The organism is Mycobacterium sp. IS-1590, from assembly GCF_001500025.1.
GTDB lineage: Bacteria > Actinomycetota > Actinomycetes > Mycobacteriales > Mycobacteriaceae > Mycobacterium.
Genome location: NZ_LQIW01000050.1, coordinates 1 through 56,614, shown reverse-complemented (window position 1 = coordinate 56,614; position 56,614 = coordinate 1). Strand labels below are relative to the sequence as shown.

55 protein-coding genes and 1 pseudogene (1 of these 56 cut by a window edge) are annotated in these 56,614 nt (G+C 67.2%); 22 read left to right on the top strand and 34 right to left on the bottom strand.

Going from position 1 to position 56,614, the window contains the following annotated elements; translation table 11 throughout:
* The 10 genes from AU197_RS23830 to AU197_RS23785 form a co-directional block, all read right to left on the bottom strand.
* Nucleotides 1-147: the start of a hypothetical protein gene (locus tag AU197_RS23830; protein ID WP_064406102.1), read on the bottom strand. It extends 486 nt beyond the left edge of the window; only the first 147 of its 633 coding nucleotides appear in the window; it begins with the start codon at nt 145-147; its stop codon lies off the left edge, out of view.
* Entirely contained in the window at nt 144-674 is a 531-nt protein-coding gene (locus tag AU197_RS23825) for a hypothetical protein (RefSeq protein ID WP_064406100.1), read from the bottom strand. The genes AU197_RS23830 and AU197_RS23825 overlap by 4 nt, the downstream gene beginning before the upstream one ends.
* Nucleotides 675-776: 102 nt before the next feature.
* The gene (locus AU197_RS23820) at nt 777-2,039 is read right to left on the bottom strand and encodes an MFS transporter (protein WP_064406098.1); all 1,263 of its coding nucleotides are present in this window, start codon (nt 2,037-2,039) and stop codon (nt 777-779) included.
* A gap of 148 nt (nt 2,040-2,187) precedes the next feature.
* On the bottom strand, nt 2,188-2,535 hold the full coding sequence (locus tag AU197_RS23815) for a metal-sulfur cluster assembly factor (protein ID WP_064406096.1): 348 nt from the start codon (nt 2,533-2,535) through the stop codon (nt 2,188-2,190).
* Complete coding sequence (gene sufU, locus AU197_RS23810; protein WP_064406092.1) at nt 2,532-2,990, bottom strand: Fe-S cluster assembly sulfur transfer protein SufU; 459 nt, start codon at nt 2,988-2,990, stop codon at nt 2,532-2,534. Before sufU ends, AU197_RS23815 begins: the two co-directional genes overlap by 4 nt.
* A 1-nt stretch (nt 2,991) precedes the next feature.
* Entirely contained in the window at nt 2,992-4,245 is a 1,254-nt protein-coding gene (locus tag AU197_RS23805; protein WP_064406091.1) for a cysteine desulfurase, read from the bottom strand.
* 3 nt (nt 4,246-4,248) lie between these two features.
* A complete protein-coding gene (gene sufC, locus AU197_RS23800; RefSeq protein WP_064406089.1) occupies nt 4,249-5,019 on the bottom strand; it encodes a Fe-S cluster assembly ATPase SufC in 771 nt (256 codons plus the stop codon).
* Nucleotides 5,019-6,212 carry a Fe-S cluster assembly protein SufD gene (gene sufD, locus AU197_RS23795; RefSeq protein ID WP_064406086.1) on the bottom strand — a complete coding sequence of 398 codons (1,194 nt, stop codon included), beginning with the start codon at nt 6,210-6,212 and terminating at the stop codon, nt 5,019-5,021. Before sufD ends, sufC begins: the two co-directional genes overlap by 1 nt.
* Nucleotides 6,213-7,658, bottom strand: coding sequence for a Fe-S cluster assembly protein SufB (sufB, locus tag AU197_RS23790; RefSeq protein WP_064406084.1), 1,446 nt, complete (start codon nt 7,656-7,658; stop codon nt 6,213-6,215). It abuts the gene before it with no gap.
* The gene (locus AU197_RS23785; protein WP_064406083.1) at nt 7,655-8,374 is read right to left on the bottom strand and encodes a helix-turn-helix transcriptional regulator; all 720 of its coding nucleotides are present in this window, start codon (nt 8,372-8,374) and stop codon (nt 7,655-7,657) included. The genes sufB and AU197_RS23785 overlap by 4 nt, the downstream gene beginning before the upstream one ends.
* A gap of 91 nt (nt 8,375-8,465) precedes the next feature.
* On the opposite strand from AU197_RS23785, the gene mptB reads away from it, so the two are divergent.
* The 4 genes from mptB to AU197_RS23765 all read left to right on the top strand — a co-directional run bounded on the left by mptB (nt 8,466) and on the right by AU197_RS23765 (nt 12,912).
* A complete protein-coding gene (gene mptB, locus AU197_RS23780; RefSeq protein ID WP_064406401.1) occupies nt 8,466-10,151 on the top strand; it encodes a polyprenol phosphomannose-dependent alpha 1,6 mannosyltransferase MptB in 1,686 nt (561 codons plus the stop codon).
* Nucleotides 10,148-11,095 (top strand): ABC transporter ATP-binding protein, encoded by a 948-nt coding sequence (locus tag AU197_RS23775; protein ID WP_156434541.1) that lies wholly within the window; start codon nt 10,148-10,150, stop codon nt 11,093-11,095. The genes mptB and AU197_RS23775 overlap by 4 nt, the downstream gene beginning before the upstream one ends.
* 28 nt (nt 11,096-11,123) lie before the next feature.
* Entirely contained in the window at nt 11,124-11,900 is a 777-nt protein-coding gene (locus AU197_RS23770) for an ABC transporter permease (RefSeq protein WP_064406079.1), read from the top strand.
* 82 nt (nt 11,901-11,982) lie between these two features.
* Entirely contained in the window at nt 11,983-12,912 is a 930-nt protein-coding gene (locus AU197_RS23765) for a COX15/CtaA family protein (RefSeq protein ID WP_197415646.1), read from the top strand.
* Here the strand turns inward: AU197_RS23765 and AU197_RS23760 are convergent.
* A complete protein-coding gene (locus AU197_RS23760) occupies nt 12,862-13,803 on the bottom strand; it encodes an ATP-grasp domain-containing protein (protein WP_064406078.1) in 942 nt (313 codons plus the stop codon). The two genes, AU197_RS23765 and AU197_RS23760, sit on opposite strands and share 51 nt — an antisense overlap.
* A gap of 29 nt (nt 13,804-13,832) precedes the next feature.
* Between AU197_RS23760 and AU197_RS23755 the strand changes: the two genes are divergently transcribed.
* Nucleotides 13,833-14,804 carry a quinone oxidoreductase family protein gene (locus tag AU197_RS23755; RefSeq protein ID WP_064406396.1) on the top strand — a complete coding sequence of 324 codons (972 nt, stop codon included), beginning with the start codon at nt 13,833-13,835 and terminating at the stop codon, nt 14,802-14,804.
* A gap of 10 nt (nt 14,805-14,814) precedes the next feature.
* On the opposite strand, the gene AU197_RS23750 is transcribed toward AU197_RS23755, so the two are convergent.
* Nucleotides 14,815-15,726: a heme o synthase gene (locus AU197_RS23750; RefSeq protein ID WP_156434552.1), complete on the bottom strand. Its 912-nt coding sequence runs from the start codon at nt 15,724-15,726 to the stop codon at nt 14,815-14,817.
* 231 nt (nt 15,727-15,957) lie between these two features.
* Between AU197_RS23750 and tkt the strand changes: the two genes are divergently transcribed.
* From tkt to pgl, 5 genes are read left to right on the top strand one after another with little or no spacing between them, the layout of a single operon-like run.
* Nucleotides 15,958-18,051, top strand: coding sequence for a transketolase (gene tkt / locus AU197_RS23745; protein WP_064406074.1), 2,094 nt, complete (start codon nt 15,958-15,960; stop codon nt 18,049-18,051).
* Between the two features lie 27 nt (nt 18,052-18,078).
* Nucleotides 18,079-19,209 carry a transaldolase gene (gene tal / locus AU197_RS23740; RefSeq protein ID WP_064406072.1) on the top strand — a complete coding sequence of 377 codons (1,131 nt, stop codon included), beginning with the start codon at nt 18,079-18,081 and terminating at the stop codon, nt 19,207-19,209.
* Nucleotides 19,206-20,732, top strand: coding sequence for a glucose-6-phosphate dehydrogenase (gene zwf, locus AU197_RS23735; protein WP_064406070.1), 1,527 nt, complete (start codon nt 19,206-19,208; stop codon nt 20,730-20,732). The genes tal and zwf overlap by 4 nt, the downstream gene beginning before the upstream one ends.
* Entirely contained in the window at nt 20,729-21,640 is a 912-nt protein-coding gene (gene opcA / locus AU197_RS23730) for a glucose-6-phosphate dehydrogenase assembly protein OpcA (RefSeq protein ID WP_064406393.1), read from the top strand. Before zwf ends, opcA begins: the two co-directional genes overlap by 4 nt.
* Nucleotides 21,637-22,374, top strand: coding sequence for a 6-phosphogluconolactonase (gene pgl, locus AU197_RS23725; protein WP_064406068.1), 738 nt, complete (start codon nt 21,637-21,639; stop codon nt 22,372-22,374). The genes opcA and pgl overlap by 4 nt, the downstream gene beginning before the upstream one ends.
* Before the next feature lie 7 nt (nt 22,375-22,381).
* Here the strand turns inward: pgl and AU197_RS23720 are convergent, their stop codons facing one another.
* The gene (locus AU197_RS23720; protein WP_064406391.1) at nt 22,382-22,948 is read right to left on the bottom strand and encodes a dihydrofolate reductase family protein; all 567 of its coding nucleotides are present in this window, start codon (nt 22,946-22,948) and stop codon (nt 22,382-22,384) included.
* Between the two features lie 89 nt (nt 22,949-23,037).
* Between AU197_RS23720 and AU197_RS23715 the strand changes: the two genes are divergently transcribed.
* Nucleotides 23,038-24,474, top strand: a complete 1,437-nt coding sequence (locus tag AU197_RS23715) for an HNH endonuclease signature motif containing protein (RefSeq protein ID WP_064406067.1) — start codon at nt 23,038-23,040, stop codon at nt 24,472-24,474.
* Nucleotides 24,475-24,687: 213 nt separating this feature from the next.
* Nucleotides 24,688-25,059: a hypothetical protein gene (locus AU197_RS23710; RefSeq protein ID WP_064406389.1), complete on the top strand. Its 372-nt coding sequence runs from the start codon at nt 24,688-24,690 to the stop codon at nt 25,057-25,059.
* Between the two features lie 12 nt (nt 25,060-25,071).
* On the opposite strand, the gene ppc is transcribed toward AU197_RS23710, so the two are convergent.
* On the bottom strand, nt 25,072-27,873 hold the full coding sequence (gene ppc, locus AU197_RS23705; protein ID WP_064406065.1) for a phosphoenolpyruvate carboxylase: 2,802 nt from the start codon (nt 27,871-27,873) through the stop codon (nt 25,072-25,074).
* A 149-nt stretch (nt 27,874-28,022) separates the two neighbouring features.
* Here ppc and AU197_RS23700 point away from each other — a divergent pair, with 149 nt between their 5' ends.
* A complete protein-coding gene (locus AU197_RS23700) occupies nt 28,023-28,418 on the top strand; it encodes a hypothetical protein (protein WP_156434540.1) in 396 nt (131 codons plus the stop codon).
* Nucleotides 28,419-28,482: 64 nt separating this feature from the next.
* Here the strand turns inward: AU197_RS23700 and secG are convergent, their stop codons facing one another.
* Genes secG through gap form a run of 4 tightly spaced genes read right to left on the bottom strand, consistent with a single transcriptional unit; the run spans nt 28,483 to nt 31,812 of the window.
* Nucleotides 28,483-28,716 carry a preprotein translocase subunit SecG gene (gene secG, locus AU197_RS23695; protein ID WP_019348649.1) on the bottom strand — a complete coding sequence of 78 codons (234 nt, stop codon included), beginning with the start codon at nt 28,714-28,716 and terminating at the stop codon, nt 28,483-28,485.
* A gap of 46 nt (nt 28,717-28,762) precedes the next feature.
* Entirely contained in the window at nt 28,763-29,548 is a 786-nt protein-coding gene (tpiA, locus tag AU197_RS23690) for a triose-phosphate isomerase (protein ID WP_064406387.1), read from the bottom strand.
* Between the two features lie 14 nt (nt 29,549-29,562).
* The gene (locus AU197_RS23685) at nt 29,563-30,786 is read right to left on the bottom strand and encodes a phosphoglycerate kinase (RefSeq protein ID WP_064406062.1); all 1,224 of its coding nucleotides are present in this window, start codon (nt 30,784-30,786) and stop codon (nt 29,563-29,565) included.
* A 3-nt stretch (nt 30,787-30,789) separates the two neighbouring features.
* A complete protein-coding gene (gene gap / locus AU197_RS23680) occupies nt 30,790-31,812 on the bottom strand; it encodes a type I glyceraldehyde-3-phosphate dehydrogenase (RefSeq protein ID WP_064406061.1) in 1,023 nt (340 codons plus the stop codon).
* A gap of 180 nt (nt 31,813-31,992) precedes the next feature.
* On the opposite strand from gap, the gene AU197_RS23675 reads away from it, so the two are divergent.
* On the top strand, nt 31,993-32,367 hold the full coding sequence (locus AU197_RS23675) for a hypothetical protein (protein ID WP_064406059.1): 375 nt from the start codon (nt 31,993-31,995) through the stop codon (nt 32,365-32,367).
* Nucleotides 32,368-32,380: 13 nt separating this feature from the next.
* On the opposite strand, the gene AU197_RS23670 is transcribed toward AU197_RS23675, so the two are convergent.
* From AU197_RS23670 to uvrC, 6 genes are all read right to left on the bottom strand, one after another.
* The gene (locus AU197_RS23670) at nt 32,381-33,091 is read right to left on the bottom strand and encodes an ABC transporter substrate-binding protein (RefSeq protein ID WP_064406384.1); all 711 of its coding nucleotides are present in this window, start codon (nt 33,089-33,091) and stop codon (nt 32,381-32,383) included.
* 4 nt (nt 33,092-33,095) lie between these two features.
* Entirely contained in the window at nt 33,096-35,717 is a 2,622-nt protein-coding gene (locus AU197_RS23665; protein ID WP_064406382.1) for an adenylate/guanylate cyclase domain-containing protein, read from the bottom strand.
* Between the two features lie 102 nt (nt 35,718-35,819).
* Nucleotides 35,820-36,797 (bottom strand): DNA-binding protein WhiA, encoded by a 978-nt coding sequence (whiA, locus tag AU197_RS23660; protein ID WP_110765852.1) that lies wholly within the window; start codon nt 36,795-36,797, stop codon nt 35,820-35,822.
* Nucleotides 36,794-37,831, bottom strand: a complete 1,038-nt coding sequence (yvcK, locus tag AU197_RS23655) for a uridine diphosphate-N-acetylglucosamine-binding protein YvcK (RefSeq protein ID WP_064406055.1) — start codon at nt 37,829-37,831, stop codon at nt 36,794-36,796. Before yvcK ends, whiA begins: the two co-directional genes overlap by 4 nt.
* On the bottom strand, nt 37,828-38,727 hold the full coding sequence (gene rapZ, locus AU197_RS23650; protein WP_197415645.1) for an RNase adapter RapZ: 900 nt from the start codon (nt 38,725-38,727) through the stop codon (nt 37,828-37,830). Before rapZ ends, yvcK begins: the two co-directional genes overlap by 4 nt.
* An 11-nt stretch (nt 38,728-38,738) precedes the next feature.
* Nucleotides 38,739-40,733, bottom strand: a complete 1,995-nt coding sequence (gene uvrC / locus AU197_RS23645) for an excinuclease ABC subunit UvrC (protein ID WP_064406051.1) — start codon at nt 40,731-40,733, stop codon at nt 38,739-38,741.
* A 53-nt stretch (nt 40,734-40,786) separates the two neighbouring features.
* Here uvrC and AU197_RS23640 point away from each other — a divergent pair, with 53 nt between their 5' ends.
* Complete coding sequence (locus tag AU197_RS23640) at nt 40,787-42,748, top strand: gamma-glutamyltransferase family protein (protein ID WP_231745179.1); 1,962 nt, start codon at nt 40,787-40,789, stop codon at nt 42,746-42,748.
* Nucleotides 42,745-43,212, top strand: a complete 468-nt coding sequence (locus AU197_RS23635) for a GNAT family N-acetyltransferase (protein ID WP_064406050.1) — start codon at nt 42,745-42,747, stop codon at nt 43,210-43,212. Before AU197_RS23640 ends, AU197_RS23635 begins: the two co-directional genes overlap by 4 nt.
* Here the strand turns inward: AU197_RS23635 and AU197_RS23630 are convergent.
* The 3 genes from AU197_RS23630 to AU197_RS23620 are packed head-to-tail and all read right to left on the bottom strand — an operon-like array spanning nt 43,199 to nt 45,440.
* Nucleotides 43,199-43,648, bottom strand: coding sequence for a PH domain-containing protein (locus AU197_RS23630; protein ID WP_064406049.1), 450 nt, complete (start codon nt 43,646-43,648; stop codon nt 43,199-43,201). The genes AU197_RS23635 and AU197_RS23630 overlap by 14 nt on opposite strands.
* Nucleotides 43,645-44,124: a 6,7-dimethyl-8-ribityllumazine synthase gene (gene ribH, locus AU197_RS23625; RefSeq protein ID WP_064406047.1), complete on the bottom strand. Its 480-nt coding sequence runs from the start codon at nt 44,122-44,124 to the stop codon at nt 43,645-43,647. Before ribH ends, AU197_RS23630 begins: the two co-directional genes overlap by 4 nt.
* Nucleotides 44,121-45,440, bottom strand: coding sequence for a bifunctional 3,4-dihydroxy-2-butanone-4-phosphate synthase/GTP cyclohydrolase II (locus tag AU197_RS23620; RefSeq protein ID WP_064406378.1), 1,320 nt, complete (start codon nt 45,438-45,440; stop codon nt 44,121-44,123). The genes ribH and AU197_RS23620 overlap by 4 nt, the downstream gene beginning before the upstream one ends.
* Nucleotides 45,441-45,619: 179 nt before the next feature.
* Here AU197_RS23620 and AU197_RS23615 point away from each other — a divergent pair, with 179 nt between their 5' ends.
* Nucleotides 45,620-45,946: a hypothetical protein gene (locus AU197_RS23615; protein ID WP_064406045.1), complete on the top strand. Its 327-nt coding sequence runs from the start codon at nt 45,620-45,622 to the stop codon at nt 45,944-45,946.
* 35 nt (nt 45,947-45,981) lie between these two features.
* Here the strand turns inward: AU197_RS23615 and AU197_RS23610 are convergent, their stop codons facing one another.
* The gene (locus tag AU197_RS23610) at nt 45,982-46,581 is read right to left on the bottom strand and encodes a riboflavin synthase (RefSeq protein ID WP_064406043.1); all 600 of its coding nucleotides are present in this window, start codon (nt 46,579-46,581) and stop codon (nt 45,982-45,984) included.
* 104 nt (nt 46,582-46,685) lie between these two features.
* On the opposite strand from AU197_RS23610, the gene AU197_RS23605 reads away from it, so the two are divergent.
* Both AU197_RS23605 and AU197_RS23600 read left to right on the top strand, forming a co-directional pair.
* Complete coding sequence (locus AU197_RS23605) at nt 46,686-47,390, top strand: LppX_LprAFG lipoprotein (protein ID WP_064406040.1); 705 nt, start codon at nt 46,686-46,688, stop codon at nt 47,388-47,390.
* Nucleotides 47,390-48,973, top strand: coding sequence for an MFS transporter (locus AU197_RS23600; protein ID WP_064406038.1), 1,584 nt, complete (start codon nt 47,390-47,392; stop codon nt 48,971-48,973). Before AU197_RS23605 ends, AU197_RS23600 begins: the two co-directional genes overlap by 1 nt.
* Here the strand turns inward: AU197_RS23600 and AU197_RS26535 are convergent.
* Nucleotides 48,970-49,131 (bottom strand): hypothetical protein, encoded by a 162-nt coding sequence (locus AU197_RS26535; protein ID WP_197415640.1) that lies wholly within the window; start codon nt 49,129-49,131, stop codon nt 48,970-48,972. The two genes, AU197_RS23600 and AU197_RS26535, sit on opposite strands and share 4 nt — an antisense overlap.
* A 171-nt stretch (nt 49,132-49,302) precedes the next feature.
* Between AU197_RS26535 and AU197_RS23590 the strand changes: the two genes are divergently transcribed.
* The 3 genes and pseudogenes from AU197_RS23590 to AU197_RS23580 all read left to right on the top strand — a co-directional run.
* A complete protein-coding gene (locus AU197_RS23590; RefSeq protein WP_174523814.1) occupies nt 49,303-49,857 on the top strand; it encodes a type 1 glutamine amidotransferase domain-containing protein in 555 nt (184 codons plus the stop codon).
* 47 nt (nt 49,858-49,904) lie between these two features.
* A complete protein-coding gene (locus AU197_RS23585; protein WP_064406034.1) occupies nt 49,905-50,954 on the top strand; it encodes an ABC transporter permease in 1,050 nt (349 codons plus the stop codon).
* A gap of 4 nt (nt 50,955-50,958) precedes the next feature.
* A pseudogene (locus AU197_RS23580) lies at nt 50,959-51,948 on the top strand (ABC transporter ATP-binding protein); the annotation flags it as partial.
* Nucleotides 51,949-52,036: 88 nt separating this feature from the next.
* Here the strand turns inward: AU197_RS23580 and ribD are convergent.
* Genes ribD through AU197_RS23555 form a run of 5 tightly spaced genes read right to left on the bottom strand, consistent with a single transcriptional unit; the run spans nt 52,037 to nt 56,595 of the window.
* Nucleotides 52,037-53,038 (bottom strand): bifunctional diaminohydroxyphosphoribosylaminopyrimidine deaminase/5-amino-6-(5-phosphoribosylamino)uracil reductase RibD, encoded by a 1,002-nt coding sequence (gene ribD / locus AU197_RS23575; protein ID WP_064406032.1) that lies wholly within the window; start codon nt 53,036-53,038, stop codon nt 52,037-52,039.
* On the bottom strand, nt 53,035-53,712 hold the full coding sequence (rpe, locus tag AU197_RS23570) for a ribulose-phosphate 3-epimerase (RefSeq protein ID WP_064406030.1): 678 nt from the start codon (nt 53,710-53,712) through the stop codon (nt 53,035-53,037). The genes ribD and rpe overlap by 4 nt, the downstream gene beginning before the upstream one ends.
* A gap of 4 nt (nt 53,713-53,716) precedes the next feature.
* Nucleotides 53,717-55,090: an RsmB/NOP family class I SAM-dependent RNA methyltransferase gene (locus AU197_RS23565; RefSeq protein WP_064406028.1), complete on the bottom strand. Its 1,374-nt coding sequence runs from the start codon at nt 55,088-55,090 to the stop codon at nt 53,717-53,719.
* Nucleotides 55,087-56,016 carry a methionyl-tRNA formyltransferase gene (gene fmt, locus AU197_RS23560; protein ID WP_064406026.1) on the bottom strand — a complete coding sequence of 310 codons (930 nt, stop codon included), beginning with the start codon at nt 56,014-56,016 and terminating at the stop codon, nt 55,087-55,089. Before fmt ends, AU197_RS23565 begins: the two co-directional genes overlap by 4 nt.
* Nucleotides 56,017-56,058: 42 nt before the next feature.
* Nucleotides 56,059-56,595: a LemA family protein gene (locus AU197_RS23555; RefSeq protein WP_064348342.1), complete on the bottom strand. Its 537-nt coding sequence runs from the start codon at nt 56,593-56,595 to the stop codon at nt 56,059-56,061.
* Nucleotides 56,596-56,614 lie beyond the last annotated feature (19 nt).

Here is a 56,614-nt window from a genome sequence, read left to right as displayed (position 1 = left end):
CACCGACAGGGGTAGCGCGACAGCGGCGAAACCGTCGGGGCGCACCGCGAGCCTGATCGTGCCCGCGGACCGATATTGGGGGCCCGCGATCAGGCTTTCGGCCACACCACGCAGTTGACGGCGGGTGGCGACGTAAGGATGGCTCATACCGCATCGAGAGTACGGGCGCGGGCCAGCAGCTGGGATTGCCGTCGCGGCCACCAGAACAGCTCAACGAGCAGTGCGACCAGGTAGATGACGGATGCCACCGCGTTACCCCAGGAGCCGAATATTGCGTCCCAGACCGCCGCGGCCAGCGCGACGATCAGGGCGATGACCAACACCCACCGCAGTGGACGGGCCTCTTCCGCCGCGGCGCACAGCCCCCGCGCGTAGTCGACTTCTGGCCCCGCCAGCCGGGAATCGGCCAGGTCGACCCCGCTTCGCACCGCGCGCACGACCGCGACCCGCTCCTGACCTGTGAGGTCTCTCGATCCCGGCCAGTACCGGTTCATCCGGCGCGCCATCCAGATGCCGTAGAACGTGCCGACGACCACCGTGACGATGACAGCGCTGAGGAGGAAGCCGGAATCGAGCCACGCCAAAACACCGAGGCTGAGCCCGACACAGCCGCCGATCAACAGCGCGCGCCGTCCGAACCCGCCCCGCCAGACGAACGCCGGGACCGTGACCACGAGATCATTCTGAGCTCTTCGTACATGACTTCGTACGACAATGTCGGCAATGCCGAATACCAACACCACCTTCCCTGCTCCGGCAGGCCCGGTGCCGGCGTGTCAGATTTCCGTCAACGCCTTCGGCCGCAGCAGCAATGTGGCCACCACGCTGATCAACGCTGTCACCACGAGATAGGTGCACGCCAACCACGGCGACTGGTTCGTGGCGGCGATCAACGCGGTCAGGATCAGCGGGGTCAGACCCGACGCGTAGACCCCCGACAGCTGATACACCGTGGACAGCCCGGTGTAGCGGATTCGTGCCGGATACAGCGACGCGTAGAGCGTGCCCTGGGCGCCGTAGAACCACGCGTGAATCACGCCGAACACCACCAACATTGCGAGCGCGTAGGCGGTCATGCTGCCGGTGTTGAACAACGCAAACACCGGGAACACCGCGACCGCGTAGGCAACGATTCCACTCGCGTACACCGCTCGCGCCCCGAACCGGTCGGTCAGCAGTCCCGAGACGGGTAGCAGCGCGGCCATCAGCAGCGCCGCGACGGTGACGGCGATCAGCACCGGAACCCGCTCCAGCTTCAGTGTCCCGGTCGCATACGAGATCACGAACACGCCCCACGTGTTGAAGGCCGCGCCCTCGCCCCATCGCGACAACAGTCCCAGCACCGTGTTGCGCAGCGCGGGACTGCGGAACACGTCACGCAGCGGCGCCGCGGAGCGGTCGTCCTCGTCGCGGACCTTCTCGAAGGCCGGTGTCTCGGTCGCCTTCCATCGCACGATGAATCCGAAAATCACCAGCACGATGCTGAACAAGAATGCGATCCGCCAACCGTACGACTCGAAAGCATCGTCAGGCAGGGCGATTTGGAGCAGCGCGAACACGCCGGTGCCCAGTGCGAGCCCGAGCGCCAGACCGACTTGGGGCACGCTGCCCGCCAGGCCCCGCCGATGCGCCGGACTGTGTTCGACGGCGAGCAGGATCGCCCCGGCCCACTCGCCGCCGAGCGCGAAACCCTGTACGACGCGCAGGAGTACCAACAGGATCGGCGCGAGCACCCCGATCTGGGCGGCGGTGGGTAGCACCCCCATCAAGGCGGTCGCACCGCCCATCAGGACCATGGTGAGCGCCAGCGTCTTCTTCCTGCCGATCCGGTCGCCGACGTGGCCGAACACGAAGCCGCCGATCGGGCGCACGATGAACCCGACCGCGAACGTCGCGAAGGACAACAACGTCCCGACCACAGAGCTCTGATCGGGAAAGAACGCTTGGTTGAACACCAGGCTCGCCGCGGTCGCATAGAGAAAGAAGTCGTACCACTCGATGGTGGTTCCGACGAGGCTGGCGACCAGCGCGGTGCGCATCCTCGACGCGTCCGCCGTCGAATCGACCAGCGCGCGTGCGGGTTCGGGTGAGACATCTGTCGCCGTAGACACGAGGTTCGACGATCCCCGATGCGGCGACGGCAGGCACAGGTTTGTGCACGCCGTGATTCAAAGGCCGCTGCCTGAGCTAGACGGTGAAGCCCAGCGCCCGCAGCTGCTCGCGGCCGTCCTCGGTGATCTTGTCCGGACCCCACGGCGGGTTCCACACCCAGTTGATCTTCAGCTCGTTGACCAAACCCGCGCCGACCAGTGCCGTGCGCGACTGGTCCTCGATCACATCGGTGAGCGGACAGGCGGCCGAGGTCAGCGTCATGTCGATCAACGCGACGTTGCCCTGCTCCCCCTGCTCGACGTTGATCCCGTAGACCAGGCCCAGATCGACGACGTTGATGCCGAGTTCGGGGTCGACGACGTCGCGCATCGCCTCCTCGAGATCGAACAACAGCTCTTCGTTGGGCACTGCGGTGTCACTCATCCTGCCTCCTGAAATCTCTCCGATGCCTGCGACAGCGCATCTTTGAAAGCCATCCATCCCAGCAGCGCGCACTTGACCCGCGCCGGGTACTTCGCAACGCCGGCGAACGCGATGCCGTCGCCGAGGGCGTCTTCGTCACCCTCGACGGTCCCGCGCGACGAGATCATCTCGCTGAAGGCGGCGACCGTTTTGAGTGCGTCGCCGACGCTCTGGCCGATCACCTGATCGGTGAGCACCGATGTCGAGGCCTGGCTGATCGAACAGCCCTGGCCGTCGTACGAGATGTCGATCACCTGCTCACCGTCGTCGGACAGCGTGACCCGCAGCGTCACCTCGTCGCCACACGTCGGGTTGACGTGATGGACCTGGGCGCCGTACGGCTCGCGCAATCCGCGGTTGTGCGGGTGCTTGTAGTGATCGAGGATCACTTCCTGGTAGATCTGCTCCAGCCGCACGTCAGTCCCTGCCGAAGAATTCCACGGCCCGCCGCACACCGGCCACCAACCGGTCGACCTCGTCGACGGTGTTGTACACCGCGAAGGATGCCCGTGCGGTCGCGGCGATCCCGAACCGCCGATGCAGCGGCCACGCGCAGTGATGGCCGACGCGCACTGCCACGCCCTCGTCGTCGAGCACCTGGCCCACGTCGTGCGCGTGCACTCCGTCGACCACGAAGCTCACCGGCGACGCCCGGTTCTCCAGCGACGTCGGACCGATGATGCGCACACCGTCGATCGCGCTCAGCCCCTCCAGCGCGGCGGCCACGAGCTCGGATTCGTGCGCTTCGACGGCACCCATCCCGATCTCGCGCAGGTAGCGCGCGGCCGCGGCCAACCCGACCACTTGCGAGGTCACCGGCGTTCCCGCCTCGAAGCGCTGCGGCGCGGGCGCGTACGTCGTCTCCTCCATCGTGACGGTCTCGATCATCGAGCCGCCGGTCAAAAACGGCGGCATCGCGTTCATCAGCGCGGAGCGTCCGTACAGCACTCCGATCCCCGTCGGCCCCAACATCTTGTGCCCGGAGAACGCCGCGAAGTCGACGTCGAGCGCGTGCAGGTCGACAGGCTGGTGCGGCACCGACTGGCAGGCGTCGAGCAGGGTCAGCGCGCCGACGGCCTTGGCCCGCGCGACCAGTTCGTCGACCGGCGCCAGCGCACCGGTGACGTTCGAATGATGGCTGAACGCAACGATTTTCACGCGCTCATCGAGCTGCAGGGAATTCAGGTCGATGCGCCCGTCGTCGGTGACGCCGTACCACTTGAGCGTTGCTCCCGTCCGGCGAGCCAACTCCTGCCACGGAACCAGGTTGGCGTGGTGTTCGAGTTCGGTCGTCACGATCACGTCGCCGGGCCCGACGGCGTGGTCGAACCGGGTGTCCCCCATCGCGTAGGAGACCAGGTTGATCGCCTCGGTCGCGTTCTTGGTGAACACCAATTCATCGGGATCGGCGCCGACGAACGCCGCGATGTCGGCGCGGCCGTCCTCGTAGGCGTCGGTCGCCTCCTCCATCAGCTGGTGCGCACCGCGGTGCACCGCGCCGTTGGAGGTCACGAGGAACTCGCGCTCGGCGTCGAGGACCTGCACCGGCCGTTGCGAGGTGGCCCCGGAATCCAGGTACGCCAACGTGTTTCCGCCGCGCATCTGTTTCGTCAGGATCGGGAAGTCCGCGCGGATGGCGGTCAGATCCAGCGGGCGTACGGTGGCGGTCATGGGCTACGCCTCCGCGGCCGCCGTCTGCGTGAAGCGGACGTAGCCCTTCTCCTCGAGCTCGTCGGCGAGCTCGGGACCACCGGAGGTGACGATGCGTCCGTCGACGAACACGTGCACGAACTGCGGCTGGATGTAGCGCAGGATGCGCGTGTAGTGGGTGATCAACAGCACGCCGCCGTTCTCGGCCTCGGCGTAGCGGTTGACGCCCTCGCTGACCACCCGCAGCGCGTCGACGTCCAGGCCGGAGTCGGTCTCGTCGAGGATCGCGATCTTCGGCTTGAGCAGGGCCAGTTGCAGGATCTCGTGGCGCTTCTTCTCACCGCCCGAGAACCCCTCGTTGACGCTGCGTTCGGAGAACGACGGGTCGATCTCGAGGTCGCCCATCGCCGACTTGACCTCTTTGACCCAGTGCCGCAACTTCGGCGCCTCACCGCGCACGGCTGTGGCGGCCGTACGCAGGAAGTTCGACATCGATACTCCGGGCACCTCGACGGGGTACTGCATCGCGAGAAACAGGCCCGCGCGGGCGCGTTCGTCGATGCTCATCGCCAGCACATCCTGGCCGTCCAGCGTGATCGAACCGGACGTCACCGTGTACTTGGGGTGACCGGCGATCGCGTAGGACAGCGTGGACTTGCCCGAACCGTTCGGCCCCATCACCGCGTGGGTCTCCCCCGACTTCACGGTCAGGTCGACACCCTTGAGGATCGGGATCTCGGTCTGCTCAGGGGTTTGCACCGAGACGTGCAGGTCTTTGATTTCAAGTGTGGTCATTATTGGACTGTTCTCGATTCCGTGATCGCTAGTTCTCGTTCGATTGCTTCGGTGAGGCGCTCGCGCACCGCGGGCACGGCGATCTTCGCGATGATCTCGTTGAAGAAGCCGCGCACCACCAGGCGTCGCGCCTGATCTTCGGGGATGCCGCGGGCCCGCAGATAGAACAACTGCTCGTCGTCGAAACGCCCGGTGGCACTGGCGTGGCCGGCGCCGATGATCTCGCCCGTCTCGATTTCGAGGTTGGGCACCGAGTCGGCCCGAGCGCCGTCGGTGAGCAGCAGGTTGCGGTTCACCTCGAAGGTGTCGGTGCCGGTGGCCTCCGCGCGGATCAACACGTCGCCGACCCACACGGTGTGCGCATCGGGCCGGTTGGATGCCGGATCACCTTGCAGCGCACCCTTGTACAGCACGTCGGATTTGCAGTTCGGGTGGGCGTGGTCGACCAGTAGCCGCGACTCGAAGTGCTGGCCGTCGTCGGCGAAGTAGGTGCCGAGCAGCTTGGCGTCGCCGCCGGGTCCGGTGAAACGCACGGTCGCCGTCGTCCGCACCACGTCCCCGCCGAGTGTCACGTTGACGTGGCCGAGCACGGCATCCTTGCCGAGGCGCGCGTGATGCGCGCTAACGTGCACGGTGTCGTCGGCCCAGTCGGCGATCCAGATCACCCCGAGGCCGGCCGAATCGCCGACGATGATCTCGACGTTGTCGGCGTAGGTCCCGCTGCCGCGCAGGTCCACCACGACGATCGCGCGCGAGAGCTCCTCGACGCGGATCTGCAGATGCCCGTAGGCCACCGCACCCTCACCGGGGCCGGTGATGTCGATCTCGATCGGTTCGGTGACCTCGGTGTCACGGGCGACCGTGACGATGGTCGCGCTGTCGAACGACGAATACGCCTGCGCGGCAACCCGGTCGGCGGGCACACCGCCCTGGCCGAGCCGTTCGTCGTCGCGCCCGACCGTCTCCACGGTGACGCCGGGCCGTTCACCCACGGTGATGGTCGCGCTGCCCGAACCGACCGCGGAGCCGTCGTGCAGACCGCGCAGGCGCTTCAACGGCGTGAACCGCCAGATCTCGTCGCGTCCGCCGGGCACCTCGAAGGCGTTCACATCGAAGGAGGTGAAGATCTCGCCCTTGTTGAGTGCCGACCCTGCCGGTGTCCCTTCGACGGCTGTCTGCAGATGGGAACTCACTTAGCCCACGGCCCCTTCCATCTGCAGCTCGATCAGCCGGTTGAGCTCCAGCGCGTACTCCATCGGAAGCTCCTTGGCGATCGGCTCGACGAAGCCGCGCACCACCATCGCCATCGCCTCGTCCTCGGTCAGGCCGCGGCTCATCAGGTAGAACAGCTGATCCTCACTGACCTTCGACACCGTGGCCTCGTGGCCCATCGTGACGTCGTCCTCGCGGATGTCGACGTACGGGTAGGTGTCGGAGCGGCTGATCGTATCGACAAGCAGCGCATCGCATTTCACGCTCGACCGCGATCCGTGGGCACCCTTGTTGACCTGGACCAGGCCGCGGTAGGAGGCCCGGCCGCCGCCGCGGGCAACGGATTTCGACACGATGTTGCTCGACGTGTTCGGTGCCAGGTGCAGCATCTTGGCGCCGGTGTCCTGGTGCTGCCCCTCGCCGGCGAACGCCACCGACAGCACCTCACCGCGAGCGTGCTCACCGGTCATCCACACCGCGGGGTACTTCATGGTGACCTTGGAGCCGATGTTGCCGTCGACCCACTCCATGGTCGCGCCGGCCTCGGCCCGGGCCCGCTTGGTGACCAGGTTGTAGACGTTGCTCGACCAGTTCTGGATGGTCGTGTAGCGGCAGCGGCCCCCGGACTTGACGATGATCTCCACGACCGCGGAGTGCAGCGAGTCGCTCTTGTAGATCGGCGCGGTGCAGCCCTCGACGTAATGCACGTAGGCACCCTCGTCGACGATGATCAGCGTGCGCTCGAACTGACCCATGTTCTCGGTGTTGATCCGGAAGTAGGCCTGCAGCGGGATGTCGACGTGCACACCGGGCGGCACATAGATGAACGAACCACCCGACCAGACCGCGGTGTTCAGCGCGGAGAACTTGTTGTCGCCGGCGGGGATCACGGTGCCGAAATACTGCTTGAAGATCTCCGGGTGCTCACGCAGCGCGGTGTCGGTGTCGAGGAAGATGACGCCCTGGGCCTCCAGGTCCTCCCGGATCTGGTGGTAGACCACCTCGGACTCGTACTGGGCCGCGACACCGGAGACCAGCCGCTGCTTCTCGGCCTCCGGGATGCCCAGCTTGTCGTAGGTGTTGCGGATGTCCTCGGGCAGGTCGTCCCACGTGGCTGCCTGCTTCTCGGTGGACCGCACGAAGTACTTGATGTTGTCGAAGTCGATGCTCTCGAGGTTGGACCCCCAGGTCGGCATCGGCTTCTTCTCGAAGGTGCGCAGCGCCTTGAGCCGGATGTCGAGCATCCACTGCGGCTCGTTCTTCTTGCCGGAGATGTCACGAACCACCGCCTCGGACAGCCCGCGCTGTGCGCTGGCACCCGCGACGTCGGAGTCCACCCAGCCGTAGCCGTACCGGCTCAGCGAAGCGATCGCCTCGTCCTGGCTGAGCGGTTCGCCTACCTTGTGGACCTCAGGTGTCGTCGTCATCTCGACGCTCCTTGCTTGCTAGTGGGGGCTGTAGGGGCTGAAGCACTGATCTTTTCGACCAGGGGTACGTGCGTTGTGCAGGCGCAGTCGCCGTTGACGATGGTGGCGAGCCTCTGCACGTGGGTTCCCAGAATCTCCGCGAAGGCCTCACGCTCGGTCTCGCACAACTCGGGGAACTCCTCGGCGACGTGAGAGACCGGACAGTGATGCTGACACAGCTGGATTCCGTGGATTGCTCCAGGCGCCGGTGTCACCGAAGTGACGCTGGTCGCGTAACCGGCCTTGCTCAGCGCGTCGGCCACCCGGTCGGCTCTGGATTCAACGTCATCGGGACCCTCGGTCACTCCCGCCAGGATTCCGTCGATACGGCGCCGCGCGAACGTCCGCACCGCGTCGTCGCCGCCGATCTCCCGTAGCTGACGAATGGCCGCCACGGCCAGGTCGTCATAGGCGTGGCCGAGTTTGGCACGTCCCGCCGCAGTGAGCCGATACCGCTTGGCGGGCCTGCCGCGGCCGGTGTGCTGCCACGCCGCCGCGGCGCTGGCCTGCGCATCGCCCGCCTCGATCAACGCATCGAGGTGGCGACGCACGCCTGCAGCGGAGATTCCGAGCTGTTCGCCGATCTCACCGGCGGTGATCGGTCCGGATTCGAGCAGCAGTTGCACGATCGCACCACGCGTGTGGCGATCGGCTCCTGCCTCCGGACTGAATTTCACAACACTATTGTGACGGAATTCGGAAACCGCTGTAAAGCAAGGGCACCCTTAGCGTGACAAGTGCCATAACGTGGACGGTTACGCTGCTGAGGTGGCAGCCCGCCTCCCGTCGTTCAGCTCGTCGATCGCCCGTTGGCACGCCGACGAACGCCCGGTGGGCTCGCCGCTGAACGACGCCGAGGTCATCGCGCTGCGCCGGACGCGGCTTTTCGGTGCCGCGGGCACCGTCCTGATGGCGATCGGCGCGCTCGGCGTCGGGGCCAGGCCGGTGGTGCAGGACCCGACGTTCGGCGTGCGGCTGCTCAACCTGCCCTCGCGCATCCAGACCGTGAGCCTGACCATGACCACCACCGGCGCGGTGATGATGGCGCTGGCCTGGCTGATGCTCGGGCGATTCACCCTCGGTGACCGGCGCATGTCCCGAAGCCAGCTCGACCGGTTGTTGTGGCTGTGGGTGCTGCCGCTGCTCATCGCCCCGCCGATGTACAGCCGAGACGTCTATTCCTATCTGGCGCAGAGCGAGATCGGCGTCAAAGGCCTCGACCCGTACCGGGTCGGTCCGGCCACCGGCCTGGGTCTGGACCACGTGTTCACGCTCTCGGTGCCCAACATGTGGCGCGAGACGCCCGCACCGTACGGGCCGCTGTTCCTGTGGATCGGTCAGGGCATCTCGGCGTTGACCGGCGAGAACATCGTGGCCGCGGTGCTGTGCCACCGGTTGGTCGTGCTGCTCGGCGTGGGCCTGATCGTCTGGGCGACCCCGCGCCTCGCCCGGCGCTGCGGCGTCGCCGAAGTGAGCGCGCTGTGGCTGGGTGCGGCCAACCCGCTGCTGATCATGCATCTGGTCGGGGGCATCCACAACGAGGCGCTCATGCTCGGCCTGATGCTCGCCGGCACCGAATTCGCGCTGCGCGGAGTCGACGCCGCCGCGCCTCTGCTTCCCAGGCCGCTGGCCTGGCCGCAGGACCGTGAGCAGTGGGCGCGGTGGTGGCCGCTGACGATGCTGCTGGTCGGCGTCGTGCTGATCACGCTGTCATCGCAGGTCAAGTTGCCCTCGCTGCTGGCCCTGGGCTTCGTCGCGATGGCGCTGGCCTGTCGGTGGGGCGGCACCGTCAAGGCGTTCTTCCTGGCCGGCGGGTCGCTGACCGCGGTGTCGGTGGTGGTGATGGCGCTGATCGGGTGGGCCAGCGGCCTGGGGTTCGGGTGGCTCAACACGCTGGGCACCGCCAACGTGGTACGCAGCTGGATGTCGCTGCCCACCCTGTTGGCCCTGGGCACCGGTCAGGTCGGCATCCTGCTTGGCCTCGGGGACCACACGACGGCGGTGCTGGGGCTCACGCGTGCGATCGGTGTGTCCATCATCGCGATCCTGGTGACCTGGCTGTTGCTGCTCGTTCTGCGGGGGCGCCTGCATCCGGTGGGCGGGCTCGGCGTCGCGCTGGGTGTGACGGTGCTGCTGTTCCCGGTCGTCCAGCCGTGGTACGTGCTGTGGGCCGTCCTCCCCCTCGCCGCGTGGGCCACCCGGCCGGCGTTCCGCAGCACCACGATCGTGGTGACGCTGGCCGTCGGCATCTTCGGCCCGACCGCCAACGGCGACCGCTTCACGGTTTTCCAGATCCTGCTGGCGACCGCGGCGAGCACCGTGATCGTCGCGGCGCTGTTTCTGCTCACCTACAACCGGTTGCCCTGGCGCAGCGTGGCGAGCCCGCCGCATGAGCAACCGCCGCCACCGCCGCCGCAGCCCGCGCGGCCCGACGCTTACGCTGAGTCCCCGTGACCCACTCTGGATCCGGGGCGTCGTCCCCCGTCCCCGTGCGCCTCAGCGGGGTCACGAAGCGCTACGGGTCGACCGTCGCGGTGTCCGAACTCGATCTGCAGGTGCAGGCCGCCGAGGTGTTCGCACTGCTCGGGCCGAACGGCGCGGGCAAGACCACGACCGTCGAGATGTGCGAGGGCTTCGTCCGCCCCAACTCCGGCACCATCGAAATCCTCGGACTGGACCCGTTCGGCGACAACGCCCGGCTGCGTGAGCGCATCGGCGTGATGCTGCAGGGCGGCGGCGGATACCCGGCCGCCCGCGCTGGCGAGATGCTCAACCTGGTGGCGTCCTACGCGGCAAACCCGCTCGATCCGGCGTGGCTGTTGGACACCCTCGGGCTGACCGAGGCGGCACGGACCACTTACCGGAGGCTGTCCGGTGGTCAGCAGCAGCGGCTGGCGCTCGCCTGTGCGGTGGTCGGCCGCCCAGAGCTGGTCTTCCTCGACGAGCCGACCGCGGGCATGGACGCACATGCGCGAATTGTGGTGTGGGAGTTGATCGATGCCCTGCGTCGCGACGGGGTGACCGTGGTGCTCACGACCCATCAGCTCACCGAGGCCGAGGAGCTCGCCGACCGCATCATGATCATCGACCACGGCGTTCCGGTGGCCACCGGTTCGCCCGAGGAGCTGATGCGCAGCGGCGCCGAGAACCAGTTGCGGTTCCGCGCCCCGCGCATGCTCGACCTGTCGCTGCTGGTTTCCGCGCTGCCCGAGAGTTACCAGGCGACCGAGACCGCGCCGGGTGAATACCTGGTGGAGGGCGCGATCAACCCCCAGGTGCTGGCGACGGTGACGGCGTGGTGCGCACGTCTCGACGTGCTGGCCACCGATATGCGCGTCGAACAGCGAAGCCTCGAGGACGTGTTCCTCGACCTGACCGGGCGGGAGCTGCGGCCGTGACGAGCACTCGCGCGAGGAACCGAGAACTATGACGACGAATCGCTTTGCGCCGGGCACCTTCACACCCGATCCGGGGCCGGCCACGGTGCAGAAAATGCTCGCCGCGCAGTTCGGCCTGGAGTTGCGGCTGCTGTTGCGCAACGGCGAACAGCTTCTGCTGACGATGTTCATCCCGATCACTTTGTTGGTGGGCTTGACGCTGATGCCTCTGGGGTCGTTCGGGCCGAACCGGGCTGCGACGTTCGTGCCCGCCATCATGGCGCTGGCCGTGATCTCCACCGCGTTCACCGGGCAGGCGATCGCCGTGGCGTTCGACCGCCGATACGGAGCCCTCAAACGTCTTGGCGCAACGGCCCTTCCGGTGTGGGGCATCATCGCGGGCAAATCACTGGCTGTGGTCGCGGTGGTGTTCCTGCAGGCGATCGTGTTGGGCACCATCGGGGTCGCGCTCGGCTGGCGCCCGCACCTGGCGGGGCTCGCGCTCGGCGCGGCGGTGATCGCCTTGGGCACGGCGGGTTTCGCGGCGTTGGGGTTGCTACTCGGCGGCACTCTGCGCGCCGAGATCGTCTTGGCCTTGGCGAACCTGCTCTGGTTCGTCTTCGCGGGGCTCGGCGCGCTGACGCTCGAGGGCGGCATGGTGCCCTCCGCCGCGCAGTGGGTGGCCCGGCTGACGCCGTCGGGCGCCCTCACCGAAGCGCTGACTCAGGCGATGACGTTGTCAGTGGACTGGTTCGGCCTTCTGGTGCTCGCGGCCTGGGGCGCCGTCGCCGCGTTGTGCGCGCTGCGCTGGTTCCGGTTCACCTGAGTCCGGTAGCCGGCTCACCCACTACTACGGCCTGTAGTTGCGCTGCTCTACCATCGGAACCGTGCGACGCGCCTTTCTGCGGCTGGTCGATCTGCTGCCGCTGCCCAGCCTGCGCACCCAGCGCGTCATCGCCTTCCTCGTCATCCTGACCCAGGGCGGGATCTCGGTGACGGGTGCGATCGTCCGCGTCACCGCGTCCGGGCTGGGCTGCCCGACCTGGCCGCAGTGCTTCCCGGGCAGTTTCACACCGGTGCCGGTCGCCGAAGTGCCGGTGGTGCACCAGGCGGTCGAGTTCGGCAACCGCATGGTCACCTTCCTCGTCGTGCTCACCGCCGCGGCGGCAGTGCTGGCCGTGACGCGCGCCCGTCGCCGCCGCGAGGTGCTCGTCTACGCGTGGCTGATGCCGGTGTCGACCGTGGTTCAGGCGGTGATCGGTGGCATCACGGTGCTGACCGGGCTGCTGTGGTGGACGGTGGCCATCCACCTGCTGGTCTCGATGACGATGGTGTGGCTCGCTGTGCTGTTGTTCGTCAAGATCGGTGAGCCCGACGACGGAGTGCCGATCCGACGCGTGCCCGAGCCATTGCGGCAACTGACGTTTCTCACCGGGCTCGCGCTGGCTGCGGTGCTGGTGACCGGCACGCTCGTGACGGGCGCCGGCCCGCATGCCGGGGACAAGAGCATCGAGGCGCCGGTGCCGCGGTTGCAGGTGGAGATCGTGACTCTGGTGCAGGTGCATGCGACGCTGCTGGTGGCGTACCTGTCGCTGTTGGTGGCGCTGGTGTTCGCATTGCGGGCCGTGGCCGCACCGCGATCTGTCGTGCGGCGACTGGCCGTGCTGCTCGCCCTTGTCGCCGCCCAGGCTCTGGTTGGGCGCGTGCAGTATGCATTGGATGTGCCGGCCGCGTTGGTGGCCGTGCACGTGGCGGGCGCCGCGCTCTGTACCGCCGCGACGGCCGCGCTATGGGCGTCGATGCGAGAGCGGGCCGAGCCCGAACCGGTCGAGCGCTGATTCCACGGCGACGACGAACTCGCGCTGCTGCCGGTCCCTGGTGGTTTCGTCCAGCTGCATCCAGCCCAGCGACGGTTCGACCAGTTCGACTTCCAGCACGCGCGGGTCACGGTGTCCCCCGATGACGTCCACCCGCGCGTAGAGCAGCTCGTCGACGGACAGGTCCAGGTGCGCGGCCGCCGCCGCCAGGGCCTGGTGGCCGAGGTCCCAGACCTCGAAGTCGGGATCGGCGGGGCTGAGGGCCTCCTGCGCGTAGGTGCCCGACTCGTCGAACGCGGGCGCCTCGCCGGGCTGCTGCAGGATCGGGCCCTTCGTGAAGGCATGTGACTGCGCGCCGCCGATGAACACCAATGCGGTCTCGCCGTCTTCGATGCGCGGGTCGTACGGCTGGACCAACACGGTCCGACCGGCGGCCAGCAACCGGTCGGCATGCTGTCGCGCATCGTCGTGATCGGAAAAGCGAAGCGTGTCAACCGATCCCCCGCCGACGGCGGGTTTGACCACGACTTCGGCGCTGTTCGGCAGTCGTACCGCCTCGCCGGGTGCGAAGAACCGGCTCGGGACCGTCGGCACTCCAGCCGCCGCCAGGTCGGCCAGGTAGCGCTTGTCGGTGTTCCAGGACACGACCCGGGCCGGGTTGAGCAGGTTGCCGACCCGTCGCGTCCAGGACAGGAACTCGTCGAGCCGATCGACGTAGTCCCACGTCGCGCGCAGGATCACCAGATCCGCCTTCACGGTCGCCGGGTCGTCCCACGACATCCAGCGCGCGTGGAGCCCATGCTTTCCCAGGGCCGCGACCAGGCCGGCGTCGTCGCCGTCCCCCTCCGGCAGTGCCGGGCATCCGGCCAACACGATGCGCGGATGGAACAGGTCGGGCCGCGCGAGCTTCACGATTGCCAGGATATTGGGAAGATGTGGCCATGCATGCCATCGAAGTCGCAGAGACCGGCGGACCCGAAGTCCTCACCTACGTCGAGAAGCCACAGCCCACGCCGGGCCCCGGGGAGGTGCTCATCAAGGCCGAGGCCATCGGCGTGAACTTCCTCGACACGTACTTCCGGTCCGGCCAGTACCCGCGGGAGACGCCGTTCATCGTCGGCAACGAGGTGTGCGGCACCGTGGAGGCGATCGGCGAAGGCGTCGCCGCGCTGAAGGTCGGTGATCGCGTCGTCACCGCCCAGGCCAACGGCGCCTACGCCGAATACAGCATCGCCCCAGCCGATTTCGTGGCCTACGTACCCGAAGGCGTGGCCCCCGACGCGGCCGCCGCATCCCTGCTCAAGGGCATGACGGCGCACTACCTGATCAAGTCGCTGTACCCGGTCCAGCAGGGCGACTCGGTGCTTGTGCATGCGGGCGCGGGCGGTGTCGGGCTCATCCTCACCCAGTGGGCGACCAGCATGGCGGTGCGCGTCATCACCACCGTCTCGACGCCGGAGAAGGCCGAACTGTCGCGTGGGGCGGGTGCGGTGCGAGTGCTCGACTATCCCACCGATCCGGCCGCGTTCGGCGCCGAGATCAAGGAGATGACCGACGGTGGCGTCGCGGCCGTGTACGACGGGGTGGGGGCCGCCACGTTCGAAGCCAGCCTGGCCAGCCTGCGGGTGCGGGGAACGCTGGCGTTGTTCGGCGCCTCGAGTGGGCCGGTGCCGCCGTTCGACCCGCAACTGCTCAACGCGGCGGGCTCACTGTTCCTGACCCGGCCCACGCTCGTGCACTACACCCGCACCGCCGACGAATTCGCGTGGCGCGCGGGTGAACTTCTCGATGCGATCGCGGCGGGCACGCTGACGATCACGGTCAGCGAGCGCTACCGCCTCGCCGATGCCGAGCAGGCGCACCGCGACCTGCAGGGTCGCAAGACGGTGGGTTCGGTGGTGCTGGTGCCCTAGTAAACGGCGCCTAGAAAACCGTGGGCAACGCCAGGACGGAGTCGACCGCGAGGGCCAGGAACACGACGGCGAGATAGTTGTTCGACTGCAGGAAGAGCCGCAGGGGCTTGACCGCCTCGCCCCGCCGCACTCCGTTGTAGAGCTGGTGCGCCATCACCAGGAACCATCCTCCCGCCAGCAGCGCCACCGACGCGTACAGCCAGCCGGTGACGGGCGTCAGCGCCAGCGTCGCGGCCACCGTCAGGTAGGTGTAGATCAGGATCTGCTTGGTGACCTGACGTTCGGTGGCCACCGCGGGAAGCATCGGGACACCCGCGGCGCGGTAGTCCTCCTTGTAGCGCATCGCCAGCGCCCAGGTGTGCGGCGGCGTCCAGAAGAAGATGATCGCGAACATGACCAGCGCGGGCCAGGCGATCGTCCCGGTGACCGCGGACCAGCCGATCATCACCGGCATGCAGCCGGCCGCGCCGCCCCACACCACGTTCTGCGAGGTGCGGCGCTTGAGCAACAGGGTGTAGACCAGCACGTAGAACGCGATCGTCGCGCCGGCGAGATGGGCCGACAGCATGTTCGTCGTCCACCACAGCCAGAAGAACGACGCCACGGACAGGGCCAGCCCGAATACCAGCGCGTGACTGCGTGGAACCGTGGCACGCGCCAGCGGCCTGCGCTCCGTGCGCTTCATCACCTTGTCGATGTCGGCGTCGGCCACGCAGTTCAATGCGTTGGCGCCTGCCGCCGCCAGCAGTCCGCCGAACAGAGTGTTCAGGATCAGCAGCGGATCGACCGTGCCGCGGCTCGCCAGCAGCATGGCCGGGATGGTGGTGACCAGGAGCAGTTCGATGACCCGCGGCTTAGTCAGCGAGACGTAGCCGAGAAGCGTGTCGCGGATTCGCGTCCGGAACCGCCCCCGCGGCGACATCGAATCCCCGTCGACGAGGTGATGACCGTCGCGAACTCTCACGCAGTTGCTCCTGTCGAAATGGTCCCCAGCGCGCGGGCGTCTACTACAGACGATGGTAGACCGCACGGGAACACCGGCCTAATCCTGCCCGGCATCTACCGCCGGCACTCCTGCATTGGACGACCCTCCCGCACTAGGGTGGTTGAACGTGCAGCTGAGAAATGCTCTATGCCGACCAGGAGTGCGCCTGTGACCACACTCGAAGAAATCTCCGCGCTGACCCGCCCGAACCACCCCGAGGACTGGACCGAGGTGGACTCGTTGGCGGTCGACACCGTCAGGGTGCTGGCGGCCGACGCGGTGCAAAAGGTCGGCAACGGCCATCCCGGAACGGCGATGAGCCTGGCGCCCCTGGCCTACACGCTCTTCCAGCGCCAGATGCGCCACGACCCCAGCGACGTGCACTGGCTCGGCCGCGACCGCTTCGTGCTGTCGTGCGGCCACTCCAGCCTGACCCTCTACATCCAGCTCTATCTCGGCGGGTTCGGGCTCGAGCTGGACGACATCGAAGCCCTGCGGACGTTCAAGTCCAAGACCCCCGGCCATCCGGAGTTCCGCCACACCGACGGCGTGGAGATCACCACCGGCCCGCTCGGGCAGGGCCTGGCGTCCGCGGTCGGCATGGCGATGGCCTCGCGCTACGAGCGCGGGCTCTTCGACCCCGACGCCCCGTGGGGTGAAAGCCCGTTCGACCACTACATCTATGTGATCGCCTCCGACGGCGACATCGAAGAGGGCATCACGAGCGAGGCGTCGTCGCTGGCGGGCACCCAGCAGCTCGGCAACCTGATCGTGTTCTACGACAAGAATCAGATCTCGATCGAGCACGACACCAACATCGCGCTGTCCGAGGACGTCGCGGCCCGCTACCGCGCCTACGGCTGGCACGTGCAGGAGGTCGAGGGCGGCGAGAACGTCGTCGGCATAGAAGAAGCAGTGCAGGCCGCCAAGGCGGTCACCGACAAACCGTCGTTCATCGCTCTGCGCACGATCATCGGCTATCCGGCACCCAACAAGATGAACACCGGCGACGTGCACGGTTCGGCGCTCGGCGAGGAAGAGGTCGCGGCCACCAAGAAGATCCTGGGCTTCGACCCCGACAAGACCTTCGAGGTGCGGCCGGAGGTCATCGAGCACACCCGCAAGCTGGTGGATCGCGGCAAAGAGGCACACGCCAAGTGGCAGACCGACTTCGACGCATGGGCCGAGCGCGAGCCCGAGCGCAAGGAGCTACTGGACCGGCTGCTGGCTCAGAAACTGCCCGACGGCTGGGATTCGGACCTGACCTACTGGGAGCCGGGCTCCAAGCCGTTGGCCACCCGAGCCGCGTTCGGCCAGGTGCTCAACGATGTCGCGCCGAAGCTGCCCGAGTTGTGGGGTGGTTCGGCGGACCTCGCGGGCAGCAACAACACCACGATCAAGGGCGTGAATTCGTTTGGCCCGCCGTCCATCTCGACCGACGACTTCACGGCGGACTGGTACGGCCGGGTGCTGCACTTCGGCGTGCGCGAACACGCGATGGGAGCGATCCTGTCCGGCATCGTGCTGCACGGCCCGACCCGCGCGTTCGGCGGCACGTTCCTGCAGTTCTCCGATTACATGCGGCCGGCCGTGCGACTCGCCTCGCTGATGGACATCGACACCATCTACATCTGGACCCACGACTCCATCGGTCTCGGTGAGGACGGCCCGACACATCAGCCGATCGAACACCTTGCGGCGCTGCGCGCGATCCCGAACCTGTCGGTGGTTCGGCCGGGTGACCCCAACGAAACGGCGTACGCATGGCGCAGCATCCTGGCCCGCGGCAACGGCAGCGGCCCGGTGGGTTTCATCCTGACCCGCCAGGGCATCCCGGTACTGGAGGGCACCGACGCCGACGGGGTGGCCCGCGGCGGCTACGTCCTCGGCGGCGGTGACCCCGCCGACGACGCGGACGTGATCATCATCGCGACGGGTTCGGAACTACAGCTGGCGGTGGAGGCGAAAAAGCAGTTGGCGGAAAAGGACATCACGGCTTACGTGGTGTCGATGCCGTGTGTGGAGTGGTTCGAGTCGCAACCGCGCGAGTACCGCGATTCGGTTCTGCCTCCGAGCGTTTCGGCGCGCGTCGCGGTCGAAGCTGCCGTCGCGCAGAGCTGGTACAAGCTCGTCGGCGACACCGGCGAGATCGTCTCGATCGAGCACTACGGCGAGTCCGCCGATCACAAGACGTTGTTCCGTGAGTTCGGGTTCACTCCCGAGGCTGTGGTGGCCGCCGCGGAGCGATCGATAGACAACTGAGGTCGAAACGCTAGGAAAGGCACAGCTATGGCTCAGAATCCGAATCTCGCGGCATTGTCCGAGGCCGGCGTGTCGGTGTGGCTCGACGATCTGTCGCGCGACCGACTGCAGACAGGAAACCTCCAGGAACTGGTCGACACCAAAAGTGTCGTCGGGGTGACCACCAACCCGTCGATCTTTCAGGCCGCGCTGTCCAAGGGACACGCTTATGACGATCAGGTCAAGGAATTGGCGGAGCGGGGCGCAGACGTGGACGCCACGATCCGCACCGTCACCACCGACGATGTCCGCAACGCGTGCGACGTGCTGGCCAAGCAGTACGAGCTTTCCGACGGCGTCGACGGGCGGGTGTCGATCGAGGTGGACCCGCGGCTGGCGCACGACACCGACAAAACGATCCTGCAGGCGATCGAGTTGTGGAAAATCGTCGACCGTCCCAACCTGCTGATCAAGATCCCGGCGACGATGGCGGGCCTACCCGCGATCACCGCGGTGATCGCCGAGGGCATCTCTGTCAACGTCACGCTGATCTTCTCGGTGGAACGGCACCGCTTGGTGATGGACGCCTACCTCGAAGGCCTGGAAAAGGCCAAGGAAGCCGGCCACGACCTGTCCAAGATCCATTCGGTCGCTTCGTTCTTCGTGTCCCGGGTGGACACCGAGATCGACAAGCGGCTGGAGAAGATCGGGTCGCAGGAGGCGCTGGATCTGCGGGGTAAAGCCGGTGTCGCCAACGCGCGACTCGCCTACGCCGCTTACGAAGAGGTGTTCGTCGGCGGCAAACGCTACGACGCGCTCAAGGGCGACGGCGCCCGCGTGCAACGTCCGCTGTGGGCGTCGACGGGCGTGAAGAATCCCGAGTACTCGGACACCTTGTACGTCACCGAGTTGGTCGCCCCGAACACGGTGAACACCATGCCGGAGAAGACGATCGATGCGGTCGCCGAGCACGGCGTGATCACCGGCGACACCGTGACCGGCACGGCCGACGAATCGCAGGCGCTGTTCGACAAGCTGTCCGCCATCGGTATCGACCTCCCCGACGTCTTCCGGCTCCTGGAGGACGAGGGTGTGGAGAAATTCGAAAAGTCGTGGCTCGAGTTGCTCGAGGCGACGCAGGAACAGCTCGACGTGAACAAGCCCCCAGCCAAGAAATGACGGACTGGGTGAATCCGCTTCGCGACAAGCGCGACAAGCGGATGCCCCGGATCGCGGGGCCCTGCGGGATCGTCATCTTCGGTGTCACCGGCGACCTGTCGCGCAAGAAGTTGATGCCGGCGATCTACGACTTGGCCAACCGTGGCCTGCTGCCCCCGTCCTTCTCGTTGATCGGATTCGCCCGAAGGGACTGGGCCGACGAGGATTTCGGCCAAGTCGTCTACGAGGCGGTGAAGAAGCACGCCCGCACACCGTTCCGGCAGGAGGTGTGGGACCGGCTGGCCGAGGGATTCCGGTTCGTTCAGGGCACGTTCGACGACGACGCGGCATTCGGCCGGCTTGCCGAGACACTGGAGAAACTCGACGCCGAACGCGGAACCGGCGGCAACCACGTTTTCTACCTGTCCATTCCCCCGAACGCGTTCCAGCCGGTGTGCGAGCAGCTGCACAAGTCCGGTTTGGCGAACCCGCAGGAGGGTCGCTGGAGCCGGGTGGTGATCGAGAAGCCGTTCGGTCACGATCTGGAGAGTGCGCAGGAACTCAACGCGGTCGTCAACAGCGTGTTCCCCGAGGAGTCGGTGTTCCGCATCGACCACTACCTCGGCAAGGAGACGGTGCAGAACATCCTCGCGCTGCGGTTCGCCAACGAACTGTACGAGCCGATCTGGAACAACAACTATGTCGACAGTGTGCAGATCACGATGGCCGAGGACATCGGGCTCGGCGGCCGCGGAGGGTATTACGACGGGGTCGGCGCCGCGCGCGACGTCATCCAGAATCACCTCCTGCAACTGCTGGCCCTGACCGCGATGGAGGAGCCGGTCAGCTTCGGGCCGAAGGAGCTGCAGATCGAGAAGATCAAGGTGTTCTCGGCCACGCGGCCGATGCAGCCCCTGAGCGAGACCACCGCACGCGGGCAGTACGCCTCGGGCTGGCAGGGCAGCGAGAAAGTGGTCGGCCTGCTCGAAGAAGAAGGCTTCTCGAAGGATTCGAAGACCGAGACCTACGCGGCCATCGCCCTGGAGGTCGACACCCGGCGGTGGGCCGGAGTGCCGTTCTTTCTGCGCACCGGAAAACGACTGGGGCGCAGGGTGACCGAGATCGCACTGATCTTCAAGCGGGCACCGCACCTACCATTCGACAAGACAATGACCGAGGAACTCGGCCAGAACGCCCTGGTGATCAGGGTTCAGCCGGACGAAGGCATCACGACCCGGTTCGGCTCCAAGGTGCCCGGCAGCGCCATGGAGGTCCGCGACGTCAACATGGACTTCTCCTACGGGTCGGCATTCGCCGAAGACTCCCCCGAAGCCTACGAGCGGCTGATCCTCGACGTGCTGCTCGGTGAGCCCTCGCTGTTCCCGGTGAACCGGGAGGTCGAATTGTCCTGGGAGATCCTCGATCCCGTGCTGGACTACTGGGCCGCCCACGGTAAGCCCGAGCCGTACGAGTCGGGCACCTGGGGACCGGCCTCTGCCGACGAGATGTTGCATCGCATGGGCCGGGAATGGAGGCGACCGTGATCGTCGACCTGCCGAATACGAACACGAACGACATCAACAAGAAGATCACCGGTCTGCGCGAGGAGGGCGGCGCGATCACCCTGAGTCGCGTACTCACCCTGGTCGTCTCGCTCGATTCCGATGAGCTGCTCGAAGAATCCATCGAAGCCGCCAACTTCGCCAGCCGCGAGCACCCCTGCCGGGTGATCATCGTGGTGCCCGGGGACCGCAATGCCGACGACGCCAGGCTGGACGCGCAATTACGCGTCGGCGGGGATGCCGGCGCCGGAGAGATCGTCGGGCTGCGCCTGCACGGCGAGCTCGCCGACCATGCGAGCGCCGTGGTGCTGCCCTTCTTGTTGCCCGATACCCCGGTCGTGGCGTGGTGGCCGGCAGGCGGGCCGGCGGTGCCTGCCGAGGACCCGTTGGGCCGGTTGGCGATTCGTCGGATCACCAACGCGACGCAATGTTCTGATCCGCTGGGCGCGATCAAGGGGCGCCTTGCCGGTTATACCGCCGGAGACACCGACCTGTGCTGGGCGCGGATCACGTACTGGCGGGCCCTGCTGGCCGCCGCCGTCGATCAGGAACCACACGCGCCGATCGCGTCCGCGGTGGTGTCGGGTCTACGCGACGAGCCGTCACTTGACGTGCTGGCGGGTTGGCTCGCCGCTCGGATCGACGGTCCGGTGCACCGGCAGGTGGGCGAGTTGAAAGTCGAGCTGATCCGCGACGGTGAGACGATCACTTTGCGTCGGCCGCAGAACGGCGTCACCGCGACGCTGAGCCGCACCAGCCGGCCCGAGGCCCGAATTCCGTTGGCGCGCAGGGAGGCCAAGGAGTGCCTGGCCGAGGATCTGCGCAGGCTCGACCCCGATGAGATCTATCACGAGGCCCTGCAGGGAATCGACAAGGTGCAATACGCATGAGCGCGACCATCGAGCGTCATCCCGATACCACGACGTTAGTGGCGGCCGCGGGAGATCGGCTTGTCGCAGCGATTGTCGCGGCCATCGACAAGCGCGGGTCGGCGCACATCGTGCTCACGGGCGGGGGCACCGGCACCGGGCTGCTGAAGCGCGTCGCCGAGAAGGGCACCGAGATCGACTGGGCGAAGGTGCATCTCTATTGGGGCGATGACCGTTTCGTGCCCGAGGACGACGACGAGCGCAACTACAAGCAGGCCCGCGAGGCGCTGCTGGACCACATCGACATTCCGTCCGGCAACGTGCACCCGATGGCCGCGAGCGGCGCGCAATTCGGCGACGACCTCGACGCGGCCGCGGCGGCATACGAGCAGGTGCTGGCCGCCAACGCCGAGGGCGGCGAGCCGGCGCCCGACTTCGACGTGCATCTGCTGGGGATGGGCGGTGAGGGCCACATCAACTCGCTGTTCCCCCACACCGCCGCGGTGCGTGAGACCGAGCGTCTGGTGGTCGGCGTCGAGGACTCCCCCAAGCCGCCGCCGCGCCGGATCACGTTGACGCTGCCCGCGGTTCGCCGGTCGCGGGAGGTGTGGCTGGTGGTCTCCGGTGACGGAAAGGCCGACGCGGTGGCAGCGGCGATCGGCGGTGCTGACGCCGACGACGTGCCCGCGGCGGGCGCGGTGGGCCGCGACGCGACGGTGTGGCTGCTCGACGAGGCCGCGGCGAGCAAGCTCTGACGCGGACTCAGTCGCGCTGCGCCTCGTAGCGCAGCAGGACCGTGCCACACGGGAAGGTGCGGTTCTCCACCAATCGCAGCGGTATCCACGATGGCAAGGACGGGAAGAACGGGGTGCCACCGCCCACGGCGGTGGGTGCGATGACGATCCGGTACTCGTCCACCAATCCGGCCTGCACGATCGGCGCAGCCAGCGTCGCGCCGGCCACCTCCATCTGGCCGTCGGTCTCGGCCTTGAGTTTCGTCACCACCTCGACCGGGTTGCCGCGTTCCAGGCGGGAGTTCCAGTCGACGGAATCGATGGTCTGTGAGAACACGACCTTGGGCATGTCGCGCCAGATGTGGGCGAAGTCGACGATCAGAGGGGTGGCGTCGGGGGCCTGATCCGCGGTCGGCCAGTACGCCGACATCAGCTCGTAGAGTCGCCGGCCGTAGAACGCCAGCGCGGTCTCCCGTTCGAAGTCATTCCAATACCGGTGCACTTCGTCGCTCGGATCGGACCAGTTGATGTTGCCCTCAGCGTCGGCGATGTAGCCGTCCACCGACACGTTGAAGCCATAGATGAGTCTGCCCACGTCCTTCAGACTGCACGAGCGGAACGAACTCATCGCCGCCGCGGGCTTACTTGGGCCGACTTGTCGGGAGCGTGAGTAGTATCGAATGTATGTTCGAGACATTCGAGGATGCGACGGTGATCGAGGTCATCACCGCGTCCTCGCGCGAACAGAGCGCGGCATGCGGCCGTGAACTCATGGCGATCGGCGAGCTCTATGCCCGCCGCGCCCCTGAGCAGGATGACGAGCGGGAGAACTGGGCGATCGACGGCCACGCCAATGTGGTCGCCGAAATCGCGGCGGCACTGAACATCAGCCGCGGGCGAGCGGCCAGTCGCCTGCACTACGCCATCGACCTCCGTGAGCGCCTGCCCAAGGTCGCCGAGGTCTTCGCGAGCGGACAGATCGACTTTCGGATGGTGACCGCCCTGGTCAACCGCAGCTCCAATGTCCAGGACGACGATCGCCTTGCCCGGCTCGACGCGGCTTTCGCGAAATGGTCGCCGAAGTGGATGAAGTTGTCCGGGCCGAAGCTGCACGAGCGCGTCGACATGTGGGTGGAGAAGTTCGACCCGGACGGGGTTCGGGAACCGAAGCCGCCCAGCGACGACCGCTATGTCGAGGTCGGTCCGATCAGTCCAGGCATGGTCGGGGTCTGGGCCAAACTCGCCTTCGCCGATGGTGTGGCTTTCGACACGCGCCTCGATGAGATTGCCGCAACGGTCTGTCGCGACGATCCGCGCACCGCTTCACAACGCCGAGCAGACGCGATGGTGGCGATGAGCGCAGGGCAGATGCGGCTCCAGTGCGGCTGCGGCGCCGAGGATTGCCAGAACGGCTCCCCCAACGAGCCAACAAGTCAGGTCGTCGTCAATGTGATCGCCGAGCAGGCCACGATCGAGGGCCGGTCGGACAATCCGGGATACCTCCCAGGCTTCGGCGCGGTGCCCGCCTCGTTGTTGCGCGAGATGATCGCGACCGCGCGGGTGCGCCCCGTTCCGCTGCCCGAACCCTGCCCTGAGCAGGGCTACCGACCGTCTGCGGCGTTAGCTCGTTTCATCCGATGGCGTGACCTGACGTGCCGCTTTCCCGGATGTGATGTACCGGCATCTGCGTGCCAGATCGACCACACGGTCCCGTATCCAATGGGACCCACCCATCCATCGAACTTGAAGCTGCTCTGCGGGTTTCACCATCTGCTGAAAACTTTCTGGTGCGGCGCCGACGGGTGGTCAGACCGACAGCTCGCGGACGGCACGGTCATCTGGACGGCACCCAACGGGCAGACGTACACGACCACCCCCGGCGGTGCCGAGTTCTTCGAACAGCTGGGCCGGCCCACGGGCGACATCGTGGTCGCCCCGCACCCGAGCGGGCCAGACGATCGTCATCGCGGCGCGAAGATGCCGATCCGCAGGCGCACCCGCGCAGAGGACAAGGCATATCGGATCGCGCTGGAGCGCCAACACAACGCCGAGCGCATCGCTCGCAAAGAGTTGCTCCTCGCCGAGCGACTCGCCAGGGACGACGAACCACCGCCGTTCTGACCAGCGTTCAGCTCGAGAGGGCCGAGAGATCACCGTTCTGTCCATCGCGGAAGCCCTCGTCGTAATCGGCTTTTGCGGTCGTGGTGTCCGATCCGACCATGACAATTCGCGGATCCATCGGGCACTGCCGAGACGTGGTTTCTCCGTGGCTCACATGTGTTCAGACGTCGGGTTACGCCCGGCGGTTCCCCGGCTGCCGTCATAATGGCCCTCATGGCAGACAAGGGTGGTCGACCGGTCCGTACCGGGCCGGAACGCATCAGAAAGCTCGCCCAGGCGGCGCTCAACGCCGACGTCACCGTCGAGCAGGTCGACACCATCCTGGAGGGGCTGAGCGAGACGCTCGAGGACCTCAACAGCTCCACCGCCAACCTCGATGCCACCCTGGAGCGGTTCAACGAGACCATCAATCAGATCAATCAGCTCGCCCCGCGTCTGAACGCCGTGGTCGACCGTATGGAGGGCATAGTCGGGCGGGTGGAACGCATCGTCGGGCTCGGTGAGTCGGTGATCTCGCCGCTCGCCGCGACCGAGCAGGTGGTGCGCGGGGCGGTGAACAAGATGCGCCGCTCGACCGGTCTCTAGATCTCCTGCTGTCTAGCCGCTGTTGCGCAGTGCGCTCGCCAACCCGCTCATCGTGAGCAGGATTCCCCGCTGGACGAGTTCGTCGTCGTCCCCGGACCGATAGCGACGCAGCAGTTCGACCTGGAGATGGTTCAGCGGTTCCAGGTACGGGAAGCGGTTGAACACCGAACGGGCCAGCGCCGGGTTGTCGGCGAGCAGATCGTCCTGGCCGGTGATGAGCTTGTGCATCCGGATCGTGCGCTCATGCTCGTCGGCGATCTTGTCGAACACCCGCCGCCTCAGCTCCTCGTCGTCGACCAGTTCGGAATACCGCGCCGCCAGTCCCAGATCGGATTTCGCCAACACCTGGGCCATGTTCGACAGGACGGTGCGGAAGAACGGCCACCGCCGGTACAGGTCCCGCAAGACCTCGACGCGGTCCTCTCCCGATTCGGATCCCTCGGCGATCCACTCCTCGAAGGCCTTCCCGGTGCCGTACCAGCCCGGCAGCATCACCCGCGACTGACTCCACGCCAGCACCCACGGAATCGCCCGCAAATCCGCGATCGACGTGGTCGGCTTGCGCGACGAAGGCCGGCTTCCGATGTTGAGCGCGCCGATCTCGCTCACGGGCGTGGAGGCCTTGAAATAGTCGACGAAACCCGGTGTCTCGTGGACCAACTCGGCATACGCACGTTGGGCGCGGCCGGCCAGGTCGTCAAGCACCTCGTAGGCCGGGCCGGCCTCGTCACCGAGACCTTCCACGTCGAGCAGCGTGGCCTCCAACGTGGCGGCCAGCAGGGTCTCGAGGTTGCGATATGCGGCCTCCGGTTCGGCGTATTTCGCCGCGATGACCTCACCCTGTTCGGTGAGGCGAAGCGATCCGTTCACCGCGCCCGGCGGCTGGGCCAAGATGGCGTCGTAGCTCGGACCGCCACCCCGGCCCACCGTGCCACCGCGACCGTGGAAGAGCCGCAACCGGATTCCGGTCTTGTGCGCCGACTCCACCAGGTCGAGTTCGGCCCGGTACAGCGCCCAGTTCGCCGCGAGGTAGCCGCCGTCCTTGTTGGAGTCGGAGTAGCCGAGCATCACCTCCTGGCTGTCGCTGCGCGCCGAGACGATCGATCGGTACACCGGAAGGTCCAGCGCCGCTTCGAGAATCGACGAACCACGCTGCAGATCGTCGATGGTCTCGAAGAGCGGCACGATACCGACGGGTGCGTACGGCCTCTCCCCGGAGACGTCGAGCAGCCCGACCTCTTTGAGCAGTATCGCCGCCTCCAACATGTCCGACACGGATTCGCACATCGAGATGATGTAGTTGGGAACCGCCCGGGAACCGAAGACCCGCACCGCCCGCGCGGCCGCCGCGACGATGTCGAGTTCCTTGCGGGCCAGCTCGGACAGTTCGGCGCCGGCTTTGACCAGCGGGCGCCGGGTCGACAGCTCACCGGCGAGCAGTTCTACCCGGTCCGCCTCGTCCAGCGAGCCGTAGTCGGGGTGTACGCCCGCCCACGCCAGCAGCTCGGCGACGACCTCCTCGTGCACATCGGAGTTCTGTCGCATGTCGAGACCGCACAGGTGAAATCCGAAGGTGCGCACGGCCTCCCGCAACCGGGCCAACCGATCGTCTGCCAGCACCGCGCTGCCGTTGGTGCGCAACGACTCGTCGACCACGTCGAGGTCGGCGAGCAACTCTGCCGGCGACTCATAGCGTTCGAGCCCAAGATCGAGTTCATGCTCGGGCTGCTCGTCGAGGATGTCCTTCGCCGTCGACGTCAGCCGGGAGTGGATCACGCGCAGCGCTCGCCGGTAGGGCTCGTCGGCCCGCGCCGGTTCCTCGCACCGGGCCGCCAACGCGTCGAGTCCGTCGCTGATGCGTACCAGCCGCGCCGACATCGACAGCTCCTCTTCCAGCGCGGTGATCTCGGTGAAGTAGTGATCCAGTGCCGTGTACGCGGCTCTGCCGGTCGCACGGCGGACGACGTCGGCGGTGACGTTCGGGTTGCCGTCCCGATCCCCGCCTATCCACGATCCGGGACGCACAATCGGCTCGTCCAGCAGTCCGGTACCGGGCCAACGGGCCTGCAGCTCGTTGCGCACGTCGGCGTTCACCTGCGGTATCACCTTGAAGAACGCGGCTGGGTAATACCGCAGACCTGTCTCGATCTCGTCCTGGATCTTCAACCGCGACAACCGAACCAGCGCGGTCTGCCACAGCGTCAGGATGTGGCGGCGCAGCTCGCGCTCGAAATCGCGGCCGTCGGCCTCGCTGCGCCCGTGCAGGCGCAACCGCATCAGCTCGGTGATGCGGTGTTGAGTGTCGAAGACCGTGCGGCGCCTGGTCTCGGTCGGGTGCGCGGTGATGACCGGCGAAACCATCGCCCCGGCGAGCGCTGCGGTGACGGCCTCGGCATCGAGGTCGACGGCGTCGAGTTTGGCGTACGTGGCGGCGAGGCTGCTGTTCTGCGGCGGCTCCCCCGCTTCGACGTGGACCGCCCGGCGGCGCTCTCGGTGGATGTCCTCGGCGACGTTGGCCAACAGCGCAAAGTGAGTGAAGGCGCGGATCACCGGGATCGCCTGCCTGATGTCGATGCCGTCGAACATCCCCGCCAGCTCCGCGCGGTCGATCTCGGAGCGGCGCACCCGGAACGATTCGACGCGGGCGCGCTCGACGAGATCGAACACCTCGTCGCCGTTCTGCTCGCGCACGGTGTCGCCGAGTATCGCGCCGAGAAGGCGGATGTCCTCGCGCATCGGCTCGGTGGCGTCACGACCCACCTTGGTCCGCTGTACCGCGCCGATCGGTTCCAGCGCATCGGGAAGTTCGGCCATGCGCTCAGTATCGCCGTCGCGGTCGGGGTCTGCGCGGCGGGAATTCCCGGCACCGCTGAGAGCGCGCAAGAAAAATGTCCGAAACCGACACTGCGGCCCGATTCCGGCGCACGCTTGGTACATCACACACCCTCGTCAGAGGACCGACGATGACGAATTCACCTCCACTACTGCATCGACTGATAATCGCCGGCTGTGCCGGCGTCCTTGCCCTGTTGAGCTGGCCCGCCACCGCGGCCGGGGCGCCCGACGACGGCTCGTGGGACGTCGAGCAGTACGACAATTGCATGAAGCAGACGGTCCGCAACGCCGACCTGTGCTGCGTCGACTCGGGCGGCGTGCCGACCAGTGACCCGAACGACACCCAGTCCGACGGATCACCGAACTGCTATGCCCCGCCTGCACAGGCGCAGCAAGCGGAGCAACAGCCGGCCACCCCGATAGGGCCCGGCGCGGTCCGGGGAGACCTGCCCGTTCTACAGCTGCCGCCGGCTCAACCGCAGCAACCGGTGGCCCCCATGCCGCCGCGCGTGCTCGCGCCCTAGAACTGGGGAGCCCGCACGCGGGCAGGTGGATCGGCACCGTCTACAACGGGCCCTGCGTTCCGCGTCAGCTGTACTTGATGAGCAGCGCGACGCCTACGATCGAGACGAGCCAGATGCCGGTGACGAACAGCGTCAATCGGTCGAGGTTCTTCTCCACCACCGTCGAGCCCGACAGGCTGGACTGAACGCCGCCGCCGAACAGCGTGGATAGGCCGCCGCCCTTGGCGCGATGCAGCAGCACCAGGAGCACGACCAGGACACTGGTCACTACCAGGGTGATCTGCAGGGCCAATTCCATGGGCGCCAGACTACCTAATCGGCGGTGGCGCCCACTAATCGGATGGTCAGGGCAGAGGGCCGCCGGCCGCGATGGCCGACAGCGTTGCGAACTGCTCACCGTCGAGCGAGGCGCCGCCGACGAGGGCTCCGTCGATGTCCTCCTGCGCGACGATGTCGCCGACGTTCTTGGCATTGACCGAACCGCCGTAGAGCACCCGGACACCGGCGGCCACCTGAGGCGTCGCCAGCTTGCCCAGCTCGTCGCGGATCGCCTTGCAGACCTCCTGGGCGTCGGCCGCGCTGGCCACCCGGCCGGTGCCGATGGCCCACACCGGCTCGTAGGCGATCACGGCCTGGCCGATCTGTTCGTTAGAAAGGCCCGCCAGCGACCCGCGCAACGACTCGACGTTGTGCTCGACGTGGTTGCCCGCCTCACGGACCTCGAGTTGCTCACCGATGCAGATGATCGGCACCAAACCGTGCCGAAAAGCCGCCGCGGCCTTGGCCGCCACGACGGCGTCGTCCTCGTGGTGGTAGGTGCGGCGTTCGGAGTGCCCGACGACGACGAACGTGCATCCCAGCTTGGCCAGGAAGGCACCGCTGATGTCGCCGGTGTAGGCGCCCGAATCGTGCTGTGAGAGATCCTGCGCGCCGTAGGTCAGCAGCAGCTTGTCGCCGTCGACGAGGGTCTGGACGCTGCGCAGGTCGGTGAATGGCGGGATCACCGTCACGTCGACCTTGTCGAAGTACTTCGCCGGCAGGGCGAACGCGATCTTCTGCACCAGCGCGATCGCCTCGAAGTGGTTGAGGTTCATCTTCCAGTTGCCGGCGATCAGCGGCTTGCGGCTCACGATTTCGGGACCTCTCACTCTTCTAAAACAGCGATACCGGGCAGTTTCTTGCCCTCAAGGTATTCCAGCGAGGCCCCGCCCCCGGTCGAAATGTGGGAGAAGCCCTCTTCGTCGAGGCCGAGCTGACGGACCGCAGCGGCGGAATCGCCGCCGCCGACAACGCTGAAGCCGCCCTTACCGGTCGCGGCGATGATCGCCTCGGCGACGCCCTTGGTGCCCGCGGCGAAGGCCGGGAACTCGAAGACGCCCATCGGTCCGTTCCAGAACACGGTCTTGGCGTTGGACAGCAGCGTGGTGAACCGCTCGACCGACCCGGGACCGATGTCCAGGCCCATCTTGTCGGCCGGGATCTTGTCGGCGGCGACGATTTCGGCCGTCGCGTCGGCGGCGAACTTGTCGGCCACCACGATGTCGACCGGTACGTGGATCACGTCGGCGTAGGTGTCGAGAAGCTTGCGGCAGGTCTCGATCATGCTTTCCTCCAGCAGCGAGGTGCCGACCGAAACGCCTTGTGAGGCAAGGAACGTGAAGCACATGCCGCCACCGATGATCAGGCTGTCGGCCTTCTCGGCGAGCGATTCGATGACCGCCAGCTTGTCCGACACCTTGGACCCGCCGAGCACGACGGCGTAAGGCCGGTCGGTGGAGGTGGTCAGCTGTTCGAGCACCTTGACCTCCGCGGCCACCAGCGTGCCCGCATAGTGCGGGAGCAGGGTCGCGACGTCGTACACCGACGCCTGCTTGCGGTGCACGACCCCGAAACCGTCGGAGACGAAAGCCCCGTCCTCACCGACGAGCTCGGCGAGCTGCCGGGCCAGCGCCATCCGTTCGGCGTCGTCCTTGCTGGTCTCACGGGCGTCGAAGCGGATGTTCTCCAGCAGCAGGATGTCGCCGTCGGTCAGGCCTTCGGCACGGGCGAGCGCGTCGGTGCCGACGACGTCGCCGGCCAGCTGAACGTGGCGACCGAGCTGCTCCCCCAACGCCTTCGCGACCGGAGCCAGTGAGAGCTTTGGATCGGGCTCACCCTTGGGCCGACCGAGATGCGCGGTGACGATCACCTTGGCGCCGGCATCGGAAAGCGCCTTCAGCGTGGGCACAGACGCGGTGATTCGACCCGGGTCGGTGATGTTGCCCTCATCGTCGAGCGGGACGTTGAGGTCCGACCGTACGAGCACTCCCCGATCCGAAACACCTTCTGCGAGAAGGTCTTCCAGAGTCCTGATGGAAGACGAGGCCACGGCTTACAGCGACTTGCCGACGAGCGCGACCAGGTCGACAAGCCGGTTGGAGTAACCCCACTCGTTGTCGTACCAGGACACGGTCTTGGCCTGGTTGTCGATCACCTTGGTCAGGCCGGCATCGAAGATCGAGCTGTGCGGATCGGTGACGATGTCGCTGGAGACGATCGGTGCGTCGTAGTACTTCAGGATGCCCTTGAGCGGACCGTCCGCGGCGGCCTTGAACGCCGCGTTGATCTCGTCGGCGGTGGCCGACTTGGACAGTTCGGCGGTCAGGTCGGTGCACGAACCCGTGGGGATCGGCACACGCAGCGCGTAGCCGTCGAGCTTGCCCTTCAGCTCGGGCAGCACCAGGCCGATCGCCTTGGCGGCGCCGGTGGAGGTCGGCACGATGTTCAGGGCGGCGGCGCGGGCGCGGCGCAGGTCCTTGTGCGGGCCGTCCTGCAGGTTCTGGTCCTGCGTGTAGGCGTGGACCGTCGTCATCAGGCCCTTGACGATGCCGAACTCGTCGTTGAGCACCTTGGCCAGCGGGCCGAGGCAGTTCGTGGTGCACGAGGCGTTGGAGATGATGTTCTGGCTGCCGTCGTACTTGTCGTCGTTGACGCCGAGGACGATCGTGATGTCCTCGTCGGTGGCAGGTGCGGAGATGATGACCTTCTTGGCGCCGGCGTCGAGGTGGCCCTGCGCCTTGTCCCGCTTGGTGAAGATGCCGGTCGATTCGACGACCACGTCGACACCGAGGTCGCCCCACGGCAGGGCCGACGGGCCCTCCTTGACCTCGAGCGCCTTGATCTTCTGATCGCCGATGACGATGGTGTCGTCGCCCTCGAGGCTGATCTCGGCGGGGAACCGGCCGAGGATCGAGTCGAACTTCAGCAGGTGCGCCAAGCTGGCGTTGTCGGTGAGGTCGTTGACGGCAACGATCTCGATGTCGGTGCTCTTGCCCTCGGCCTTCTGCGCGGCGAGCGCCCGGTAGAAGTTGCGCCCGATGCGGCCGAAGCCGTTAACGCCTACCCGGATGGTCACTGGTCTCTCCCTTAGTTGCCTCAACGTGTAGTGCTCGACCGCCAGCCTAGTGGTGTGATAGCGGCCACGTGCCACCTGGTCAGCCATGATCAGCCGGCATCGCCGACGAGGGACGCTCGGTGGGCGATTTCGTGACTTTGGTCCCTGCCGGCCAACAGCCGGCGGCCCGATACTCGGACCATGAAGGTCGATCATCAACTCGCCCCCGCGGCCGAGGATCGGCAGGCGGCAGCGGTGGAGCGTGCCGCTGAGCTCCGTGAACTCTCCCTCCGTCTGTCGGCAGGCGAGCAGGTCGACTCAGCTGATGTCGACCGCGCCGTGTTGCGCGCGCACGAAGCCCATGCCCGCGCGCGCACGGCGCATCTCGCCGCCGCCGAGCGCCACCGACTCGCGGCCGAGGCTCATGACCGTGCCGCCCAGGTGCACCGACGGGCGGCGGCCGAGGGTATCGGCGATGTCGCCACCCATCTGAGCGCCGTTGCGGTCCATGAAGCCGCCCGCGACGCCGACTATGCCGGCGCCGAATTGGCCCTGCGAATGGCGCGCAAGGAGTAGCTGAGGTCAGCGGTCACAGCGCCGCGAGACTCTGGTCGGCGTATGGGTTGCCGAGCCATTTCCGGCGAATCCGCTGAAGTGTGCCATCGGCTTCCAGCTCGGCTTGCGCGACGGTGAGCCGCCCGAGAAGCGTTTGATCATCGAGCGGGACGGCGATTGCGATGTCCTCGACGGTGATACCGCGCTGGACGACCTGCACGCCGGGAACGTCCCTGACCAGTTCGGTGAGCACCGGCGCGAGCTTCATCACGGCGTCGCAGTCGCCGGTGGAAAGGTCGGTCAACGCGTCGCGGATCGAGCCATAGTCGTAGAGGCGCACGGTGCCGGCCTTGCCCTCCGCGACGAGCCGTTCGGCGATCGGCTGGCTGGTGTTGCCCCGCTGCACGCCGAGGGTCAGGCCCTGCAGGTCGTCGATGGAGGTGACGCGCGGCAGCCGGCGGGTTTCGACGGCCAGCGCCTGACCGGAGATCACGTACGGCGGGAGGAATGTCGCCTTCCTCTCGCGCTCAGGTGTGACGGTGGTCCCGGCGGCGACACAGTCGTAGTCCGATCCCAGCGCGTCGAAGATGCCGTCGAAGTCGGCTCCGTCGTAGGACACGAATTCGACGGTCGCGCCGATCTTCTCGCCGAGCGCGTGCATCAGGTCGATGTCGAGGCCACCGTTGTCGGGCATCCCGTTGAAGGGCGGGTCGGGCTCCGCCACGCCGACTCTCAATGTCTCCATGGGTTCACCGTAGTTCTTGCAGCTGCGCACACGCCTGGTCGATCTGCTCATAGGCGTAGTTCGCAACCGCAGATGTCGTCATCGTTTCGCCGCGTTGGATCAGCGTTTCATATCTTCCGTCGCCCAGCACTTCTCGTAGATGTGCAACCGTGGCCTCGACTTCAGGAATCGTCACCGCCGTCATGGGGCCGTGCGCGAACCCGAGGAGCGTCGCGGACTCCTCGTACCTCCCACGTCGGTCCAGCAGAACGGCCAGATTGGCCAACGGCACACCAATCACGGCGATGTTCCCGGAGTCGCGGTAATTGCGGATGGCCAGTGCTATGCAGTCCAGGGCTGCCTGCGGGTCACCATGCTCGGCTTCCACGCGGCCCAGTGTCATCGCCAGAATCGATTCGTTCGCGCGGACTCCGTTCTCCTGCGCGATCTTCAGGCCGCGACGCAGCGCTCTCAGTGCCGCTGCGGGATCGGTGTCCCGCCACACGTATCCGTACGCCAGGAGCGCGTACGAAAACGCGTACGGATTCCGCTCTGTGTCGGGATTGTCGAGCAGGTCGGCCGTGACCGCCATGGCTTCTGTCGACCGGTTCGCGAGCGCGAGCGCCATGGCGAGGCTGGAGCTGACGAAGGAGCGCCTATCGCGACCCGAATCGAGTTCGGCACAGCACACGTCAACCCACAGGTCTGGGCGGCCGATCGACAGATAGGCACCACCGAGATTGCACTGGATGCTGGTGAAGGGCGCGTCCCAGCCGATATGATCGCGCAGCGCCGCATGGCCGGCTTCGCCGTAGCGCACGCCGTCGTCGATCCGTCCTGCGAAATAGCACAGCGACGCGATGACATACAGATACCCGAGGTACTGACTGCGGGCCGCCCTGGCCGATTCGAGGATTTCCTCCGCCCACGACGTCGGCTCGTAGTTCTCGACGCACATGCCGAGGAAGCCCGCGAAAGTAGTCAGGGCGGCAGCGGTCTGAATGTCCGCATGGTCGGCGGCCCAGCGGAAGGCGATGCGCAAGTCGGGCAGTTCTGTCATGAACCATCGGTAGGCCTCGCCTTGGCGCGGGCTGTCCCACAGATCCAGAACACTCGCCGATCGCCTCGCAAAATGCCGTGGGTGCGCGTTTCGAGCTTCCTCGGCGTGTCCGGTAGAGACTAGTTGTTCCTCGGCGAACTCGCGAATGGTCTCGAGCATGGAGAAGCGGGTCGGCACCACCGCGCGGTCGGCCGTGAGCAAGGACTTACGGACCAGCGAATCCAACACGTCGAGGATCGTGTACTCATCGGCTCCATCGCATTCGCCTACTGCACAGACACTTTTGAGGTCGAAGCCACCCGCGAACACTGAACAGCGTTCCAGCAGTCTCCTTTCCGAGTCTTCAAGCAAGTCATAAGACCACGCCACCGCGTTACGCAGGTTCTGGTGACGATCCATCCTTCGCCGCGACCCGACGAGTAACGCGAATCGGTGATCGAGACGGTCTCGAATTTCTTCGACACCCATGGACGAAGTCCGCGACGCAGCCAGTTCGATGGCCAGCGGCAGGCTGTCGAGACGCCGACAGACTTCTCGAATGACAGGCTCGTCGTCGAGCATCATGCCTGGCGCAACGTTATGGGCACGCTGGATGAACAGGTCGACCGCGGCCGCGAGTTCGAGCGATCGCACCGGCCACGTCTGCTCATCGCTCAGCGCCAGGCCTTCGCGGCTTGTGGCGAGCACCCTGACAGTCGTTGAGGCCCCGAGGATGGCCTCGATGAGATCTGCGGTCGCATCGAGTACGTGCTCGCAGTTGTCGAATACCAGCAGCCGCAGACGATCTTCGAGGGTGCTCGCGACCGACTCCGCCATGGTCTTGCCGGGTTGTTGGGTGACGCCGAGCACCGCAGCGACCGCATCGGGCACTGCGGCTTCGTCGTTGACGGCACTGAGTTCGAAAAGCCATACCCCATCGGGGAATTCGCTCGAAAGCTGCTGGGCGACCTCCAACGCCAGCCGTGTTTTTCCCACCCCTCCCACGCCGGTCAAGGTGACCAACCGTCGAGTCCGGACGGCGCTGGCGAGCTCCGCCAACTCGGCCTCGCGTCCGACCAATGGAGCGGGGACGCGGCGGAGGTTTCCCGATCCGGGGTCGAGCGTCCGAAGCGGTGGGAAGTAAGTGCGTAATCCGGGCGCGTGCAGCTGAAACAGCGTTACCGGGACAGAGACATCGCGTAACCGACGCGGACCCAGATCCACGAGCTCGACGCCCGCAAGAAGAACTGCCGTCGACTCGGCCACCAGGATCTGCCCACCATGCCCGGCCGCCATCACCCGGGCCGCGCGGTTGAGCACCGTGCCGAAGTAGTCGCCGTCACGAAGCTCCGCCTCTCCTGTCGCGACACCCATGCGCACCGACAAATTCAGCTCGCGCTGGGCGTCGACGGCAGCCGCCACGGCGGCGCTCGGCGACGCGAACGCGGCAGCAAGACCATCGCCGCTGTGGCTGAACACGAATCCGTCATTCGCCTCGATGGCGGACCGCAACACCTTGTCATGGCAAGCAAGCGCGACCCGCATGGCATCCGCGTCGGACTCCCACCGACGAGTGGAACCCTCGATGTCGGTGAACAGGAACGTCACGACTCCGGTGGGCGGGTCACCCGCGGACACAAGTGAAGTGTCGGCCGAGTGGCCGCTTGTCACACGCTTTTCGCCGAAATGCCCGCCGTATGGCGAATCGAGTTAGGCGTCCTCGAGCAGGTCCGGGGTGACGGCCGCCTCGGTGTCGGGAATGCCGTCTTGTTTGGCCTTGCGATCGGCCATCGACAGCAACCGCCGAATGCGGCCCGCCACAGCGTCCTTCGTCATCGGCGGATCGGCGAGCCGGCCCAACTCCTCCAACGACGCCTGCCGGTGCTCGACGCGCAACTTGCCGGCGGCGGCGAGATGGTCGGGCACCGTATCGCCGAGGATCTCCAGCGCGCGTTCCACGCGTGCGGCCGCGGCGACCGCCGCCCGGGCCGAGCGACGCAGGTTGGCGTCATCGAAGTTGGCCAGCCGATTGGCGGTGGCCCTGACCTCGCGCCGCATCCTGCGCTCTTCCCATGTCAGCCGGGTGTCCTGCGCCCCCATCCGCGTCAACAGCGCACCGATCGCCTCACCGTCGCGCACCACCACCCGGTCGGTACCGCGCACCTCGCGTGCTTTCGCGCTCACCCCCAGCCTGCGGGCGGCGCCGACAAGTGCCAGCGCGGCCTCCGGACCCGGACAGCTGACTTCCAACGCCGACGAGCGTCCCGGTTCGGTGAGCGATCCATGCGCCAGAAATGCTCCGCGCCAGGCTGCTTCGGCATCGGCCACGCTGCCGCCGACCACCTGTGCCGGCAGCCCACGCACCGGGCGGCCCCGCAGATCGAGCAGACCGGTCTGCCTGGCCAACGCCTCGCCGTCCTTGGCCACCCGCACCACATACCGGGTGCTCTTGCGGATCCCGCTGGCCGATACGACGTGCACCGTGGCGTTGTAGCCGTACAGGTCGTAGATGTCTTTGCGCAGCCGCCGGGCGATGATGCCGAGATCGACCTCCGCCTCGACGACCACACGACCCGAAACGATGTGCAGTCCGCCGGCGAACCGCAGCAGCGAGGCGACCTCAGCGCGCCGAGCACTGACCGAATTGACGATCAGCCGACTCAACTCATCCTTGACCTCGGCTGTCATCGCCACGGGTCGTCACCTCTCGGTCCATTCGCTGTCGACGTGGGCACTGCCGGCGCCGGAGCGGCGGCGCCGCGAAGACGCACACCTTCCAATGCCGCGGCCAAGCGCGCCGGGTCATGTAAAGGTGTACCAGGTCTGGATACGTCGGCAAACTGAACTTGAGCACGAAGGATGTTCGCGGTTCGACGCAGTTGCTCACGCTCACGCTCGCTGGGCACCCGGCTGGCGTCGACGATGATGTCGTGCACGCTGAAGTCGGGCGCATGCTGCGACAGCACGTGGATGTGTCGCTCGACCGAGAAGCCCGCCGTCTCCCCCGGTTCGGCCACCAGGTTGAGCACCAGAGCCCGCCGCGCCGCGGTCGCTTGTAGCGCAGCCGCGAGCTCGGGAACCAGCACATGCGGGATGACGCTGGTGAACCACGAGCCAGGGCCCAGCACCACCAGGTCCGCCGCCATGATCGCGTCCACGGCCTGTCGGGTGGCGGGCGGATCCCCGGGCAGCAGCCGCACGCGGCGGACCTTGCCCACGGTCGTCGCGATCGCCACCTGTCCGCGGATGACCCGGCTCATGCGGGGGTCGGATTCCAGACCCGCCACGTCGGCCTCGATGCCGAGCCCCATCGGGCACATCGGAAGCACGCGACCCTTCACGCCGAGGATGCGGCCGAGTTCGTCGAGCGCGGCGACCGGGTCGGCCAGCACCTCGCTGAGACCCGCGAGAAGTAGGTTGCCGATCGGATGTCCGGCCAACGCCCCGCTGCCACCGAACCGGTGCTGAATGATCGTCGCCCACAGTCGGCCATGTGGACTGTCAGATGCCAACGCGGCCAACGCCATTCGAAGGTCACCCGGAGGCACGACATCCAGCTCGTTGCGCAGTCGGCCCGAAGAGCCGCCGTCGTCGGCGACCGTGACGATGGCCGTCACGTGCGGTGTCAGCCTCCGCGCCGCCGACAAGGTCGCATAGAGCCCGTGTCCACCACCGAGTGCAACGATGCGCACCGCGGCGAGCCGCGAATCAGATGAAGTCATTCGCGACCCAGATCCCGATGCAACACCCGCACCGTCAGGTCATCACCGCCCTGAAGCTGCGCCGCCAATGCCTCGGCGATCGCCACGCTTCGATGTTTGCCGCCGGTGCATCCGATGGCGACGGTCATATATCGCTTCCCCTCGCGGCGGTATCCGTCGATGACTACGTCGAGCAGCCGATGATAGGTCTCCAGGAAGTCGCCCGCACCGGGTTGCCCGAGAACATAGTCGCGGACCGCGGGATGCTGACCGCTGTGCGGGCGCAGGTCGTCCACCCAGTGCGGGTTCGGCAGGAACCGGACGTCCATCACGGTGTCGGCGTCCATCGGCAACCCGTACTTGTAGCCGAACGACTCGACCGTGACATTCGTGTGCGCGACGGTCTCGCCACCAAAGGCGCGTTCGATGCTCTCGCGCAGCGCGGGCACCGACAGCGAGGAGGTGTCGATCACCAGATCGGCCGACGCACGCACCGGCGCCAACAGCGCGCGCTCGGCCGCAATACCTTCTGCCAGAGTCTGATTGCCCTGGAGCGGATGACTCCGTCGGTTCTGTTCGTAGCGGCGCACCAGGCTCTCGTCAGAAGCGTCCAGGAAGAGCACCCGCGGCGCGATGTTGCGGGTCGCGAGCTCGTTGCGGACCCAGTCCAGGTCTCCGGTGAAACCGCGCGAACGCACATCCATCACCACCGCCAGCTGGGTGATCCGCGAACCGGCCGCCAGCCCCAACTCGACCATCTGCGCGATCAGTTCCGGCGGAAGGTTGTCGGCGACGTACCACCCCAGATCTTCGAGCACCTTGGCCGCGGTGCCCCGGCCCGCGCCCGAGAGGCCGGTGACCAGAACCACGTCGATACCGGAGTCGGCGTTGGCCTCGTCGCGAAGCTCCTCGTGCATTCCCTGGTCCGTCATCCCGATACCCTGCTCTGATCATCGTCGACGGCCGGCTCGGGCGCGTCGCTTTCGGGCGGTACGCCGAGCGCGTCGAGCACGGCGCGGGCGGTGGCGACACCGATGCCGGGTACCGCGGTGATCTCCTCGATCGACGCCTCCTTCAACCGGGCCACCGAACCGAAGTGGGTGACCAGTGCTTTGCGGCGATGCTCACCGAGCCCTCGAACCGAGTCAAGCGCCGAAGCGGTCATCCGCTTGGAACGCTTGCTGCGGTGATAGGCGATGGCGAACCGGTGCGCCTCGTCACGGACGCGCTGCAGAAGGTAGAGGCCTTCACTGTTGCGCGGCATGATCAGCGGGTCGGGCTCCGACGGAACCCACACCTCCTCCAGGCGCTTGGCCAAGCCGATCACGGCCACGTCGGTGATACCCAGTTCGTCGAGCACCGCCTGTGCGGCGTTGACCTGTGGCGCACCACCGTCGACCACGAACAGATTGGGCGGGTAGGCGAACTTTCGCGACTTCCCCTCCGCAGAAAGCTCTGTCGGATGCTGCACGTCGTGCAGGTGACGGTAGAACCGGCGCCTGGTCACCTCCGCGATCGACGCGACGTCGTCGGAGCGGCCCTCGCCCGCGGCCTCACGGATCGCGTAGTGCCGGTAATCGGACTTGCGCGGTAAGCCGTCCTCGAAGACCACCAGCGAGGCCACCACATCGGTGCCCTGCACGTGGCTGATATCGATGCACTCGATACGCAACGGCGCCTCGGCCAGCCCCAATGCGTCCTGAATGCTCTGCAGCGCAGCGGTTCTCGCGGTAAAGTCACCGGCACGCTTGAGCTTGTGCTGGGTGAGCGCATCCTGCGCGTTGCGACGGACCGTCTCGGCGAGCGCGCGCTTGTCACCGCGCTGCGGCACGCGCAACGACACCCTAGAGCCGCGCAGCTGGCTGAGCCAGGCCGCCAATTCGTCGGAGTTGCCGGGCAGGCACGGAACCAGCACCTGGCGGGGTACGGGATTGGTCGCCTCGTCGCCGCCGCTGTCACTGGCGCCACCCAATTCGGCCTGATCGCCGTAGAACTGCGTCAGGAACTGTTCCACCAAGCGTTCCTGGCTTGATTCTCCGGGCTCCCCGGACTTTTCCACGATCCAGCCGCGCTGGCCGCGCACCCGGCCGCCGCGGACGTGGAAAACCTGCACCGCAGCTTCCAGTTCGTCGTCAGCGAATGCCACCACGTCGGCGTCGGTGCCGTCGCCGAACACCACCGCCTGTTTCTCCAGCGCCCGTTTGAGAGCGCCGATGTCGTCGCGCAGGCGAGCGGCCCTCTCGAAATCCAGTTCCTCGGCGGCCTGGTTCATCTGGTGTTCCAGGTCGCGGATCAACCGATCGGTTTTACCGGCGAGGAAGTCGCAGAAGTCGAGGACGATCTGGCGGTGCTCTTCGGCACTCACCCGACCGATGCAGGGAGCCGAACACTTGTCGATGTAGCCCAGCAAGCACGGCCGATCGATTTGCCTGTGGCGCTTGAACACTCCTGCCGAACACGTGCGGGCCGGAAAGACCCGCGTCAGGAGGTCGAGGGTTTCGCGGATCGCCCACGCATGCGAATAGGGTCCGAAGTACCGGACGCCCTTACGCCGCGCCCCGCGATACACCATCAGCCGCGGGTACTCCTCGTTGAGCGTGACCGCGAGCACCGGGTACGACTTGTCGTCTCGATACCTGATGTTGAATCGCGGATCGAACTCCTTGATCCAGTTGTATTCGAGCTGGAGCGCCTCGACTTCGGTGTTGACCACCGTCCACTCGACGCTGCCCGCCGACATCACCATCTGCCGGGTGCGCGGCGCCAGGTTGACGACGTCGGCGAAGTAGGAGTTCAGTCGGCTGCGCAGGCTCTTGGCTTTGCCGACGTAGATCACCCTGCCGTGCGGATCGCGGAATCGGTAGACGCCCGGTTCGACGGGGATCGACCCGGGAGCGGGTCGGTACGTCGATGGATCGGGCACGGAATCCAGGTTACTGCCGCGTTCCGACGGCCCCGATCCACTACCGTCGAGTGATGCGGATCTCGTCGCTGACCAAGGTGATGGCCCCGCTGACCGGGTTGGTGCTGGTGTTCGCCGGCTGCTCGACCGACGAGGGCGCCGAGCCCGAGGCCGCCGGACCGTGTGCGATCGTCGCGAACGGCACCCCGGTGGTCAAGACCACCGCCGCCCCCTCTCCCGGGTCGCCGCCGACCTCCCGCGACATCTCCGTCAATCCCGAGGTGGCCACGGGTTACCGCACCGACATGACGCCGGTGCGCACCAACAGCTATTCGGTGGCCACCGCGAATCCGCTGGCCACCCAGGCCGCGTGTGAGGTGCTCCGCGACGGCGGTACCGCGGCGGACGCGCTCGTCACCGCGCAGGCCGTTCTCGGCCTCGTCGAACCGCAGGCGTCCGGTCTCGGCGGCGGCGGCTTCCTGCTCTACTTCGACGCGGCCTCCGGTCAGGTCCAGGCCTACGACGGTCGCGAAATCGCGCCGGCCGCGGCCACGGAGAACTATCTGCGTTGGGTGTCGGAAACCGACCGCACGGAGCCCAAGCCGGACGCCAGGGCCTCGGGCCGCTCGATCGGTGTGCCCGGCATCGTCCGGATGCTGACCGAAGTGCACGCCGATCACGGCACGACGGGTTGGCGCGATCTGTTCGCTCCCGCAGTCAGGATGGCCGACGACGGCTTCGACATCAGCGCGAGGCTTGCGGCGGCCATCGATGACGCGGCACCCGAACTCAAGCGCGACCGCCAAGCCGCCGAATACTTCCTCAACGCCGATGGCAGCCCCAAGACCGAGGGCACCCGGCTGACCAACCCGGCGTACTCGAAGACGTTGGGAGTCATCGCAACCGACCCCGCGTCGTTCTACACCGGCGCCATCGCCCGCGACATCGTCGCCGCGGCGGCCGACGGATCCGGTGGGCGGACGCCGAGCCTGATGACCGTCGAAGACCTCGCGGGCTACACGGTCAAGGAACGCGATCCGCTGTGCAGGCCGTACCGCGGACGCGAGATCTGCGGGATGCCACCGCCGTCGTCCGGTGGCATCGCCGTCCTGGCGACGCTCGGCATTCTCGGACACTTCCCGATGGCCGATCACAAACCCTCCGACATCGACCTCAACGGCGGCCGACCGTCGGTCATGGGTGTACACCTGATATCCGAGGCCGAACGACTGGCGTACGCCGACCGCGACAAGTACGTCGCCGACACCGATTTCGTGCCGTTGCCGGGCGGCTCACCCGACACGCTCCTCGGCAGTGACTACCTCGCCGGGCGGGCGGCGCTGATCTCCGATCAACACAGCATGGGCACCGCGAAACCGGGCGAGTTCGGCCCGCCGAGCAGCCCCACACCACCCGTCCCCGAACACGGCACCAGCCAGGTCAGCATCGTCGACTCACAGGGCAACGCCGCGTCGTTGACCACCACGGTCGAATCGGCGTTCGGCTCGTTCCACATGGTCGACGGGTTCATCCTCAACAACCAGCTCACCGACTTCTCGGCCGAACCGACCGGCCCCGACGGTGCGCCGGTGGCCAACCGGGTCCAGCCGGGTAAGCGGCCGCGCAGCACGATGGCGCCCACGCTGATCTTCGACCAGGCACCGGGCCGGCCCGGAGCGCGAGGAGAGCTCTACGCGGTCCTGGGCTCGCCCGGCGGTGCGGTGATCATCCAGTTCGTGGCGAAAACCATTGTGGGAATGCTCGATTGGGGACTCGACCCGCAGCAGGCGGTGTCGATGGTCGACTTCGGCGCGGCCAACACGCCGAAGACCAACGTCGGCGGTGAGCATCCGGTCATCGACACCGCCGATGACGGCGACCCTGACGCACTCGTGCGGGGGCTGCGGGCACTCGGCCATCAGGTGGACCTGGCCGACCAGTCGAGCGGCCTGTCGGCGATCACCAGAGACGGCACCGGGCTCGTCGGTGGGGCGGATCCGCGCCGGGAAGGGTTGGTCATGGGCGACACGCGATGACCGAGCGTGTTGCCCGGCTCGGCGAAACCGACTGGCAGACATTCGCCGCGATGCGGTTGAGGGCGCTGGCCGACTCGCTGGGTGAGAGGGATCCCAGCTATCGGGACGAGGCGGCCTTCACCGCAGCGCAGTGGCGGCGGCGGTTGCGCGAACATGCGCAATTCGTCGCCTTCGACGGCGATCGTCCCGTCGGCATGATCGGGGCACAGCAGGAGAACCGCGAGACCGTGTATCTGTACTCGCTGTGGCTGGAACCCTCGGCGCGGGGCCATGGCCTGGCGCGGCGACTGGTCACCGCGGCCCTCGACTGGGCGCGCACCAGCAACGTGCACACGGTCCGGTTACGAGTGGCGACCGGCAACGCGGCGGCCCGTCAGGTGTACGAGAGCATCGGGTTCACGGTCGCAGCAGACCAATCCGCCTCCGAGCGCGACGAACTCGCGATGTCGCTCAGCGTGAGTTGAGGCCCTTGTAGCGCTCGAGGACGTCGCGGACGCGGTCCATCGCATCGACGGCGCGTTTCTTGTCGACGGCCTGGATCGCCATGATCGGGATGTACTCGTCGTCGGGCAGATCCACGCGCGCCCACCGCGCGCCCCGCGGGAAAGAGATGTTCACCACGTCCGACCACGGAATCGTCTTGTCGGTGAGAAGGTTCCGCACGGTCACACCGGCTGCGCCGACGCGAAGCCGGGGCCGGGCGAACATCAAGACCACCGCGGCGATGACCACCCCGAGCAGCGCGATCGCCACCTGGTCGGCGGTCCGGAAGATCACCCCTGTCGAGCTGATCTTCAGCAGCGCACCGACCGTCACATGCGCGGCGAGGATCAGCGCGGCGGCGGCATAAGCGAAATACGGTGCCAGGTGCGGGCGTATCTCGACATCCCAGTCGGTCATGAGCCCGAGCGAATGTCGCGCAACGTCAGCGCGGTCGACAACGCGGCGGCCGCGGCCTGCGCACCCTTGTCCTCAGACGACGACGGCAGCCCGGCCCGGTCGAGCGCCTGTTGCTCGGTGTTGGTCGTCAGCACGCCGTTGGCCACCGGCGTCGACGCATCCAGCGACACCCTGGTCAAGCCCTGCGTCACCGCGTCACACACATAGTCGAAATGGGGTGTCTGCCCGCGGATCACCACGCCCAACGCCACCACCGCGTCATGGTCGGCCGCCAGCGCCTGCGCCACAACGGGAATCTCGATGGCGCCCAGCACCCGCACCACCGTGGGATCAGCGACCCCCGCGCCGGCCGCGACCTTGAGTGCCCCCTCGAGCAGCGCGTCGCAGATGGTCTCGTGCCAGGTGCTCGCCACGACGGCAAGCCTGAGTCCCGATCCGTCGATGTCCGGAAGATCGGGAACGCCCGTACCGCTCACAGGGCTCCACCGAGATCGGTCGGCCGGCGGTCTCCGAGCAGGTACACGCCCTCGTCGTAGTCGGCCATGGTGGTGGCCTCGTGATAGGCGTCCAGACCGCTCAGATCGTGGCCCATCCGGTCCCGCTTGGTCATCAGGTAGCGGATGTTCTCTTTGTTCACCCGCACCGGCAGCGGCACCCGCTCGATGATGTGCAGCCCGTAGCCGTCGAGCCCGACGCGCTTGGCCGGGTTGTTGGTGAGCAGCCGCATGGACCGCACGCCCAGATCGACGAGGATCTGCGCTCCGATGCCGTAGTCCCGGGCGTCGGCGGGCAGGCCGAGCTTGAGGTTGGCGTCGACGGTGTCGTCACCGGCGTCCTGCAGTTGATAGGCCTGCAGCTTGTGCATGAGCCCGATGCCGCGACCCTCGTGGCCGCGCATGTACAGCACGATGCCGCGGCCCTCGCGGGCGACCATCGCCATCGCCGCGTCGAGCTGGGGACCGCAGTCGCAGCGCCGGGAGCCGAACACGTCACCGGTGAGGCATTCGGAGTGCACCCGCACCAACACGTCGTGGCCGTCGCTGGTCGGGCCTGCGACGTCACCCTTGACCAGCGCGACATGTTCGACGTCGTCGTAGATGCTGGTGTAGCCGACAGCGCGGAATTCGCCGTGGCGGGTCGGTATCCGGGCCTCGGCGATGCGCTCAATGTGCTTCTCGTGCTTGCGCCTCCACTCGATCAGATCGGCGATCGAGATCAACGCGAGGTCGTGTTCGTCGGCGAAGATGCGCAGCTCGTCCGTTTGCGCCATCGCGCCTTCGTCCTTCTGGCTGACGATTTCGCAGATCGCCCCGGCGGGCTGCAACCCGGCAAGGCGTGCCAGGTCGACGGCGGCCTCGGTATGGCCGGGGCGGCGCAGCACACCTCCGTCCTTGGCCCGCAGCGGCACGACGTGGCCCGGCTTGGTGAAATCGTCGGCGATGCTGGACGGATCCGCCAGCAGCCTCATCGTCGTCGCTCGGTCGGCGGCCGAGATGCCCGTTCCCACACCGGTCTTCGCGTCCACCGTGACGGTATAGGCGGTGCCGTGCTTGTCCTGGTTCACCGCGTACATCGGCAGCAGCCCCAGCTTGTCGCAGATCGCGCCGTCCAGCGGGACACAGAGGTAGCCCGAGGTGTAGCGGACCATGAAGGCGACGAGCTCCGGGGTCGCCTTTTCGGCGGCGAAGATGAGATCGCCCTCGTTCTCGCGATCCTCATCGTCGATCACGACGACGGCCTTGCCCGCGGCGATATCAGCCACCGCGCGCTCAACAGTGTCAAGCCTCGTCACCACATCAGTATGAACCACCGGGCTCAAAAACTTATTGCCAGGCCGCTGAGCTGGGCGTTTATCCTCACTTTCGGCGTTGGCGGCAGTGTGTGGAACCTCTGTGTATTTTCGGGTTTACTCCTCGGCCGAGTTGCCGGATGCCTACGCTACGTTTCCTGGTCACGCTCAAAGGGACTCATATGAACGCGTCACATCTCCCCGCCTCGAGGCTGCTGTCCGCCGCGTGCGCTGTGGCCGCCTCCGGTCTCTTCGTTGCCGTCGCCCCGACGGCGGCCGCCCAGCCGACCGACGTGGCTCCTCCGGGGCCCAGCACCACCGCTTCGGACGTGATCCCCGCGGTGGGCGTGCTCGAAGGTATGTGGCAGCAGTACGTGCCCCGAAACGTGGCCCCGCCCGACCAGATGGGGGCGGTCGACCGGTTCTTCAACGAATTCGTTCCGACCGCCACTCAGGTGAGCGACTTCTTCACCATCATCCAGCAGTTCCGCGGGCCCCTCGGCTACTAGGCGCCGAACAGGAGCGACCCCAAATCAGAAGCGGGTCAATCGTTTTGGGGGGAGAGCAGCCGCTCGACGTACTTCGCGATCACGTCCACCTCGAGATTGACCAGCGTGCCGACCTCGGCGCGGCCGAGCGTCGTGAGATCGAGCGTCGTGGGGATCAACGACACCTCGAACCAGTCGTGTCCGAGCCCGGACACCGTCAGCGAGACGCCGTCGACGGTGATGGAGCCCTTCTCCACCACATACCGTGACAGCGCAGTGGGAAGCGCGATGCGCACCACCACCCAGCGATCCGACGGTGTGCGTGCGATCACGTGACCGGTGCCGTCGACGTGGCCTTGGACGATGTGCCCGCCGAGCCGACTGTTCACCGCCGCCGCACGCTCGAGGTTGACCCGGCTGCCGACCGCGAGGCGGCCGAGGCTCGACCGGTTCAACGTCTCCCCGATCACGTCGGTGGTGAACGTCGCATCCGGCCCCACCTCCACGACGGTGAGGCAGACGCCGTTCACCGCGATCGAGTCACCGTGACGGGCATCCGATGTGACAACCGGCCCGCGGATGGCGAGCCGGGCGAAATCGCCGAGATCTTCCTTGCCGACGACCTCGCCGACCTCTTCGACGATTCCGGTGAACACGTCGCCAGACTATCGAGATCGCCGGACCCTCCGACGGTGCCCCGTTCGCCCTGGCAGCGCCCCGTGCGCCGAGTCGACGCGTTCGGACCCTTTACGATGCAGTCATGCCGACGCGCCTCCTGACGATCTTCGCCGCCCTCGTTGCCGCCATCGCCCTGCTGGCGGGTTGCTCCTCCAAATCGGAGGAGTCCACAAAGGACCTTCCCGACGGCGCCACCCTGCTCCAGCAGGCCAGCGAGACCACCAAGAAGCAGACGAGCGCCCACATGAAGCTCACGGTGGAAGGCACGATCGAGAAGCTGCCCATCGAGTTGCTCGAAGGTGACCTGAGCAATGCGCCTACGTTCACGGCCCAAGGCAAGGTCAACCTCGTGATGGGCGGCCAGCGTCTCGAGGGCGTGGAGTTCGTCGTCGTCGACGGTGACCTCTACGCCACGTTGACCCCGGGTGGCACGCTGTCGAACTTCGGTCCCGCCGTCGATATCTACGACGCCTCGCTCATCCTCGACCCCGAAACCGGGTTGGGCAACGTACTGGACAACTTCTCCGACCCGAAGGCGGAGGACCGCGAAACGGTCAACGGCGTGGAGACGGTACGAGTGACCGGGACCGTCAGTGCCGATGCAGTGAACAAGATCGCGCCGCAGCTCGGCGTGACCGGCCCGGTGCCCGGTACGGCCTGGATCGCCCAGGGTGGCGACCACGAGTTGGCCCAGGTCAGGTTGCAGCCCGACTCGGACAGCAGCGTCACCATGGCAATGTCGGAGTGGGGTAAGCCGGTGACGGTCACCAAACCGCCGGCAGCCTGATGGCGGTTTCAGCAGGAGCGACGAACACCGAAGCCGCACCTACGACGAAGTCGAACCGCCGGATCGCGATCAGCGCGGGCAGCCTCGCCGTGCTGCTCGGCGCGCTCGACACCTATGTCGTGGTCGCGATCATCACCGACATCATCGTCGACGTCGGCATACCGATCAATCAGCTGCAGCGGGTGACGCCGATCATCACCTGCTACCTGCTCGGCTACATCGCCGCGATGCCGTTGCTGGGTCGGGCATCCGACCGGTTCGGTCGCAAGTTCATCCTCCAGGTCAGCTTGGCCGGGTTTGCGGTCGGTTCGGTCGTCACCGCGATGTCTAATGACCTGCTTCCGATGGTGATCGGCCGCACCATCCAAGGTGTCGCCAGCGGCGCGCTGCTGCCGGTCACACTCGCGCTGGCCGCCGATTTGTGGGCCAGCCGCAACCGCGCGTCGGTCCTGGGCGGTATCGGTGCCGCACAGGAGTTGGGCAGCGTCCTGGGCCCTCTCTACGGCATCGCCGTCGTCGCGGTCCTGAACACATGGCGGGACGTCTTCTGGATCAACCTGCCCCTCGCCGCCGTCGCGATGGTGCTGATCCACTTCAGCCTGCCCGCCCGCCTCAAACCCGAGAATCCTGAACGGGTGGATGTCGTCGGCGGCGTTCTGCTGGCCGTAGCGCTGGGCCTAACGGTGATCGGGCTGTACAACCCCGCGCCCGACGGCCGCAAAATCCTGCCGAGCTACGGACTGCCAGTGCTTTTGGGTGCGGCGGTGGCATTGATCTTGTTCTTCGTTTGGGAGCGGTTCGCCCGCACGAGATTGATCGAGCCGGCGGGCGTTCACTTCCGGCCGTTCCTGGCGGCGCTGGGCGCTTCGCTGTGCGCAGGGGCGGCGTTGATGGTCACGCTCGTCAACATCGAACTGTTCGGCCAAGGTGTACTCGGCAAGAACCAGACCGACGCGGTGCTTTTGCTGCTGCGGTTCCTGATCGCACTGCCCATCGGCGCCGTGATCGGCGGGTGGGTCGCGACCAGGATCGGTGACCGAGTGGTCACATTCGTGGGTCTCATGATTGCCGCGGGGGGATATTGGCTGGTGTCGAATTGGGGGGCCGATGTACTGACCACCTACCACGATCTCGGCTTTGTCAGACTGCCCGTGCTCGACACCGACCTGGCCATCGCCGGCTTGGGTCTCGGCCTGGTGATCGGACCGCTTACCTCGGCGGCGCTCCGCGTGGTGCCCGCCGCCCAACACGGGATCGCTTCTGCGGCGGTGGTGGTTGCGCGCATGGTCGGCATGCTCATCGGCCTGGCTGGATTGACTGCCTGGGGGCTTTACCGGCTCAACCAGCACCTTCAGACCCTGCCGTTCCCGCCGGCCAACACGCTTGCCGAACGACTGGCCGCCGAGGCGACCCGCTACCGCGAGGCCTACGTGCTGCAATACGGCGACATCTTCCTGGTCACGGTGGTGGTCTGCGTCGTCGGCGCCCTCCTGGGCCTGCTGATCGGGGGCAAGCAGGAGCACGCCGACGAACCGGCGGAAGTGGCGGGGCAAACGACCGCGGATCGCGTCGACGGCGCCTAGCAGCGCTCGAGGCCGGGGCGCAGCAGCTGCGGCTCGGCCGGCTTGACCGGCACGGCCTGCTGGTCGACGGGTTGGGCGCGGAACGTGTCGCAGATCAACGCCTTGAGTGTCCGAGGATGCATCGGGCGATAGCTGAGCCAGTCCTGCAGTGCAGTCATGGGTCGTCCTTTGTTCGTGCTCACCAGCGCGCAAATCGTCGGTGAAAGCGCGATTTCGGCGGGCCAGAAACGGCCCACTCTGGTACGAGTGTACCGACGTGAACGGGCTGATTGACTCCTCGACGCGCGGGGTATGCGGGGCATCACACCTAACCTCAACGGAGAAATCTCATGGCAAGTTCACTGAATGGCAAGAAGATTGCGTTCCTGGTCGCTCCCGAAGGTGTCGAGCAGGTCGAGTTGACCGAGCCGTGGAAGGCCGTCGAGCAGGCCGGGGGCACCCCGGAACTGGTGTCGACGGAAGTCGGCAAAATCCAGGCGTTCAACCACCTGACCCCCGCCGACACTTTCGAGGCCGAGAAGGCCGCCGACTCGGTGTCAGCGTCCGACTATGCGGCGTTGGTACTGCCGGGCGGCGTCGCCAACCCCGACAACCTGCGTATGAACGCCGACGCGGTCGCGTTCGCGAAGAGCTTCTTCGATGCGGGTAAACCGGTCGCGGTGATCTGCCACGGGCCCTGGACGCTCATCGAGGCCGACGTGGTGCGGGGACGCACCCTGACGTCGTGGCCCAGCGTGAAGACCGACCTGGTGAATGCGGGAGCGAATTGGGTCGATGACGAGGTCGTCGAATGCTCGCGTGGGCCAAACACTTTGGTGTCCAGCCGCAAGCCCGATGACCTGCCCGCCTTCTGCAACACGTTGGTCAGCGCTTTCGCGAAGTAGCCGAAACCCGGCGCGCCGACCACCGCAGCCGGGGTAACGTCGCCGACATGCTCATCGCCGCGCTGCGCGACATGCAGTGGCGAAGGCGACGTTTCGCCATCGCGGTGCTATCCACGGCGATCATCTTCGGAATGACGCTGGTTCTCACGGGTTTGGCCAACGGATTCCAGACCGAGGCAGAGAGAACCGTCGATGGTCTCGGCGTCGACCAGTTCATCGTGAAGGCGGGCGCATCGGGCCCGTTCGTCGGGGCCACACCGTTCGCGCCTGTGGAATTGCGCCGCATCGCTGCCGCGCCCGGCGTCGATGCCGCCGCACCCCTGGCCTATGCCGGCGGCACGGCCACCCTCAACGGGGCGACGCGCAACATCGACATCTTCGGCGCGCCCGAGCGGGGGCCGGGTATGCCGGCCGTCGTCGAAGGGCGCGCGCCCGCGGGTCCCGACGAGGTCGCGGTATCGACGACGTTGGGCCGAGGGGTCGGCGACGAGGTCGAGATCGCCTCGCAGACGCTGCGTATCGTCGGCCTGGTGGAGAACTCGACCGCATTGGCGAACCTGCCCAATGTGTTTCTCACCACAGAGGGCGCACAGCAGTTGGTGTACGGCGGGGAGGGACTGGTCGCCTCGATCGGCGTGCGCGGTTCGCTCGAGCAGGCGCCGAATGGCTATCGGGTGGTCGACCGCGCCGGCGCGATCGAGGACCTGCTGCGCCCGCTGAAGGTGGCCGTCAACTCGATCACCATCGTCGCGATCCTGCTGTGGATTGTCGCGGCGCTGATCGTGGGCTCGGTCGTCTACCTGTCGGCGCTGGAACGGCTGCGCGACTTCGCCGTCTTCAAAGCGATTGGGGTGCCTACCCGTTCGGTGATGGCCGGGCTCGCCTTGCAGGCGGTAATCGTGGCGCTGCTGGCCGCGCTGGTCGGCGCCGGGCTGTCGCTGTTGCTCGGACCGCTGTTCCCCATGCAGGTGATCGTGCCCACCGAGGCCTTCGTCGCGCTGCCGGTTGTCGCGGTGGTGATCGGCCTCATCGCCAGCGCGGCGGGATTGCGTCGTGCGGTGTCAGTGGATCCCGCATTGGCATTCGGGGGGCCCTGAACCGATGGGCGATCTTTCGATCCAGAATCTCGTCGTCGAGTACACCAGCGGCGGGCACACCGTGCGCCCGATCGACGGTTTGAACCTCGACGTCGCGGCGGGTTCACTGGTGATCCTGATGGGTCCCAGCGGATGCGGGAAGACAACGCTGTTGTCGTGTCTCGGCGGGATCCTGCAACCCACCTCGGGTGCGATCAAGTTCGGTGACGTCGAGGTGACGTCGTTGAGCGCCAACGAGCTTGCGACATACCGGCGCGAGACGGTGGGATTCGTGTTCCAGGCCTTCAACCTGGTTCCCAGCCTCACCGCGGTCGAGAACGTGATGGTGCCGCTGCGCGCAAACGGCATGTCGCGCCGGGCTTCCCGGAAGCGGGCCGAACAGCTGCTGGCGCGGGTGGGGCTGCAGGACCGTCTCGACCACAGGCCGGGCGATCTCAGCGGCGGGCAACAGCAGCGGGTGGCGGTGGCGCGGGCGATCGCGCTCGATCCCCCGCTGATCCTTGCCGACGAGCCCACGGCACATCTGGATTTCATCCAGGTCGAAGAGGTACTGAAGCTGATTCGCGAGCTGGCCTCCGGCACCAGGATGGTGGTCGTCGCCACACACGACAGCCGAATCCTGCCGCTGGCGGATCGGGTCGTCGAAATGGTGCCGAACTTCGCCTCCGTCGACCGCCCGCCGCAGACGGTGGAGCTCGAAGCCGGTCAGGTGCTCTTCGAGCAGGGCACGATGGGCGACCTGATTTACATCGTGGACCGGGGTGAGATCGAGATCCTGCGCGAACTGTCCGGTGGCGGTGAGGAATTGCTGAAGTTGGCGGTCGAGGGCGACTACTTCGGTGAGATCGGACCGTTATTCCACCTGCCCCGGTCGGCGACGGCCAAGGCGCGTACCGATGCGACGGTCGTCGGCTACCCGGTTCAGGCGTTTCGGGAACGGCTGGGGATGGCCGGAGTGCGCGACCTCGTGGAGCACCGCCCGCTGAGCGGCGAATTAGACAAGGGCCCGCTGAGCGGCGAATCAGACGAGAGCCCGCTGAGCGGCGAATTGAACGAGGGCCCGCTGAGCGGCGAGGATGCCGCTACCCCGGAATGAGGCTCAGCAGAACGTCGGGGCCGATGGGCTCGATCGTGTCGAAGCGCCATCGCTGGGCGTGCGCGATGCTCAGCACACCGACATCGTCCACCGCCGTTATCGGGCCGCCGAGAAGGATGGGCGCGACGTAGGCCAGGATCCGGTTGATGACGCCGGCGCGTAAGAATGCGCCGGCCAACGTCGGCCCCCCCTCGAGCAGCACATCGGTCCGGTCGGACAGCGCCTTGATCACTTCGTGGGGATCACGGGTTCGGATCACCATCGTGCGCGAATCGTCGTTGAGAACCCTTGCCTCTTGCGAGATCTCACGCTCCCCGACCACAACGCGCAAGGGTTGACGGGCGGCGAGGGTGCCGTCGGGTAGTCGCGCCGTCAGCACCGGATCGTCAACGAAGACGGTACCGGTCCCGACCACGATCGCGTCGGCGACGGCGCGCCTGCGGTGTACGTCCGCGCGAGCGGCTTCGCTGGTGATCCACTGGCTGCTGCCGTCGGCGGCCGCGCTTCGACCGTCCACACTGGTCGCGAATTTCCATGTCACATGCGGTGATCCGGTGCGCTGTTTGTGCAGCCACTCGCGCAGCGGGCCGCCCGCCACCGCGTCGGCGAGTACACCCGCGGTCACGGCCACACCTTCCTCGGCGAGCCGCGCGGCCCCACCCGCGGCGATCGGATTCGGATCGACGACCGCATAGGCGACCGCCGAAACACCCGCCGCCACAAGCGCGTCCACGCAGGGCGGTGTGCGGCCGTGGTGGTTGCACGGCTCGAGCGTCACGACGGCGGTACCACCGGCGGCTCGGGTACCCGCCCTGCGCAGCGCGACCACCTCGGCGTGCGGTCCGCCGGGCGGCTCCGTCGCCCCCACACCGGCCACCTCGCCGTCGCGATCCAGGATGACCGCTCCGACGGGCGGATTGGGGTAGGTCGTGCCCTTGACCTTCTCGGCCTGTTGGACCGCCAGCCGCATCGCGGCTTCGAAATTCATGCCCGCAGATGTTTGGAGGCCGCGGCGGCCTGCCTGCGCAACGACTCCACCGCGGCGGCGGGGTCCTCTGCGCTGTAGACGGCCGAGCCCGCGACAAAGCAGTCCACCCCCGCCTCGGCCGCCTGCTCGATGGTGTCGGCGTTGATGCCGCCGTCGATCTCGACGACGATCGTCAACTCGCCCGCGTCCACGAGCCGCCGGGCGGTGCCGACCTTCACCAGCACTTCCGGGATGAACTTCTGGCCACCGAATCCCGGCTCCACCGACATGATCAGCAGCGTGTCGAACTCGGGCAGGATCTCCAGGTACGGCTCCAGCGGGGTGCCCGGCTTGACCGAGAGCCCCGCCTTGGCGCCCGCCGCCCGGATGTCTCGCGCCACACCGACCGGGTTGTCGGTGGCCTCGGCGTGGAACGTGACGTTGTAGGCGCCCGCTTCGGCGTACGGCGGCGCCCATCGATCCGGGTTCTCGATCATCAGGTGGCAGTCCATCGGGATGTCGGTCACCTTCAGCAGTGACTCGACGACCGGCTGTCCGATGGTCAGGTTCGGGACGAAGTGGTTGTCCATCACGTCGACGTGCAGCCAGTCGGCACCGCGCACGGCCTCGGCTTCGTCGGCGAGCCTGGCGAAGTCGGCGGCCAGGATCGACGGCGCGATCAGGGGTCCAGCCATGGGCCTACCCTACTTTGAGCGCGGCGGCGAACATCGCATCGGTGCCGTGGCGGTGCGGCCACAACTGCACGTGGTGCCGATCGCCGAGATTGTCCGCAGGCGCGAAAAGGGGCCGGGTGTCCAGCGCCGTGACGGGGTGTCGGCGCAGCGCGTCGGAGACGACGCCCACGGTTTCGGCCAAATGCGGCGAACAGGTCGCGTAGAGCACAACGCCGCCCGGACGTGTCAGCCGGATCGCCGACGCCAAGAGTTCCCGCTGCAGCTTCGCCAACGGCGGCACGTCGCCGGGGCTGCGCCGCCACCGGGCCTCGGGCCGGCGCCGCAGTGCACCGAGGCCCGTACAGGGCGCGTCCACGAGCACCCGGTCGAAGCCGGGTTCCACGCCCGGGTCGCGTCCGTCGACGCGCAGCACGTCCACCGGCAGACCGCGGGTGTTCTGTTCGACGAGATCGGCGCGCGCCGGTGCGGGCTCCACCGCGGTGACGCGGGCGCCGTCGGGGGCCAACGCGGCCAGCAGGGCGGTCTTGCCGCCGGGGCCCGAGCACAAGTCCAGCCAGCGACCGCCGTCGGCGCCGTCGATCTCGGCCACCGTCAGCGCCCGCGCGACGAGTTGGCTGCCTTCGTCCTGCACCAGCGCGACGCCCTCGCGCACCGCCTGCACCCTGCCCGGGTCACCGCCGGCGAGGTACACCGCGTAGGGCGAATACCTGCCCACCGTGCCGTCGACCTGCGCAGCCAACTCCTGCGCGGTCAACGCGCCGGGGCGGACGGCCAGGTGCACCGCGGGTCGGGCGTCGTCGCTGGCGAGCAGCGCGTCGAGTTCGCCGGCGTCGGCGCCCAGCGCGTCGGCGAAGGACTGCGCGATCCAGCGTGGGTGCGCGTGCACGAACGCCGAATGACCGATGGGGTCGGTCGCCGCGTCGGGGGCCAGTTCGGCGACCCAGTGCTGTTCGTCGCGCGAGGCAACCGTGCGCAACACCCCATTGACGAAACCCGCACGGGCCGAATCGAACTCGATACCGGCCTGCTCCACGGTGGTGGACACCGCGGCGTGTTGTTCGACCCGGGTGCGCAGCAGTTGGTAGGTGCCGAGCCGCAGCAGGTCGAGCAGGACGGGGTCGATTCTGTCGGTCGGGCGGCCCGCGACGTGACTGATGACCGCGTCCAGCAATCCCTTGGTACGGCAGGCGCCGTATGCGAGTTCGGTGGCGAAGGCCGCATCACGACCGCTGATGCCGCGTTCCCGCAACAGCGCCGGCAGGGCGAGGTTGGCGTAGGCGTCCTTTTCCGAGACGGCGCGCAATACGTCGAACGCGACGCTGCGAGCCGGGTCCAGCGGCTTGCGTCGTTGCGGACGGTTGCTGCGGGGCTTGGTCATTCGGCTCGTGCCGAGTCGTCGAGGCGAGCGCCGCGGGCCCAGTCGGCCGCGTTCATGAGCTTCTTACCCGGTGGCTGGATCAGCCCGAGCAGCACCGGGTCCGACGCGGTGCCGATGCGCACGCCGTCGCGGCTGACGCGGATCGCGCCGGGCGCCAGGGCTTCTGACGCCCCGTCGACGGTGACGGGACCGACTTTGAGGCGAAGGTCGCCGATCATCGTCCACGCGCCGGGATTGGGTGTGACGGCGCGGATCCGCCGTTCGACGACATGGGCGGGCAGATCCCAGCGCACGCGAGCCTCGTCGACGGTGATCTTGGGAGCGATCGTCACTCCCTCCGATGGCTGCGGTACCGCAGAAAGCGTGCCGTCGGCGATCCCGTCGAGCGTGCGCTCGAGCAGCTCGGCACCCGAAATGGACAGTCGCTCCAGGAGATCACCGGCCGTATCCGTCGGCCGAATGGATTCGGTGACGACGCCGTAGACGGGACCGGAGTCGAGGGCGGGTTCGATGAGGAACGTCGTCGCGCCGGTCACGGTGTCCCCTGCGGCGATCGCGGCCTGCACCGGCGCGGCTCCGCGCCAGGCGGGTAGCACCGAGAAGTGCAGGTTCACCCAGCCGTGTTCGGGCACGGCAAGCAGTCGCTCGCTGAGCAGGGCGCCGTAGGCGACCACCGCGCAGCATTCCGGCGCCAGCTCGGTCAGTTGGGCGACGAACTCGTCGGCGTTCGGCTTCGATGGCCGCAGCAGCGGGATGTCGTGTTCGAGCGCCAGCCGCGCGACCGGTGACGGTGAAGGTTTTCCCCGCCGACCCGATGCCGCATCGGGGCGGGTCAGCACCGCGATGACGTCGTGGCGTGGCGATTCGATGAGACGGCGCAGCGCAGGCAGGGCGGGTTCCGGCGTGCCGGCGAAGACGATGCGCACCGCGCCAGTCTAGAGACGGCAGCGGTGACGGCGTCCGGGTGCTCAGCGCGGGGTCTGGTAGTACTCGCGTTCGGACACCCCGGTCATCGGTGCGACGAACATCCACGGAATCGTGGTGATCAACCGGTTCAGGGTCGCGACCGAGTCGTTGTAGTACTGGCGCGCGAACGCGAGCTTGTTCTCGCTGTCGGTGAGGTTCTCCTGCAGATTGAGGAAGTTGTTCGACGAGTTCAGCTGCGGATAGTTCTGACCGAGCGCCAACAGCGGGGCCAGCGCGGTGTCGAGCTGTTTCTCGGCGGCGCTTCGTTGTGCCACCGACGTGCCGGTGGTGGCGGAGGTCAGCGCGGCACGTGCGTTGGTGACGTGGTCGAGGATGCCCTTCTCGTGCGCGGCGAAGGTCTGCACGGTGTGCACGAGGCTCGGGATCAGCGACGCGCGCCGCGTGAGCTCGACGTCGATTCCGCTGAGCGCCTCGGCAACGCGGACGTCGGCCGAACGCAGCTTGTTGTAGCCGACCACGAAGACGATGAACGCCAGCACCGCCAGCACCAGTGCGATCGTCAGTAGCAGCGTCACCATGAGCCGCCTCCTCCCCCTC

Coding starts and splice junctions, on each gene's coding strand:
- AU197_RS23600 (WP_064406038.1), top strand. CDS start 47,390: ATGGCGGTTTCAGCAGGAGCGACGAACACCGAAGCCGCACCTACGACG.
- AU197_RS26535 (WP_197415640.1), bottom strand. CDS start 49,131: ATGACTGCACTGCAGGACTGGCTCAGCTATCGCCCGATGCATCCTCGG.
- AU197_RS23630 (WP_064406049.1), bottom strand. CDS start 43,648: ATGACCGACTGGGATGTCGAGATACGCCCGCACCTGGCACCGTATTTC.
- AU197_RS23815 (WP_064406096.1), bottom strand. CDS start 2,535: ATGAGTGACACCGCAGTGCCCAACGAAGAGCTGTTGTTCGATCTCGAG.
- sufB (WP_064406084.1), bottom strand. CDS start 7,658: ATGACGACGACACCTGAGGTCCACAAGGTAGGCGAACCGCTCAGCCAG.
- AU197_RS23615 (WP_064406045.1), top strand. CDS start 45,620: ATGAACGCGTCACATCTCCCCGCCTCGAGGCTGCTGTCCGCCGCGTGC.
- AU197_RS23635 (WP_064406050.1), top strand. CDS start 42,745: ATGACCGAGCGTGTTGCCCGGCTCGGCGAAACCGACTGGCAGACATTC.
- AU197_RS23700 (WP_156434540.1), top strand. CDS start 28,023: ATGACGAATTCACCTCCACTACTGCATCGACTGATAATCGCCGGCTGT.
- ribD (WP_064406032.1), bottom strand. CDS start 53,038: ATGAATTTCGAAGCCGCGATGCGGCTGGCGGTCCAACAGGCCGAGAAG.
- AU197_RS23585 (WP_064406034.1), top strand. CDS start 49,905: ATGCTCATCGCCGCGCTGCGCGACATGCAGTGGCGAAGGCGACGTTTC.
- AU197_RS23755 (WP_064406396.1), top strand. CDS start 13,833: ATGCATGCCATCGAAGTCGCAGAGACCGGCGGACCCGAAGTCCTCACC.
- AU197_RS23770 (WP_064406079.1), top strand. CDS start 11,124: ATGACGACGAATCGCTTTGCGCCGGGCACCTTCACACCCGATCCGGGG.
- AU197_RS23750 (WP_156434552.1), bottom strand. CDS start 15,726: ATGTCGCCGCGGGGGCGGTTCCGGACGCGAATCCGCGACACGCTTCTC.
- AU197_RS23805 (WP_064406091.1), bottom strand. CDS start 4,245: ATGACCGCCACCGTACGCCCGCTGGATCTGACCGCCATCCGCGCGGAC.
- whiA (WP_110765852.1), bottom strand. CDS start 36,797: ATGACAGCCGAGGTCAAGGATGAGTTGAGTCGGCTGATCGTCAATTCG.
- AU197_RS23565 (WP_064406028.1), bottom strand. CDS start 55,090: ATGACCAAGCCCCGCAGCAACCGTCCGCAACGACGCAAGCCGCTGGAC.
- AU197_RS23670 (WP_064406384.1), bottom strand. CDS start 33,091: ATGGAGACATTGAGAGTCGGCGTGGCGGAGCCCGACCCGCCCTTCAAC.
- AU197_RS23555 (WP_064348342.1), bottom strand. CDS start 56,595: ATGGTGACGCTGCTACTGACGATCGCACTGGTGCTGGCGGTGCTGGCG.
- AU197_RS23640 (WP_231745179.1), top strand. CDS start 40,787: ATGCGGATCTCGTCGCTGACCAAGGTGATGGCCCCGCTGACCGGGTTG.
- sufC (WP_064406089.1), bottom strand. CDS start 5,019: ATGACCACACTTGAAATCAAAGACCTGCACGTCTCGGTGCAAACCCCT.
- AU197_RS23820 (WP_064406098.1), bottom strand. CDS start 2,039: ATGCGCACCGCGCTGGTCGCCAGCCTCGTCGGAACCACCATCGAGTGG.
- rapZ (WP_197415645.1), bottom strand. CDS start 38,727: ATGCACGAGGAGCTTCGCGACGAGGCCAACGCCGACTCCGGTATCGAC.
- yvcK (WP_064406055.1), bottom strand. CDS start 37,831: ATGACTTCATCTGATTCGCGGCTCGCCGCGGTGCGCATCGTTGCACTC.
- AU197_RS23715 (WP_064406067.1), top strand. CDS start 23,038: ATGTTCGAGACATTCGAGGATGCGACGGTGATCGAGGTCATCACCGCG.
- rpe (WP_064406030.1), bottom strand. CDS start 53,712: ATGGCTGGACCCCTGATCGCGCCGTCGATCCTGGCCGCCGACTTCGCC.
- ppc (WP_064406065.1), bottom strand. CDS start 27,873: ATGGCCGAACTTCCCGATGCGCTGGAACCGATCGGCGCGGTACAGCGG.
- AU197_RS23590 (WP_174523814.1), top strand. CDS start 49,303: ATGGCAAGTTCACTGAATGGCAAGAAGATTGCGTTCCTGGTCGCTCCC.
- AU197_RS23605 (WP_064406040.1), top strand. CDS start 46,686: ATGCCGACGCGCCTCCTGACGATCTTCGCCGCCCTCGTTGCCGCCATC.
- zwf (WP_064406070.1), top strand. CDS start 19,206: ATGACGGACTGGGTGAATCCGCTTCGCGACAAGCGCGACAAGCGGATG.
- pgl (WP_064406068.1), top strand. CDS start 21,637: ATGAGCGCGACCATCGAGCGTCATCCCGATACCACGACGTTAGTGGCG.
- AU197_RS23710 (WP_064406389.1), top strand. CDS start 24,688: ATGGCAGACAAGGGTGGTCGACCGGTCCGTACCGGGCCGGAACGCATC.
- tal (WP_064406072.1), top strand. CDS start 18,079: ATGGCTCAGAATCCGAATCTCGCGGCATTGTCCGAGGCCGGCGTGTCG.
- AU197_RS23675 (WP_064406059.1), top strand. CDS start 31,993: ATGAAGGTCGATCATCAACTCGCCCCCGCGGCCGAGGATCGGCAGGCG.
- secG (WP_019348649.1), bottom strand. CDS start 28,716: ATGGAATTGGCCCTGCAGATCACCCTGGTAGTGACCAGTGTCCTGGTC.